Annotated in this window: 53 protein-coding genes and 1 pseudogene (1 of these 54 cut by a window edge); 28 read left to right on the top strand and 26 right to left on the bottom strand. The window is 56.0% G+C overall.

Annotation, left to right across the window (positions count from 1 at the left end; all coding sequences use genetic code 11):
- Window positions 1–1,242 carry the 5' portion of a hypothetical protein gene (locus AM571_RS12085; protein ID WP_074063209.1) on the bottom strand. 207 nt of this gene lie to the left of the window's left edge, so 1,242 of the gene's 1,449 nt are visible here — the first part of the coding sequence; its start codon is at window positions 1,240–1,242; the stop codon falls past the left edge of the window.
- 36 nt (window positions 1,243–1,278) lie between these two features.
- Window positions 1,279–2,058 (bottom strand): thermonuclease family protein, encoded by a 780-nt coding sequence (locus AM571_RS12090; RefSeq protein WP_081377072.1) that lies wholly within the window; start codon window positions 2,056–2,058, stop codon window positions 1,279–1,281.
- Window positions 2,059–2,404: 346 nt separating this feature from the next.
- Here AM571_RS12090 and AM571_RS12095 point away from each other — a divergent pair, with 346 nt between their 5' ends.
- From AM571_RS12095 to AM571_RS12120, 6 genes are all read left to right on the top strand, one after another.
- Entirely contained in the window at window positions 2,405–4,483 is a 2,079-nt protein-coding gene (locus tag AM571_RS12095) for a DEAD/DEAH box helicase (RefSeq protein ID WP_074061608.1), read from the top strand.
- A gap of 42 nt (window positions 4,484–4,525) precedes the next feature.
- Window positions 4,526–4,996, top strand: coding sequence for an IS66-like element accessory protein TnpA (gene tnpA, locus AM571_RS12100; RefSeq protein ID WP_074061609.1), 471 nt, complete (start codon window positions 4,526–4,528; stop codon window positions 4,994–4,996).
- Window positions 4,993–5,349, top strand: a complete 357-nt coding sequence (gene tnpB, locus AM571_RS12105) for an IS66 family insertion sequence element accessory protein TnpB (protein WP_064697832.1) — start codon at window positions 4,993–4,995, stop codon at window positions 5,347–5,349. The genes tnpA and tnpB overlap by 4 nt, the downstream gene beginning before the upstream one ends.
- Window positions 5,350–5,397: 48 nt before the next feature.
- The gene (gene tnpC, locus AM571_RS12110) at window positions 5,398–6,972 is read left to right on the top strand and encodes an IS66 family transposase (RefSeq protein WP_074061610.1); all 1,575 of its coding nucleotides are present in this window, start codon (window positions 5,398–5,400) and stop codon (window positions 6,970–6,972) included.
- Window positions 6,969–7,535 carry a UPF0149 family protein gene (locus tag AM571_RS12115; protein ID WP_064697834.1) on the top strand — a complete coding sequence of 189 codons (567 nt, stop codon included), beginning with the start codon at window positions 6,969–6,971 and terminating at the stop codon, window positions 7,533–7,535. The genes tnpC and AM571_RS12115 overlap by 4 nt, the downstream gene beginning before the upstream one ends.
- A 121-nt stretch (window positions 7,536–7,656) precedes the next feature.
- A complete protein-coding gene (locus tag AM571_RS12120) occupies window positions 7,657–8,394 on the top strand; it encodes a DUF2290 domain-containing protein (protein ID WP_074061611.1) in 738 nt (245 codons plus the stop codon).
- A gap of 498 nt (window positions 8,395–8,892) precedes the next feature.
- Here the strand turns inward: AM571_RS12120 and AM571_RS12125 are convergent, their stop codons facing one another.
- A complete protein-coding gene (locus AM571_RS12125) occupies window positions 8,893–9,738 on the bottom strand; it encodes a hypothetical protein (RefSeq protein ID WP_074061612.1) in 846 nt (281 codons plus the stop codon).
- A gap of 583 nt (window positions 9,739–10,321) precedes the next feature.
- Between AM571_RS12125 and AM571_RS12130 the strand changes: the two genes are divergently transcribed.
- Entirely contained in the window at window positions 10,322–10,765 is a 444-nt protein-coding gene (locus tag AM571_RS12130) for a hypothetical protein (RefSeq protein WP_074061613.1), read from the top strand.
- Between the two features lie 112 nt (window positions 10,766–10,877).
- A complete protein-coding gene (locus tag AM571_RS12135) occupies window positions 10,878–11,621 on the top strand; it encodes a hypothetical protein (RefSeq protein ID WP_074061614.1) in 744 nt (247 codons plus the stop codon).
- 143 nt (window positions 11,622–11,764) lie between these two features.
- Here the strand turns inward: AM571_RS12135 and AM571_RS12140 are convergent, their stop codons facing one another.
- Entirely contained in the window at window positions 11,765–13,453 is a 1,689-nt protein-coding gene (locus AM571_RS12140; protein WP_074061615.1) for a DUF262 domain-containing protein, read from the bottom strand.
- 237 nt (window positions 13,454–13,690) lie between these two features.
- Between AM571_RS12140 and AM571_RS12145 the strand changes: the two genes are divergently transcribed.
- The 3 genes from AM571_RS12145 (at window position 13,691) to AM571_RS12155 (ending at window position 14,886) form a co-directional block, all read left to right on the top strand.
- The gene (locus tag AM571_RS12145; RefSeq protein ID WP_074061616.1) at window positions 13,691–13,984 is read left to right on the top strand and encodes a hypothetical protein; all 294 of its coding nucleotides are present in this window, start codon (window positions 13,691–13,693) and stop codon (window positions 13,982–13,984) included.
- A gap of 14 nt (window positions 13,985–13,998) precedes the next feature.
- The gene (locus tag AM571_RS12150) at window positions 13,999–14,394 is read left to right on the top strand and encodes a GNAT family N-acetyltransferase (RefSeq protein WP_074061617.1); all 396 of its coding nucleotides are present in this window, start codon (window positions 13,999–14,001) and stop codon (window positions 14,392–14,394) included.
- Window positions 14,395–14,517: 123 nt separating this feature from the next.
- Entirely contained in the window at window positions 14,518–14,886 is a 369-nt protein-coding gene (locus tag AM571_RS12155; RefSeq protein ID WP_074061618.1) for a hypothetical protein, read from the top strand.
- Window positions 14,887–15,023: 137 nt separating this feature from the next.
- Here the strand turns inward: AM571_RS12155 and AM571_RS12160 are convergent, their stop codons facing one another.
- Complete coding sequence (locus AM571_RS12160) at window positions 15,024–15,437, bottom strand: hypothetical protein (protein ID WP_074061619.1); 414 nt, start codon at window positions 15,435–15,437, stop codon at window positions 15,024–15,026.
- Window positions 15,438–15,620: 183 nt separating this feature from the next.
- Between AM571_RS12160 and AM571_RS12165 the strand changes: the two genes are divergently transcribed.
- Both AM571_RS12165 and AM571_RS12170 read left to right on the top strand, forming a co-directional pair.
- Entirely contained in the window at window positions 15,621–16,364 is a 744-nt protein-coding gene (locus tag AM571_RS12165; protein ID WP_155774441.1) for a hypothetical protein, read from the top strand.
- Window positions 16,339–16,527, top strand: coding sequence for a hypothetical protein (locus tag AM571_RS12170; RefSeq protein WP_074061621.1), 189 nt, complete (start codon window positions 16,339–16,341; stop codon window positions 16,525–16,527). The genes AM571_RS12165 and AM571_RS12170 overlap by 26 nt, the downstream gene beginning before the upstream one ends.
- A 468-nt stretch (window positions 16,528–16,995) precedes the next feature.
- Here AM571_RS12170 and AM571_RS12175 read toward each other — a convergent pair whose 3' ends face one another.
- The 5 genes from AM571_RS12175 to AM571_RS12195 form a co-directional block, all read right to left on the bottom strand.
- Window positions 16,996–18,144, bottom strand: coding sequence for a hypothetical protein (locus AM571_RS12175; protein WP_074061622.1), 1,149 nt, complete (start codon window positions 18,142–18,144; stop codon window positions 16,996–16,998).
- Between the two features lie 175 nt (window positions 18,145–18,319).
- Window positions 18,320–21,343 carry a type I restriction endonuclease subunit R gene (locus AM571_RS12180; RefSeq protein ID WP_074061623.1) on the bottom strand — a complete coding sequence of 1,008 codons (3,024 nt, stop codon included), beginning with the start codon at window positions 21,341–21,343 and terminating at the stop codon, window positions 18,320–18,322.
- Window positions 21,344–21,352: 9 nt separating this feature from the next.
- Window positions 21,353–22,645: a restriction endonuclease subunit S gene (locus tag AM571_RS36220; RefSeq protein ID WP_074061624.1), complete on the bottom strand. Its 1,293-nt coding sequence runs from the start codon at window positions 22,643–22,645 to the stop codon at window positions 21,353–21,355.
- Complete coding sequence (locus AM571_RS12190; RefSeq protein ID WP_074061625.1) at window positions 22,642–25,035, bottom strand: type I restriction-modification system subunit M; 2,394 nt, start codon at window positions 25,033–25,035, stop codon at window positions 22,642–22,644. Before AM571_RS12190 ends, AM571_RS36220 begins: the two co-directional genes overlap by 4 nt.
- 247 nt (window positions 25,036–25,282) lie before the next feature.
- Window positions 25,283–27,811, bottom strand: coding sequence for a DEAD/DEAH box helicase family protein (locus tag AM571_RS12195; protein WP_074061626.1), 2,529 nt, complete (start codon window positions 27,809–27,811; stop codon window positions 25,283–25,285).
- A 126-nt stretch (window positions 27,812–27,937) separates the two neighbouring features.
- On the opposite strand from AM571_RS12195, the pseudogene AM571_RS37355 reads away from it, so the two are divergent.
- Window positions 27,938–28,048 (top strand): annotated as a pseudogene (locus AM571_RS37355) (SOS response-associated peptidase); the annotation flags it as partial.
- A gap of 803 nt (window positions 28,049–28,851) precedes the next feature.
- Window positions 28,852–29,352, top strand: coding sequence for a hypothetical protein (locus AM571_RS12205; RefSeq protein WP_074061628.1), 501 nt, complete (start codon window positions 28,852–28,854; stop codon window positions 29,350–29,352).
- Window positions 29,353–30,028: 676 nt separating this feature from the next.
- On the opposite strand, the gene AM571_RS12210 is transcribed toward AM571_RS12205, so the two are convergent.
- The gene (locus AM571_RS12210; RefSeq protein WP_081377075.1) at window positions 30,029–31,528 is read right to left on the bottom strand and encodes an aminotransferase class I/II-fold pyridoxal phosphate-dependent enzyme; all 1,500 of its coding nucleotides are present in this window, start codon (window positions 31,526–31,528) and stop codon (window positions 30,029–30,031) included.
- On the opposite strand from AM571_RS12210, the gene AM571_RS36235 reads away from it, so the two are divergent.
- Window positions 31,527–31,931 (top strand): hypothetical protein, encoded by a 405-nt coding sequence (locus AM571_RS36235; RefSeq protein ID WP_155774443.1) that lies wholly within the window; start codon window positions 31,527–31,529, stop codon window positions 31,929–31,931. The genes AM571_RS12210 and AM571_RS36235 overlap by 2 nt on opposite strands.
- Window positions 31,921–33,045 (top strand): helix-turn-helix transcriptional regulator, encoded by a 1,125-nt coding sequence (locus AM571_RS12215; RefSeq protein WP_074061629.1) that lies wholly within the window; start codon window positions 31,921–31,923, stop codon window positions 33,043–33,045. Before AM571_RS36235 ends, AM571_RS12215 begins: the two co-directional genes overlap by 11 nt.
- Before the next feature lie 310 nt (window positions 33,046–33,355).
- On the opposite strand, the gene AM571_RS12220 is transcribed toward AM571_RS12215, so the two are convergent.
- Window positions 33,356–34,024, bottom strand: coding sequence for a hypothetical protein (locus AM571_RS12220; protein ID WP_074061630.1), 669 nt, complete (start codon window positions 34,022–34,024; stop codon window positions 33,356–33,358).
- Between the two features lie 133 nt (window positions 34,025–34,157).
- Here AM571_RS12220 and AM571_RS12225 point away from each other — a divergent pair, with 133 nt between their 5' ends.
- Entirely contained in the window at window positions 34,158–35,864 is a 1,707-nt protein-coding gene (locus AM571_RS12225; protein ID WP_074061631.1) for an SEL1-like repeat protein, read from the top strand.
- A gap of 6 nt (window positions 35,865–35,870) precedes the next feature.
- On the opposite strand, the gene AM571_RS12230 is transcribed toward AM571_RS12225, so the two are convergent.
- From AM571_RS12230 to AM571_RS12250, 5 genes are all read right to left on the bottom strand, one after another.
- Window positions 35,871–36,671 carry a hypothetical protein gene (locus AM571_RS12230; RefSeq protein WP_155774444.1) on the bottom strand — a complete coding sequence of 267 codons (801 nt, stop codon included), beginning with the start codon at window positions 36,669–36,671 and terminating at the stop codon, window positions 35,871–35,873.
- Between the two features lie 374 nt (window positions 36,672–37,045).
- Window positions 37,046–37,813 carry a metallophosphoesterase gene (locus AM571_RS12235; RefSeq protein WP_074061633.1) on the bottom strand — a complete coding sequence of 256 codons (768 nt, stop codon included), beginning with the start codon at window positions 37,811–37,813 and terminating at the stop codon, window positions 37,046–37,048.
- A 54-nt stretch (window positions 37,814–37,867) separates the two neighbouring features.
- Window positions 37,868–39,196: a DUF2442 domain-containing protein gene (locus AM571_RS12240; protein ID WP_074061634.1), complete on the bottom strand. Its 1,329-nt coding sequence runs from the start codon at window positions 39,194–39,196 to the stop codon at window positions 37,868–37,870.
- Window positions 39,197–41,140, bottom strand: coding sequence for an AAA family ATPase (locus AM571_RS12245; RefSeq protein ID WP_074061635.1), 1,944 nt, complete (start codon window positions 41,138–41,140; stop codon window positions 39,197–39,199). It abuts the gene before it with no gap.
- A gap of 72 nt (window positions 41,141–41,212) precedes the next feature.
- The gene (locus AM571_RS12250; RefSeq protein WP_074061636.1) at window positions 41,213–41,563 is read right to left on the bottom strand and encodes a DUF6634 family protein; all 351 of its coding nucleotides are present in this window, start codon (window positions 41,561–41,563) and stop codon (window positions 41,213–41,215) included.
- A gap of 85 nt (window positions 41,564–41,648) precedes the next feature.
- On the opposite strand from AM571_RS12250, the gene AM571_RS36240 reads away from it, so the two are divergent.
- The 4 genes from AM571_RS36240 to AM571_RS12270 all read left to right on the top strand — a co-directional run bounded on the left by AM571_RS36240 (window position 41,649) and on the right by AM571_RS12270 (window position 44,585).
- Complete coding sequence (locus tag AM571_RS36240) at window positions 41,649–42,032, top strand: helix-turn-helix domain-containing protein (RefSeq protein WP_237358481.1); 384 nt, start codon at window positions 41,649–41,651, stop codon at window positions 42,030–42,032.
- 107 nt (window positions 42,033–42,139) lie between these two features.
- The gene (locus AM571_RS12260; protein ID WP_155774445.1) at window positions 42,140–42,313 is read left to right on the top strand and encodes a hypothetical protein; all 174 of its coding nucleotides are present in this window, start codon (window positions 42,140–42,142) and stop codon (window positions 42,311–42,313) included.
- A 760-nt stretch (window positions 42,314–43,073) separates the two neighbouring features.
- Window positions 43,074–43,271, top strand: coding sequence for a hypothetical protein (locus AM571_RS12265; RefSeq protein ID WP_074063212.1), 198 nt, complete (start codon window positions 43,074–43,076; stop codon window positions 43,269–43,271).
- Between the two features lie 294 nt (window positions 43,272–43,565).
- Window positions 43,566–44,585 carry a GlxA family transcriptional regulator gene (locus tag AM571_RS12270; protein ID WP_039845252.1) on the top strand — a complete coding sequence of 340 codons (1,020 nt, stop codon included), beginning with the start codon at window positions 43,566–43,568 and terminating at the stop codon, window positions 44,583–44,585.
- 16 nt (window positions 44,586–44,601) lie between these two features.
- Here AM571_RS12270 and AM571_RS12275 read toward each other — a convergent pair whose 3' ends face one another.
- From AM571_RS12275 to AM571_RS12305, 7 genes are all read right to left on the bottom strand, one after another.
- Window positions 44,602–45,933 (bottom strand): diguanylate cyclase, encoded by a 1,332-nt coding sequence (locus AM571_RS12275; protein WP_074061639.1) that lies wholly within the window; start codon window positions 45,931–45,933, stop codon window positions 44,602–44,604.
- Window positions 45,934–46,132: 199 nt separating this feature from the next.
- Entirely contained in the window at window positions 46,133–46,963 is an 831-nt protein-coding gene (locus AM571_RS12280; RefSeq protein ID WP_074061640.1) for a response regulator, read from the bottom strand.
- Between the two features lie 173 nt (window positions 46,964–47,136).
- Window positions 47,137–47,400, bottom strand: coding sequence for a hypothetical protein (locus tag AM571_RS12285; RefSeq protein WP_074061641.1), 264 nt, complete (start codon window positions 47,398–47,400; stop codon window positions 47,137–47,139).
- A 121-nt stretch (window positions 47,401–47,521) separates the two neighbouring features.
- Window positions 47,522–50,062: a mechanosensitive ion channel family protein gene (locus AM571_RS12290; RefSeq protein ID WP_074061642.1), complete on the bottom strand. Its 2,541-nt coding sequence runs from the start codon at window positions 50,060–50,062 to the stop codon at window positions 47,522–47,524.
- 89 nt (window positions 50,063–50,151) lie between these two features.
- Complete coding sequence (locus AM571_RS12295; protein WP_074061643.1) at window positions 50,152–50,703, bottom strand: DUF924 family protein; 552 nt, start codon at window positions 50,701–50,703, stop codon at window positions 50,152–50,154.
- Window positions 50,704–50,721: 18 nt separating this feature from the next.
- Window positions 50,722–51,777 (bottom strand): sensor histidine kinase, encoded by a 1,056-nt coding sequence (locus AM571_RS12300; RefSeq protein ID WP_074061644.1) that lies wholly within the window; start codon window positions 51,775–51,777, stop codon window positions 50,722–50,724.
- A gap of 270 nt (window positions 51,778–52,047) precedes the next feature.
- Window positions 52,048–53,493, bottom strand: a complete 1,446-nt coding sequence (locus tag AM571_RS12305; protein WP_074063213.1) for a DHA2 family efflux MFS transporter permease subunit — start codon at window positions 53,491–53,493, stop codon at window positions 52,048–52,050.
- A 247-nt stretch (window positions 53,494–53,740) separates the two neighbouring features.
- Here AM571_RS12305 and AM571_RS12310 point away from each other — a divergent pair, with 247 nt between their 5' ends.
- The 4 genes from AM571_RS12310 (at window position 53,741) to AM571_RS12325 (ending at window position 55,756) form a co-directional block, all read left to right on the top strand.
- Window positions 53,741–54,001 (top strand): hypothetical protein, encoded by a 261-nt coding sequence (locus AM571_RS12310; protein ID WP_022714920.1) that lies wholly within the window; start codon window positions 53,741–53,743, stop codon window positions 53,999–54,001.
- A 107-nt stretch (window positions 54,002–54,108) separates the two neighbouring features.
- On the top strand, window positions 54,109–55,083 hold the full coding sequence (locus AM571_RS12315) for a DMT family transporter (RefSeq protein WP_074061645.1): 975 nt from the start codon (window positions 54,109–54,111) through the stop codon (window positions 55,081–55,083).
- A 119-nt stretch (window positions 55,084–55,202) separates the two neighbouring features.
- A complete protein-coding gene (locus AM571_RS12320; protein WP_074061646.1) occupies window positions 55,203–55,433 on the top strand; it encodes a hypothetical protein in 231 nt (76 codons plus the stop codon).
- An 86-nt stretch (window positions 55,434–55,519) separates the two neighbouring features.
- A complete protein-coding gene (locus AM571_RS12325) occupies window positions 55,520–55,756 on the top strand; it encodes a hypothetical protein (protein WP_074061647.1) in 237 nt (78 codons plus the stop codon).
- A 6-nt stretch (window positions 55,757–55,762) separates the two neighbouring features.
- On the opposite strand, the gene AM571_RS12330 is transcribed toward AM571_RS12325, so the two are convergent.
- Window positions 55,763–55,951: a hypothetical protein gene (locus AM571_RS12330; protein WP_074061648.1), complete on the bottom strand. Its 189-nt coding sequence runs from the start codon at window positions 55,949–55,951 to the stop codon at window positions 55,763–55,765.
- 260 nt (window positions 55,952–56,211) lie between these two features.
- Here AM571_RS12330 and AM571_RS12335 point away from each other — a divergent pair, with 260 nt between their 5' ends.
- The gene (locus AM571_RS12335) at window positions 56,212–56,628 is read left to right on the top strand and encodes a hypothetical protein (protein WP_074061649.1); all 417 of its coding nucleotides are present in this window, start codon (window positions 56,212–56,214) and stop codon (window positions 56,626–56,628) included.
- Window positions 56,629–56,681: 53 nt separating this feature from the next.
- Here AM571_RS12335 and AM571_RS12340 read toward each other — a convergent pair whose 3' ends face one another.
- Window positions 56,682–56,840, bottom strand: a complete 159-nt coding sequence (locus AM571_RS12340) for an entericidin (protein ID WP_074061650.1) — start codon at window positions 56,838–56,840, stop codon at window positions 56,682–56,684.
- A 240-nt stretch (window positions 56,841–57,080) separates the two neighbouring features.
- On the opposite strand from AM571_RS12340, the gene AM571_RS12345 reads away from it, so the two are divergent.
- Window positions 57,081–57,440 (top strand): SPW repeat protein, encoded by a 360-nt coding sequence (locus AM571_RS12345; protein WP_074061651.1) that lies wholly within the window; start codon window positions 57,081–57,083, stop codon window positions 57,438–57,440.
- The last annotated feature ends 65 nt before the right edge of the window (window positions 57,441–57,505 follow it).

A 57,505-nucleotide genomic window follows, 5' to 3' on the forward strand; every position in this document is an offset into this window, starting at 1 on the left:
CTTGAAATGCTTGGGTTCCTCTTCCGTGCGTGCTGCCCGGTTCTCCTCACGATAGATCGCCAGAAGCTTCCGCCCTACGCTCTCCAGCTGTGTCTGGTGTTCGCCGAACAGCTTCGTCATGCGTGTCCGCGCGTCGATGATGGCCGCGCATTCCTTGCGTCGCTTCGACAGCCCCTGGATGATCCCGTCGATCTTTTCGTTGTGGTCGTCGCGGATGTCCTTGAGCCCCTCGACGCGATGCTCCCTTTCGGCCGCGTAATCATCGCGGGCGTTGACGTAACGCTGATAAGTCCCAGCATAGCCCGGATATGGATCGGTCATGAACAAGCCGTCGAGGAGCGCGGCGATCGAGAACAACAAGCCACCCGCGAACAGCACGAAAGAATCGATATCCGCGAGGCCAAGCGGGTCAGACACCAACCGCTGTCGAACGAGCGGGCCGATGTTGTCAACGGCGGTCGCGGAGATTTCACGGTAATGCGCCATCGCAAGGTTCAGTGCGATCGCAAGAGCGATCCACAGAAGCAAGCTGATAAAGCCTATGATCTTCAGTGTGAACGAACGCCGGTTGAGCTGGCGAATCCCGAAAAGCGCCAATAGGAACGTGCCGATGACGTTTACGAACGCGAAGCCAAAAGCATATCCGATACCGCCAACAAGACCACTGTCGTTACCCTTGGCGAGATAGATGCCGTTCACCGCCGTCTCGACGATCAGAAGCAGGGCAACGAATAGAACCTTGAGCCAGGTCTCAAGCGATCCCCGGACCCGAGCAATCCGCTTTTCCAACCCGTTCCGCTTCCTGAAGTCCTCAAGCTCCTCGTCGGTAGCCTTGAGGTCCTTCCGGCGAATGAACAGTTCGTCTCGGCCTTTGGTGACGTCAGCTTGAAAATCCTCGACACTCGAGTGGTTAGTCATCTCGATCTGGCTGAAGTGGCCGTCAAAATCGAGGTTCCGCAGCCTGGTGGCATACGTGTTGAGCTGGTCTTCGAGAATCTGGAAAGCGGCGTCGCGCTGGCTTTCGACGCGGTCCACGATTGCGCGCTCGACCTCATCAAGCTCACGGGCATTGCGCGCCGGGATGTTGGCCTTGCCGTTCTCGGCGGCCTTCCGCTCGATCTCCATCGATTTGCCAAGCTTTTCCGGGTCCAGCGGTGGAAACGGGTCCGTCGTAATGCGGAAGTCGTGACTAGACTCCCGGAGGCTGTCGTACAATCTGGTGAGTGACTCAAACTTGGCCATCGTCAAAACCTGCATGCATGCTTATAGGTGATGTCATCATTTGCCCCACTGGGGCGGCCGCCATCCGGCTGCGATGGCCTCGCCTTCGGTGCAGAACCATCGCTCGCCCTTGCGGGTGTCGATCTTTGTCTTCGCGTAGTCCTTCGACCACGGCGCGTGGTAGATTTTCTCTTGTTTGCTGTTGATGTTCCCCTTTATGGGGCAACTGCCCGCAGGCGCGACCGAGAGTGCATTATCCCATTTGTGGGATCGGAAATCCCACGGCGTCTGCGTGTCAGCCTGCCAGACGCCGACGTGGCCAGCATGGGCAATCTCTTCCTCTTTGACATAGTCGACGGAATACTTCCGAAAGGCCCACGCCAAACCGGAGGCAATCATTTCACCATTGATATCGACGCCGTCGGCGAGACAGCTCGCAACCCATCGGCCGTACATGTCTTTCTCGTGATGCGTGCACGTGACATTGTGGCCGAGGACAAGACTTTCCATCTTACGGACCGCCGCCTGGCCGCAAGACCATTCGCCACCGTCCGCCGACCTGCAAACCTGCCCCGCTTCGGGTGCGTCTATGCCATGAAGACGGTAACGAACGCCGTCCAGGTCGATCGTATCACCGTCAATTACGCGCACATTTGAAGCCGCAGAAACGCCCTCCACTGTCAGAAACAGCAGGAATGCGATCGCCAAAATTCTGGAAAACAAAACAGGTCCCTCTTCGCGGAATAGGTTTATTTTAGAGGGTACGATTTTGCAACCTGAAGTCCGCCAAAAATGAAGAAATGGTAAATGCGCCGAGACGCGAGATATGCCGAACATCTCGCAAAAATGCTGATGGGAGGGAGATGGACTTGTCCAAAGGCGAGATTTCGCAGATCAGCCCAGTTCGGTGCCGCTGTCCGCTGGCTGCTTGCCTAACGGAACGGCGTCCGGATAAGGCCCTTCGTAGGGCGAAGGGCCTCGGAGTTGCGGCAGAGAGGGTCGGCGAAATACTTGCCGAAGCCAGCCAAAAGGTCCCCTTGAGGTAGACCTTCCTTTTCGGTGCCTACATTGGCACGCGCGGCTGCCTTTACAGAGGGACAACCCTCGCAGGTGTGCACTGACGACTTGATCTAAAAACCGGCTGGAACTACGGTCGGCCCGCCAAACTAAAGGGAAATTTTCGATGCCGGTAACCTTCATCCCCACCATCGGGCGGCGCGAGAACGATGCCGTCGCGAACAACTTGGTTCGTGCAGTCCGTGCGGGAGAAGTATTTGGCCAAGCCGAGAAGATCGTTCTCTACGCGGGATGGCCACAGGTCAAAGATTACGACGGCCGCACTCATAGCTCCGATCTGACCGTGGTGGGAGAAGCGCATGGTATCAAGCTAGTCAAAATTTCGTTATCCTCCGATAAGGCGGACGTCAAACGGGATGCAATCAGCATTCTCCAAGCGGCAGCCACGACCGAATCCCTCATGGGCAAAAGCCTACAGCTGAAGAAGAAGCGCAGGCTGATTTTTGATGTCGTTCCGATCATCTACGCTCCGAACATTGATCCGAAACAATATGACAATGAAGAAGTTGAGTTCGCCGGCAGCGAAGGCGAACTCTTTCGCCTGCTCAAGGAAGAGAGCGGTGTACTCGATGGCACCCAGATTGCCGAGGTTCAAGCTATTATTGAAGGCGCAAAGGCGCTTGGGCAGATAGTGGATGCCGAGGAAGACGAGGAAGTGCATCCCATCGCCAGAGCATATCGCGACCTCGAAGCGGTGATTTACAATTTCGATGCAACACAGAGATCGGTTGCATTGACCGCTATTCAAGGACCCCAGCGCATTCGGGGTTTGGCCGGCACGGGTAAAACTGTCATCCTTGCGATGAAGGCAGCGCTTGCGCACATTGAAAATCCAAACGCCAAGATTCTAATTACATACTACACTCGGAGCCTCCGAGACATCATTGAACGGCTGATCACCCGGTTTCATCGGCATTTTGCCGAGGTCGATCCGAATTGGGATAATGTCCATGTTCGGCATGGCTGGGGACGGCAAAATCTGCCTGGCGTCTATCGCGATACATGTATCCGCGAAGGTGTGTCGCCGAAGTCGTACAATGAGGTTAGCAATGTCAGTGATCCGTTTGGAACTGTGTGCCGTGACTTGGTCGATAGAGGCGTCGTCGCGCCTTACTACGATGTTATTTTGGTAGATGAAGGTCAGGACTTTCCTGACGGCTTTTATCAAATGTGCTTCTATCTGGCAAAAGGCGAGCGTGACCGGAAGCAGATTATATGGGCATATGATGAGCTGCAAAACGTCTTCGACGTGAAGGTTCGCGAGCCCGAACAGTTGTTCGGGAAAGATACGGACGGGCAACCGCGCATCTCCCTGACGCGCAGCCTGCCAGGGGGAACGGAGACCAATGACTTCGTTCTTCAGCGCTTTTATCGAAATCAACGTGACGTGTTGATCCTCGCGCATGCGGTAGGTTTCGGCATCTACGGTGAAATTGTCCAGATGCTTGAAAATGCCAAGCATTGGGAGGACGTGGGCTATGACGTAGTGTCAGGAACGTTCACTTCTGGAAGCGAAAACGTTGTAGAGCGTCCGCTCGTGAACAGTCCCAGTGTCCTGGAAACGCCTGCTGACGTCCCGCTTATTCGAGGGCAGGCAGCCAATTCCTTTGACGAAGAAGTTGAAGCCGCCGTGGCAGAAGTGCGCTCGTTCATTGAGAAGGGCATTCATCCACATCAAATCCTGGTGGTGAGCTTGGATGATCGCACGGCCAGGAGCTACTTCACGAAGATTGCCGACCGACTTCTAGCCTTCGGAATACCTTGCAACAACATCATCATTGATAAATACAGCGAACCGCCGTTCCGGATCGACGGCAGAGTAACATTAAGCACGGTCTACCGTGCCAAGGGAAATGAGGCCGCGGTTGTGATCGTCGTTGGTGCCGACGCGGCATCGTTGAAGGCGAGAACCGGTCGCAATAAGCTGTTTGTTGCCTTTACCCGTACAAAGGGATGGTTGCGTGTTTTCGGTATGGCCACCAAAACCTTCTCGCAGTTGGCGGTCGAGATAAACGCGGCCGTGGCCAATAGCCCGCGACTTCGCTTCACAATGCCAAACATGAGCCAGCTGAATACGATCCAGCGTGGTTTGGAAGAGAAGCATGCCCGTCTGGTTGAGGCCAAACGTCGAATGGAGCGTTTGAAGGTGAGCGCGACGAACAGCCCACCTTTTCTTTGTTGGTAGAGCCCGCGAGATAAGCTCCTTCATCGATAGGAGCGGAATGGAATGGTTGGAGATCGCGCTGATGCCATGCTTGAAGTCATGGATGAAGGCATGCATGAAGCCAGGCATGAGGGAAAGTATCGTCGGATCGAGGTGATCACCGGTCGGCGGCAGCGGCGGAATTGGACTGACGAGGAGAAGGCGCAGATCCTGGCGGAAAGCGCGGAACCTGACGTGAACATCTCGGCCGTTGCCCGGCGCTGGGGCGTCAATCGCGGCTTGCTGAACGTCTGGCGTCGGGACGCTGGGCTGACCTCTCAACGAACCGCGAAGGCCTGCGCGCAGCAGGCGATGTTCGTGCCGGTGACGGTGGTTGGCGATCGAACGTCACGCCAGGAATCGCCGTCGGATGTCGCCCACGTCGCCGCCGGTCGGATTGAGATCGAGATTGCCGGGGCGCGGCTGAGCGTTATCGGCGCAGTGGCGCCCGAGTTGGCGCAGGCGGTAGTAGCGGCGTTGCGAGGGCGCCGGTGATCGGAGTTTCGCCAAATGGCGTGAAGATCATGGTGGCGACGCAGCCTGTCGACTTCCGGCGCGGCATGAATGGCTTGGTGGCCTTGGTGGCGTCAGCGCTTGCGGCCGATCCTTACTGCGGCGACGTGTTCGTGTTCCGCGCCAAGCGTTGCGATCGACTTCGCTGCATTTATTGGGACGGATCAGGCATGATCCTGGCGACGAAATGGTTGGAAGGCGGGAAGTTCGTTTGGCCACCGGTCCGCGATGGCGCGATGCAGATGAGTAGCCAAGAGTTCTCGCTATTGCTGGCCGGAATTGACTGGACGCGGGTCAAGCGAAACCCGGTAAAAAGGCCGACGAAAGCAGGCTGATCCTATTGGTTTTGCTTGAAGATTCAGGCTCATATGGTAGGGTCTGCCATGCCGCTTCGACCCGATCCCTTGCCCCAGGATGCTGCGCAATTGACCCGGATCATTCTCTCGCTCGATGAAGAGAATGCCGATCTCAAAGCGCGCGTGGCCTTCCTTGAGCGCCAGCTCTTCGGGACGAAATCGGAGAAGATGACGATCATCGATCCGACGCAGGCAATGCTCGACCTTGGCGATCTCGGCGACATTCCCGTTGCTGCCAATGACGATGTCGCGCCCGTCGCCGAGGACAAGACGCAGGCACGGCGATCGCCAGCTCGCAATATCGGCCGTTTGCCCAAACACCTTCCGCGTTATGACGAGATCATCGAACCGGAGAGCAAAGTCTGCCCCTGCTGCTCATTCGAGCTTCATTGCATCGGCACGGATGTCAGCGAGGCGCTCGACATCGTGCCCGCGGTTGTCCGGGTCAAACGGACGATCCGTCCGCGCTATGCATGCCGGGCCTGCGAGAGCGTCATTGTGCAAGCGCCCGCGCCGGCGCGCGTGATGGATGGCGGCATGGTGACCACCGCCTTTGCCGCTCATGTCGCCGTTTCGAAGTTCGCCTGGCATCTGCCGCTCCATCGCCAAGCGCAGATGCTTGCCTCCTGCGGCGTGATCATCGATCGCGGCACCCTCGGCGCCTGGGTCACGCGGGTCGCCTGGTGGCTTGAACTTCTCTACGATGCGCTCACCGCCTTCATCCGCTCCCAGCCGAGGGTGTTCTGTGACGAGACGCCGCTTCCGCGGCTCGATCCGGGGCGCAAGCGAACCAAGGTGTGCCAGTTATGGGCCCAGGCAATCGACGACCGGCCGTGGAATGGTCCGGCGCCGCCGGCCGTTGCCTATATCTTTGCCGAAAGCCGCGGCGCTCGCGAAGTCGAGGGGCAATTGTCGTCGTTTACCGGCGTGCTTCAAGTTGATGGGTACCAAGCCTATAAAACCATGGCCAAGCGCCGGGGGAAGAGCAATGTCGCTCCCATGCGGCTGGCCTTCTGCCTTGCCCATGCCCGGCGCAAGTTCGTCGATGTCGTCAAGCTCACCGGCTCCTCGGAGGCTCTGTCGATCCTTGCCAGGATTGCCGAGATCTATCGCATCGAAGCGAGACTGCGCGGCGAAAGTGCCGATACCCGGCTCGTAGTGAGGCGCCGCGAGGCAGCTCCTGTCATGAGAGAACTGAAGGCCCAGATCACCGAATTGAGCGACGAGGTGTCGTCGAAATCGGCGCTTGGCAAGGCCGTCACCTACACGCTCAACCACTGGAGCGGACTGGCAGCTTTCCTGGAGGATGGCCGGATCGAAGTGGACTCCAACGTGGTCGAGCGTTCGATGAAATCCGTGGCCCTGACGAGAAAGAACTCGTTGTTTGTGGGCAGCGAGCGGGGTGGCAAGACCTTCGCGGTCCTGGCATCGCTCGTCAACACCTGTAAACTGAATGGTGTGGACCCCGAGGTCTGGCTTGCCGATGTGCTGGAACGCATCGTCGCGGGCAAAGTGAAAGCCAGCGAGATGGAAAGTCTCCTGCCGTGGAACTGGAAGGCTGAGCGCGAGGCGATGACAGAGCAGGAGCGACGGGCGGCATGACGCACAACAGCCAGGGCATGACGACCGCACGACCGAAGCTTGATGATGAGGCGTTCGAGGCGTTTATCAGGGGACGTCGTCCAGCATCGCCGATTTGGTCAATGAGCGGTCTCGATGGCTATCTTACGGCCCTCATCATCGGCCCAAGGTTCATCGACCCGCGTCAATGGATCCCGGAGCTGACTGGCCCGGATGCCCTGAACCTGCCGATGGAAACAACAGAACATCGGGCCGTGCAGACGATCGTTGCGGAGTATAACCGCATCTCCGCAAGCCTTGCCGAAACGCCGAAAGACCACCGGCCCAGGTTCACCAGGATCGATGACCAGACCTTTGATCCATTCGATTGGGACCTCTGCTTTCTGCTGGGAACACAATACGCGCCGAGGCTTTGGCAGCCCGTCCTTCGAGGTCATGCCGTCACTGGCGACATCATCGCGCCCATCCGCAAGCTCGGCGACGCAAAACACAAAGCAACCCGCCAGGATGCTGCGGACGTCGCCGAAGCACTTGTCAATATCCGAACCTACTTCATGCCGAAGCGGGCAAAGCAGAAGCTCTGACAAAGGGTGCTGTTGCGATGCCGTCAACGCTGAAAGCCGTGGGCTGTTCGTCGCGCTCACGTTTGAAGAACGAGCTCAACCTGTCCGATGAGGACATGGCAAGCTTAATCGAGGATGAATAATGACGCGGGATGACTTTAATGCGAGCATCCGCGCGATCCACACCTTCTTTGAGAGCGAGGATTTTCTCGAAAGTACAGTCTATTTGGTGGCATTGCCGCGATCCGAGGACTTCAATAAGATTAGCCTCACGTCGCAAGACTATAATTTCGTTTACGAGACCGGACTCTCCCTTTCGCATTACAATTTCATATTGAAAGACCTTGCGTACTTTCAGTTCTCGCACTCATCCGAGGGCGAGTGGGCGCTGGCGTACTACCCGAATCCGCGGGTAAGTGGCTCTCCAGATGCCTTTGCTGAGTTCAATGAGCTGAAGGATGCAGTCGAGAGAGACGAGATCGACGACGAAGAGTTTTCTTCCTTAGTGTCAAGCCTTCAGGTTGGAAACTACATTCCGCGCGTGAGGTTCGAGTATAGCGAGAGCCAATACAGACGTGTGCGACATCCTGGCGCGCATTTTCACATTGGTATGTCCGGCGAAGATCGGTGGGCCTCATCCCGCAAGCTGTCGCCTCGATCTTTTGCCATGCTTATCGCTAAGCATTACTACCCCGATCTGTGGTGGAAGAACTCGAGGTTCTCGCTGGCGGAAGAGGATCAGGAGCTGGCAAACGTTGAGACATGTTTCGATGAGAAGCTTCTCAATTCAATTCGCAGCGATGGTGTTTCTCTATCTTTCTCCGAATTTGAGCGACAGACATTCCACTTCGGGGCGCTGCAACCTACCCCAGCCGTATAGTCCGGTCGCGTGGGCAAAATTGCTGCACGGGATACCCTTACGGAAATCGGACGCTTTTCAGTCCTCAGTCGCTATTATAGGGTCTTGCACTCTGGGTTGGGCCGCCAACGCTTACCTCGAAATCAGCGGACCTGTATGCAGGACGGCCGCGATTGCTTCCATCATGCTTCAATGAACTGGCACGCATCCTGCGTAGGTACAGTCAGACTGGAGGTAGCACTCTAGTCGTGAACCATCCGGCATTACCCGAATTTGAACCGCAGGCTTGCCACATCGCGCAACACGGCCTGCCATCGTATCGTCGCTATCTTCAGTCTCCAGAATAACAGCGTTGCTATTGACCAAAGCTTCAGCTGCGATTGAGAGCTTGGTGTATAGTTCGGTAGCCCCGGACAGCCCAGCTTCGGCTTTTGACGCTTTACTATCTTGGTTCTCGCTACGCTTTTGTCTGGTTTTCACTCCCTTAGATTTTCGCGGTTTCGTTGTCACAGATTCCTCCTATCGAGATAGCGCTGTCCGGAAGCCGTTTGCCACGCCGCTCGCAATTTGAGACGTGGCGTGAGATTGTTCAGCTATGGCAATAAGTGATTGTCCGTTTTGGGCACCGTCCAGTGGGCCAAAGGTCACGAGCAAATCATGAGTTCGGTGTCGATTGGTCGAAAACAGGTTCCCTGCGGGATTGATGCTGGCACGCTCGAGCGTCCAGGCGAGATTGAGATTTGCAGCTGAAACAACCTCAAACGTGACCTGGTGTGAAAGCACGTTCTGCTTGCCTTCTGACGGCACTGGGGCCTGTCCCAATGCTGTGGTGTTTATGCGCGAGTTCAACACACTGCCAATTTTCAGATCGCTCACGATGAGAAGGGAGCCTAACGAGGGGTCTCGCTTGAACTCGCATCGTTCGGCCGATCGTAAGTACAAGTCACGGATCGTGTAGAAAAAGTTCATCTTTTCGATGCGGGTAGCTTCCGCAAACCCACCGATTCCACCTGCCACGGTGAAAATATTGGCCGAGCTCGTGGGAGGCGTCCAACTGACATCTGGTGCAACGTTCGTCTTTTCAGACACCGTTAAAGTTAGCGCGACCTCTGCACCCCAATTGTTGAGGAATTCTGAGGACGGAGCCGTCTTGTTCTCAATCGCCGACCTGATATCGGCGTCGACAGTCGAGGTCACCGCGTTACGCAGTTCGCACCGAATCGCGCGCACAATGCCCTGAACCATCGCTTGGCTTTGAGCATCGGTCGCATTGTTCGGCCAGTCTCTCAGATCAGGGACGAAGGTTCCACATCCGCTCAACGAGAGAACAGAAAGATACACGAATAGATATTTTCCAAACTTCATTGCCCCTCGCAGCTACAGGTCAACGGCCTCAGCGACGAACGCCGATCCAATCTTGACACCTGCAAATAACTTCCCCGAGCAAAAGGCTAACATACAAATATAAATTGAAAAGTGGAGATTATAAACTTTTGCGGCGTCGTGTGCGCAAACCCTCTTTCACGACGTTTGCTTGTCAGTCGCCTGCGTTAAAGTGGCGATCGTTTACTGAGACCGCGTCCCTCTCGCGTCAAACCATTGTCAGTGCACCAGCCATAACCTGCCCTAGTTGCGTCGCCGTGCTGCTACGTCTCACCTTTTCCCTTGGTTCTTTGGACCTCGCGGGTAGCAGGGCTTGCCGTCGCAACCGCCTTGAGGACTTATGTTCAGTGCCCTGTCGATACTTCACCGGACTCACGTACTGAATAGAGCGCCGGACGGCAGTGAACTGGATGACGCGAAATTCGAGCCCGGGCGCAATCTTCGTATACGGACCCACTCGACATCTTCCTGCTCGTCGATCATTTTTCTTCACCAAGCTCATGGAATACACGACTGATGCTGGGTTTGGGTCGGGTCGACTGGCGCGCTCGCGCGAGGAGGTATCATGCCACGAGGGAAGCAGAAGCCGCGCCGCGCATTCGCCCTGCCGGAGATCGAGGTCGGTGACTGGCATGGGGAGTTCGCTGGTCCCCCCTCAGGCAACATCGGTCAGCATATACAGCCGGGTCCGCCCATCATGGTCGTAGAGTTTACCTACTTGATCCTCGGAGCGGTGGTCATTTCGCCGATCAGCAAGTTCCAATGGCCAGCAGCGGTCTCCTTCTGGGTCCGAACGCCGTTAACACCCGAAAGAGTCGAAGCGGGCCTTATGTTTAAATCCGATGAAATTCCGTCTGTGCATGTCAGCTTCGAAGTCACGCGGCAGCAGTTCACCGAGACCTGCTGGCTATTCAGAGAGAAATTGCTAAAGGATTTTCATTTCCGAATTGGGCCCGGGACAGATGATCATTGGCCGCTGGAGAGCTGGGGAGCTAGTTTTCGGCTTTGATTGACCGCGATGGCAGGCCTCGCCAAAGGTGTCGCCGTGAGCCCATGCCAAACCGACATACTCATGCGTTAGCGTCGTTCCCGTTCCCATTCGCCAAGTGAGAAAAAAACCAATGCTTGAAGACGACCGGATATGGCATGTACGAGATTTGGTGAAGGAGCACGTTTCAAGCCCATCGCTGCGGCACATTCGGGACCCGGCTGCAATACTTTCGATCTCGCGTCGAATTCTGAAGAAAATCGATCGCGGCAACGGAATTTGGCAGAAGTGGGAGGGAGAACGCGAGGTCCTCATAAAGTCGGCCGCCGGATGCTGGATTCCAACTGACAGCCTCAGGGACTATCTGAATCTCCTTTCCGGTCCGAAGCTCACTTCCACGGACGTTGCGCAACGGATGAAGGCCATCGAAGAAGAACCTTATAATTCGTACCCAAACGATGACCTACGTGAGGGCTGCCTGGCGATCTTCAATGAAGAAACGGAGCTTGGAACAGAGCTGCCGGCAATTATCGGCCGTATCGCCGATTTCGTTTTGGAGGAGGAGGAGCGTCTACGCGTTGAGCGCGAGCAGCGTTACAAGCAGGCCCGCCTTGAAGAGCAGGATGCCGCCGAAGCAAGATTGATGGCTGGCGCGGATTGTAAATGGACCCAGTTGCGAGGAGCGCCTCACGTTTATTGTCGAACGAACGGACGAACGTATCGGCTGTCGCCGACAGCCGATAAAAAATGGGAGCTTTTCCGCGTAGACAGGCCGTCTCCGGACGACAAAGGTGAATACATCGGCCGATACAGTGGCCGTGGTGGCGCGACAAAAGTCGTCGCTGAGCTCGCATTTCAGCCGGAGTACCGGCGCTAAGCGCGAAATTTCATTAAAGTGAAACTTTGCTCTTCACAGCACGCAACATAGCTACTCCCTTAGGGCCCTAGAACACGCTTGCCCTGTTGCGCCTGGTTTGGGGTGTAAAAACAGGCATCGCCGTCGCGCTTCACCGCTTGCCGTCAAAGCAGATCGAGTTCCCAATTCTCAGCAAAAATCTTGAGCAAGCTTTCCTGGCGCTGCTTCAGCGACTTTGGTGTCCAAGTCGCTTGCGCAATAACCTGGCTCGTTAACGCGTAGGAGGAAACGTTCTTCGGCCCCGTAAAATACACGTGGCACTTCTTGCCGAATTCGTAGTTCTGCGCGGCCGAGTTCTTCTTTTTGTTAAGAGGCACGAGGTTGGCGATGCGATGCACCCATTTCTCCCTCTCGTCCTCGTCGGGCCACCACGCAGTCCATTCACTATCGTCTTCCACGTTCTGCGGTAGGACATGCTCGATCGTCAAAACTTTTGGATCGTACGTCGCCGCACCGTCCGAAATGAAGGAATCCAGGCGTAGGATCAGGTAATTCCTGCGACGCGGCTTGAGCTTGTAGATGTCGCCGTTGAGCGCCTCCCTGAACTTCTTCGACCATTTCCGATCGAACTGGAGCGCATCGCATTGATCGGGTTCCATTCCCTTCTCGACGTCTTCGATGAGGGATGCGTACAGGGTTGTTCGATCGTTGACGTTATAGCGATCTACATGCATGTACGCCGCGACACGCTCGAGGAGTTGGAAGAATCGAGCTACGCGCGCCGGCTTGTTCCTGTTGTTCTTCAGGAACAGCATCGCTGGTGGTATCCAATCCGAATTATCGATGCGCTGCAGCCAGCGAATGTACGAATTTATGATTTCGGCGTGAGAAGTGGCGGCAACGGAAGCGTTGCGGATATCGGCAAGTGCGTCCGCAAACGGCTCGAGCACGTCATCGATGAATGCGCCGGGGTCTGGATTTTTGGGAAGCACATGCTGTCTGAATTCCTCCAGAACCGAGCGTTTTGCCTTCTCCTTCGCGTATATCATTCGAACGAAGCTAAAGAGATCGTTGAAGCCGCTTCTTGATAGCTCGACCTCCATGTCCTCCCATTTTTGGTTATACTTCGTTCGCGTTTTTTCGTCCTTCATCTGACCAATGATATCGGCCTTGATGATATCGGTGGGCTGCAAATCCAAGCCTCGGCTGTTCATCACCGAGAACACCCGGAATGCGGATTCCTGCGTCGGCGTTGATACGGCTACGAGATAGCAGCGCGTCACCATAAAGCTTACGAAATCCTGCAATGCGTCGGGGGTAGAGAACCGCTTTTCGAGCTCCGACCGGAAACATTCGGCATTTTCGCGGATGTTGCGCTGCGCCTCGTTGTCGAGCGCTACCGGGTCCAATTCGATGAGGGCATCTATCGCAAACTTCTGCACATACTTTTCGAAGAACGACCTATCGCGCTCTCTCAGGGCAAGTCGCGGCTTCGACGGTATTTTCTCGATCTTTTTCCCGGGTTCGACGATGTAGGATTCGATCTCGTCCCGGAGTTCGCCATCATGGGCATCGGCGATGGCACCAAGCAAAATTGTCAGGGTGGTCAGGCGCTGTTGACCGTCGATCACCTCGGCTCGAGCCTCTCCCTCTGACTTGATGAGCACGATGCTGCCGAGGAAATAGCCCTCCTCGTCTTCCTCTTCATGGAAGGCTACGAGGTCATCCAGGAGTTCCGATGCTTGATCCACCGACCAAGCATAGGGTCTTTGATAGGACGGGATGAAGAACTCGAACTCGGAACTGAAGATTTTTGCCAGCGAATACTCGGCTCCGGTGATTTTCTTAGTCACACTATTCTCCTAGCAAGTAACTCGTGACTCGGTCGCCCGCGACGAGTAGAGCGATTCGATGAATTCCTTCAATCGTGTGTTGTAGGTCGATGGATAAAATCCCTTTTGAAGAGGCGATATTGATGCGGGCCGGACGGCGACTCGATAAACCGTTTCGCTCTCGACAGATTGAGATTTGGGTCGCATCGAGGTGCGCACAACTTCTGCGAACAATACTTGGATCGGGAAATAGCCGACTTGGTGCCGAAAGGCTCCGACCTTCTGTTTGAGATCGTTCAGCAGCGCGAAAACCTCACGGCTTCAAAGCTTCGGTACATTGCATCAAAAGAACTGAAGGACCCAGAGAGCGTCGGTAAGCTCATCGACGTCATGCTCTGGAACGGCAGCCTGGGCGTCGTCGAAGGAGACGGGGCCCGTTACATCTTTGACGTCGGCTACAAACGGCAGTACCTGGCAACGCTGCTAAGGGGCGACGGAGACGTGTCATTGTCGCTTCATCCAACCCTCGTCGCAGCGTTGACGACCGGCTAATATCGGAGGGTGACGTGGCCGATCACGAGGTGATTGAGCAGGACGGCAATGCCGTCGGATGTGTTGCCTCCATCTGGCACGATGACCATCTCTTTATCGAAAAGCTCTACATCAGCCTCTCCTTCCAAGGGAGGGGAATTGGAGCCCAAGTTTTGAAAGCCAAGTCTGACCAGGCAGCACAGCGTGGACTGCCTACGAAGCTCAGTGTCCTCCTTACCACAAATCTCGCAGACCGATTCTACAGACGCGAGGGGTTCGTGCAGGAGGCGGAAACGCCGGAACGCCGACGTTTTTCCAAAGGCTGTGCCGACATCCTGATTTCGTCGCCCGAAGGCCGAGCTGATCGCGAACGCCGGGTTCCCGATGTCAATCCCGATCCGGGCGACGAGATCGTTGATCCCGAGGACTAGCAGACTCATACCTTAGTTGACGCACGGCAGTGCATTAGTGTAGGGAGTGCATGTACTACGGAAACCGTGGTGCCATCGTCCACGCCGTGGACGGTGAATAAACTCAGAGAAGGAGCTTCTCTAATGACTACTGCCTTCAACGCTTCCGCTGCCGTTGCTGCTCTTGAGAGCCACCGCACCGAACTGATTGACTACATCAACCGCACGACCGATGCATTGATTGCTAAGATCGCGGGCGCGCACCCAAGCCTTGTCGTGGGCGTTAAAATTCCGACCCTGGAACAGGCTCAGGACCCACGCAACAAGGATGGGGTGAACCTGACCGCGCGTGGCGCAGAAATCCTCTACCGCCTGTTCGATGACGGAGCCGGGTACAACCGTGCGTCCAAGGCACTTTCGATCACCCAGACTGCGGCTCGCAACCGTAAGAGCCTTTGGGAAAAACAGGGCGGGCTGAATCGCAAGCGCGAGCCGCTCGACATCGACGAGTAGGACCGCTAATTCGTACAATATGGAGCCACGGAGCCTCTAGGTAACCCTAAGGGCTTCACCGTTTTCGGCAGGTGGACATTCCGAAAAACGCAGAAAGGGGGGGCCGGAACCTCCCCCTTTCTTTCGGTTCCGGGACCTTAGAGAAGACCGATCCCGATTATCCACTTCAGCAAGCCAGCGACTTCCACCTCCTCGCCCTTGGCGTTATTCGAAGTGGCGGAAACCATTTCGAGCTTACCGCCGATCTCATCGGCAGGGAGGGCTGCGAGCCTCCGATCGATGTCGTCGATCGGAGTTTCGAGGGAAGTCCACTGCCCACCCGCCCTGCTGCTCCAGAAGAGCAGGAGGAGCGCTTCCTCGTAGGACTTCTGTTCGTCGGCCTTCGTGAGGTCGATATTGTAGGGGCCGCAGCCCATGGGCATGGGCATCATCATCTGCGTAACGCAGCGGTCGATGTAGCGAAGCTGGGACATGTCGGCGGGTACCGCCGAGAGAAGCCCGATCAGCGTGGCGATGACCGCGATCGATCCAATGACAGCCTTGATTACCATTGTTAGTCTCCTTGGTTTTGCTCCGACGACACCCCGTCGTCGTTTCGATGGAGACAACATACGATACCGCTAATACGCCGTAAAGTATTGATTTAATTTATCTTTTCGAAGATTTTTTATCATGGATTTTAAATCGTAGGTAATTTGTCTACTATCGACTCCGGGGATTTCAGAGGGGGTTCAATGTCAGCTTCACGTCCGACCATGCCGATACGCCTCTCCACGGTGAAAGCTGACGAAGCCGCCGATCTCGTGATCAAGTTCAAGGAGTGGTTCGGTCTGGAGGAAATCCAGAGGCTGGTGCAGGACAGCGCCAGACGAACGGAATCCTTCCTGCTTCAATACGACCACACTCCCACGCCCCAGGGCGGCATTGGAGAAGCGGAGCCGTGGGTCCAGCTGGAAGGCGTTCCGTTGCCAGAACTCGAGGAAACCGAAGATGAAGTCCGTCTGGACCTTCGGCTTTCTGGCCTCCGGCTTAAAACTTTCGCCGAAGGCGTTTGCCGTATGATCGGCATCTTGAACGAGACCGATGCGCTACCGAAGTTCGCGAATACCTATAACGACACTTCTACGAATCTGGCCGAGTGGTTCATGCACGAGCGGCTAATGAGGGCGTATCTTCAGAACAAGGCGTCGGCACCTAGTCCCAAGCTCGGGGACCTCATGGACTTATACCTGTATGATCCCAAGTCGCAGCAGGGCGCTGTGAGAGCGAAAATCGTTCAAATGGTGTCCGTCGGACTTTGGGACGCTGATCCGCCTGTGGGTGCTCGTGATTGGAAAATCAGAGCTGGCCCGGTTGCGACTAAGTTTCATCTGAAAGTTTTTGTTCCCGTGGTCGAGCATTTCAAGCAATATCTCAAGGGTTCCCAAAGGAGCCCAGAGGAGGAGGACGACAATGATCTTTCATCCGATATGGGATGATCTCACCAAGATAGATCGCTATGAGCAAACCGTGGTTCGCCCGAAGCTTGAAAGAAAACGGCAGCAGCTGATCGCTCGGATACCAAGTCTTGCTGGCGATGAGTTGGTTGCGGCCGAAAGGGCGCTGGCCGAGGTGGAGGCCAAATTGAAAGGCTTGGCGTGATACTCAGTCGTCCACCTGGATCATTGCGCTCTTACCGACTGGCTCGATGCCCTTTTCCACGCATGCCATCATATTTTTTCGGCAAGCTGCTCCTGCGTGAGCCCCTGCCTCTTTCTCCATGCGATAAAATACTCGATGTCCACTGTGAGCGTCATGCTTCGGGCATCCAAAAATAAAAAGGGACTGTGTCCGCGGGAACCGAACATAAATTCTCGTGGGACGTGAGCTTCCAGAGTCCTCCCAGCTATCCCGGCTTACACTATGTTCGCCGACCCAAAAGGTGGTACCGTTGGGATTTGTCCGAAAATGACCAGACCGCTGAAATCGACTCACTGACGCTACTCCTTTCAAAACCCTGAAGGGAATCTCAACGTACTGACTTGGATGCCGCGGCTTGGCAGGGCCGTCCTTCGGCGCGCTCAGTAAATTTCGCAACAGTTTCTATCGGGAGCAATCAAAGGGCCCAAACTAGCCCCCTTGCTTGTCACCGAAGCGGCGTCTGCGCAAGGAGACCAGAATGAATGCTCCGGACTCAGGTGCAGCGCGGTTGAGGGCCTTCTGATCGGTTTCCAATTGCGAACCAGACCGGGGTTCAAGCGACGTGACAAGCCTCCACGCGTCAATCTGACGACCACCGCGCGCCTCACGACGAGCAACCTCCTCCAATAGCGGTGGCTCCAACGCGTCAATCACGTCTATCTCAGAAAATACCGGGTCCCAGCCTGTCCGCTCTCGCTCAAACGCATACTCGTAGGATGGCAGCGACGTATCGACCACCTTGGCTCGCACCTGCTGCATGCCAGCAGGTGTAGATGGGCGGAATGTTGCGGAAGGCACCGGAGTGAGAGCCCAACCACCATCAATGACCCAGTCCACCGATACCTCTCGATTGCCTTGCCCGTTTTCAACTCCAATGGTCTGACATGTGTAGCGTCTGCTTGCGCTGCCGATGGCATTGATTGCGCTCATCGGATCGGCAGGCATGGTGTCGTAAAGGAACAAATGAACTTCAGTCTTGAGTGATTCAATTTCCTCGATCCCGGCAGGGATTTCGAAGTAAATCGTTTCGCCGGTCTTTGGCCAGCGCCCACCCTGAATATGTGAGAACGCGAGAATTGTGCGAACGGTCACCCAATCGGTCGGCATGCGTATCTCGGCCTTGAGGCCCTCCACATATTCCTTGAACCACCACGAAAATCCTTCCTTCATGGTGGGTGAATAGGGCGTTGCCTGTCTCTCGGCTTCATCAACATGGCCTCGGACAGCAGCGAATTCGGGCGCGTGCACATCACCTTCGATAAGGACTGCAGCCTCTCCATTGCTGCCGCCCAAGGCAAACGCCGTCACGTTGTGCGACCCGATGAATGCGCATGCGTGTGAGCCGGGCAACTCCATATAATAGACCTTGCTGTGCAACATCGGATGATAGCGCACCACCGGATTCTTGGGCGTGCCAGAAGGCGCACTAAAGCCTAGATGGACGTGCAACCGATCCATTGGCACCCCCGCGGCCAAAAGATTGTCGAGCGCTTGAAATCCAGGATATGTGGACGCGCCGATCACGAAGGTTTCAAGGCTGCCAGGATTCGCTTGTATCGGAGCACCGATCTCAGCCAATCCGCCTGGCGTAGCAAAACCCGTCACAATATGCGTGGCGACGGATCAGGTAAGTCGATCGCGGATAAGCGTCGCAATCTCCTGCTGCGGCCGTTGAAATAACACGGTTGTCGTAACTGACATTCCTCGCCGGCTCCAATAGCGTTAGCGTTTCAGGCTTTAATTCGATCAACCGTCACATGCCTGTTCTAAGGACCGTTTCGATGCTTTGGCTCCAGGCGGCTTTGAAGGCGGGATCAGACGCGAAAAGCTTGTATAGCTCGAGTTCCTCCTTACGGCGTTTCAACATCACATCTTGCATCATCTTCTCGAGCGCGAGTCCGCGATTGTATGGGTCGGTGTTCTCCTCGTATTTTTCGGTGAAATCGGGGTGCGCTCTGATGCCGTTCACGACATTGATGAACTTCACTCGCTGTTCTTCCGGTGTCGCGCCCCATCCCTGGAACCATCGCTCATTGAAGGTGTGAATGATATCGTCGAGCGGGTCTCGCTCCTGTTCGCCATCCCGGTAACCGCGGGGATTGGGGTTTTGCGGGTCAAGCTCCGTCGGCGTTGCGTCAAGCTCGATGTCTTGGTTCAATCGGGTTCTCTCAAGCCCGTAAGACGACAGGTCGACGGCCTCCAGAAGCTCGTCGAGCATGTCCTGGTCTGGGTCCGTAATAAGCAGTTTCGGAATCAGGAACTTCAGGAACCAGAAGAGCTTTTCCCACTCAACGACCTCGAACGGCATGATTGACGCCATCTGGCCGTAAATCTTCACAAACTGGCGCGCCTTGATCTTGAAGTCGATCTTGTCATTGTCGGCCAAATCCAGTTGGTGATTGAACCTATCAGCGGCCGCATCGATGATCGGGCTAAGCAACTGGGCATCGTCACCGGCAAAGTAGCGGGCGACAAAATCGTCTACCTCTTGCCACTCATAGACGCCCACTGTGTCGAGCGCATCCTTGATCTCATGAAGCACATTTACATCAGTCGCCGACGACAGGGTGGTCACCGTGTAGAATGGATCGAAGGCGGACTTGATATCAGCGACGTCGTTGAAGAAGTCGAGGATGAACAAGTCTTCAGTGCGCTTGCCGAGTTTCGGTGCAGAGCGGTTCAGACGCGACAGTGCCTGCACGGCCAGAACATGTTGCAGCTTCTTGTCGACATACATGGTGGTCAGCTTTGGTTGGTCGAAACCGGTCAGGTACTTGTTTGCGACCACCAGCAACCGATATCCGTCCTCATCGAATTTGTCCCTCGTATCCGACTCGGAGAAGCCATTCATATCGGCCTCGGTGTAGGTCACACCGTCGACCTCCTTCTCGCCGGAAAACGCAATCAAGGCCTTGAATGGATAACCCCGTTCCGCCAGTAGCTTCGTCAAAGCCTTATAGTAGCGGATCGCCGACTCGATGTTCTGGGTGACCACCATGCCCTTGGCCTTCCCGTGAAGCTTCTTGGGCGTCACAACCTGCTCGATGAAATGGTCGAGCATGATCTCAGCCTTTGTGTTGATGGTCTGTTGGCTGCGCTCCACATAAGCCCGGAGTTTTTTCTGAGCCTTCTTGGTGTCGAACAGTGGATTGTCCGCTATCGACTTCTGAATTTCGTAATAGCTCTTGTAGGTCGTATAGTTTGCCAGGACGTTCAGAATGAAGCCTTCCTCGATCGCCTGCTTCATGCTGTAGAGGTGGAACGGCTCGAAGCTCCCGTCAGGCTGACGTTCCCCAAACTTTTCGAGCGTTGTGTTCTTTGGTGTCGCCGTGAACGCAAAATATGAGGCATTGCCGCGCATTTTGCGTGACTGCATCGCTGCTAGGATACGATCTTGCGGGTCATATTCGTCCGGGTCTGCTTCGCCCGCGCCCATTGCACGGTTCATGTTGTCATGCGCGCTGCCACTTTGCCCGCTATGCGCTTCATCAATGATCACCGCGAAGCGCTTGTCGCTGAGGTCGGCGATCCCCTGGATGATAAAGGGGAATTTCTGGATCGTCGTGATGATGATCTTCTTGCCGTTCTCCAGCGCCGATTTCAGGTCGGCGGAACGCATGGCCGGTGCGACGATGTTCTTGACCTCGGAGAAGTCGTTAATATTGTCACGCAGCTGCTTGTCCAGAAGACGTCGATCAGTGACAACGATGACGCTGTCGAACAGCGGTTGGTCCAGTCCTTTTCCGCCCGCCACGCTGGCAGATGCCGGATAGGTATCAATTAGCTGATACGCCGCCCAGGTGATCGAATTCGACTTTCCGGAACCCGCCGAATGCTGGATCAGATAGCTTTGTCCGATGCCATTCGTGGCAGCGTGTGACAACAGCCGGCGAACGACGTCCAACTGATGGTAACGTGGGAAGATCATCGACTTTTTGGTCAAAGGGTCCGTCGACTTTCCTTCCAGCAGCACGAAGTGCTGGATGATGCCGGCCAAGCTTTCCTTAGTGAACACTTCTTCCCACAGATAGGCGGTCTTGTGGCCGCTGGAGTTGGGTGGATTACCCTCGCCTTCGTTATGACCCTTGTTGAAGGGTAGGAAGAAGGTGGCCGGCCCGGCAAGCTTCGTCGTCATGAACACCTCGTCGGTGTCCACGGCCATATGCACCAATGCGCGGCCAAACTGAAGTAGGGGCTGGGTGGCATCACGGCTGTCACGATACTGCTTCTGCCCATGATAGCGGGCGGTCTGACCGGTCCACGCGTTCTTCAGCTCGACGGTGATGAGCGGCAGTCCGTTGACGAAAAGGACCATGTCGATCTCTTCGCCTGGATTAGTTTCCGCATAGCGGACCTGTCGGGTAACACTGAAGATATTGGCGGCGAAGTTTTCATGGACTTTGGCCGCCGAGCTGGCGAGTGGGGCGGCGTACATGAGCGTGAAGGCTGCGTCATCGACGGAAAGCCCCTTCTTCAACAGATGCAGAAGCCCATTCTTCTTTACCAGCCGGTCAAAGCGTTCGAGTATCTTGCGTTGCCAATCGACGGGGCTGCGGTCTTTCAGTTTTGCCAGCTCGTTGCCTTGTGTGGCCTCCAGAAACTCCCAGAAGAGTTTTGTGTCGATCGCATACTGAGCGTCGAAATCAGAAGGTTGGCCGAACCGGAAGGAGCCCTGTTCGGCCGGCGCAGGTTGGCTGGCCAGGTCCTCGGTTGTCGTCCCAGCCAGATGCCGCTGGATCGCCTGTTCCAGAGCCACTTCCTTGGTGTTACTGACCATAATCTCCCCTCACCCCACCTTGATTTTGCCCGTGACCGTCGCGTCGATCAGGCTGGTTTTGTATTCCCTGAGCGTAGCAATCTGCTGTTCCTTGATTGAAACAGCATCGCCGATTTTCTTTGAGATTTCAGCAATGTGCTGGACGATAGCAGCCTGTTCATCGCGTGGAGGGACTAGCGTCATAAGGTTTTTGAAGTCGTCCCAATACAGCCGCTTGCGGAAATCGGTGATCCCCTTGGAGCTGGAATCCATCTGGCGAATGAACGCTGGGCAGCGATAGAGCAATTCGAAGTAGTCGGCTGCCAGCACCGCGGTTGGTCTAGCAACCACATAGGCCGGGCTTACCATGCCGTGCACGGATACCGCGCCGATGCCGCCTTGCCATGCGCGCATCATGTTGTATGCCACATCGCCTACTTTGACTTCCATGTAGGCAGTGCGGTCCTCGATCTTGATAATCGACCGGATGTTTTCTTCGTCGCTTAACTCCTCGGAGGACACGCCATTGTGGATCGACACCGACAAAACCGGCAAGTCGACATTACCCGATACCTTCATTTCACGGAAAAGGACGAAGTTTCGCTTCACTTCCCAATGTGATGGGACTTGGCCGATCCAGTCGATGCCGCTGTCCTTCATGGACGCGTTGGGGTTTAGGCCGCGGGTGACGGCCAGTTGGACCAGAATTTGCCGCCGCTCGCGCAGCAGAGCGATCTGCTCGTCCTTGATCCGCACCGCCTCGTCCACCTTGGCGCACTTTTCATCGAGAAGCGCGGCGATGGCGCGCTGCTCGACAATGGGAACGACGGGAAGTGGAACCATTGTAAAATTGTCAAATCTTAGGGCTTGTCCGTCTCGAACAAGATTCGACGTTGCTTGCAACGCTTCGATGTACCGAGAGCTCTTAAATAGATACTTGAAAAAAGGTGAGTGAACTCGATCTCCGGGCTGAATTGCGACGTAAGCCGAGCTAACACAGCCTGTGTAATCAGAAAATTCAAGCCCGCCTTGAAAGCTTCTCATGCTCATCACGAAGTCTCCCCTTTCGACATGCTTTAGTATGTCGAAATCCAGGAATACTTGGGTGACGCGACGACTTTCTTTTTCCATGAAATGATCTTGAGGTATCACTCCATATTTTTGGGTCGCGGCAAGCTGCTGCTCCCCTTTTCTTGCGCGCGCCTTTCGATGGAAGAACATCCATTTCGGATTCTCGACGTTCCAATGCGTAGGAATCCTTCCGATCCACGGGATACCGCTGTCTTTCACGCTGCTATGAGCAGGAAATACTATAAGAGTCATTTCGCCGCCTCGGCCTGGGCGTCTGACCTCAAACCAAGGATGTCGGCGATCAGTCCATCGGCCTTTTGCTCCAGTGCTAGAATATCCTTCGTCACAGCCTCAAGGCTGCGTAGCGGCTTGTGGCGGTAGAAATACTTGTTGAAGCTGATCTCGTAGCCAATCTTCACCGTGTCGAGATTGATCCAGGCCTCGGACACATGCGGCTTTACCTCGGCTTTGAAATAGCGGTGGATGCTGTCCTTGAGCGGCACAGCCTCGCTGTCACGTAAATCGGTGCTGCTCTCGTAGGTGAGCCAGCTGCCATCAGGCTGGACATAAAGGCCGAAGTCGCCAAGTTCGTCGATATGACAACCAAATCGTGCTGCCAAATCCTCGAGCTCCGTCTTGGTAAGCCGCTTGATACTGTCAATCACCTTTTCCGCATCATCGGCATACCAGCTGACGGCGTTCAGGATGGCGTTCTTCTCAGCTGCAGTCAGCTTTATCTTCCGTGCCTTCAGCACCTTGCCTACGTGTTCGCGGAAGGTGTTGAAGTCCACCGTCTCCTCGGTGCCCACAGCCTGCATAAGCTGGTGGCCGACTCCGATCAGCTGGCGTTGCCGCAGCCAGAGTCCTGTATCGACAAGCTTGGCGCGTTGCTTTGCGTTGAGCGCGATCTCCCGTTCTTCGCACCAGGATTGGATTGCCTTGGCCTGTGACTTCAGGAAACCAGGCTCATACACCTTGTCGCCATGCTCGGCCCACACATGTTCCATCGGCTCGCGCAGAGACTTGTCGAAGCGCAGCGGCTCTAGCCGTTCCGCGCTGAACTGGGCGCGACGACGGTCAGGCCGTTCGACGGTGACCTTGTGATAGCCGAAATCGGTATTGTCGAAAATCTGCACCTCGATGCCCGTCGGGTTGCCGTTCGCATCAAGTTGGCGTTCAACCGGCTGGTAGGCCGTGTAGGCGGCAATAATGTCTTCGATATGCTCCGGCGCGAACTCGCAGTTCTTGTCGCCGAGGTTCTTGCGGAGCTTGCGGTACATCAAGTTGGCGTCGATCAGCTGAACCTTGCCGCGCCGAGCCTCGGGCTTGGCGTTGGTCAAGAGCCAGATATAGGTGGTGATGCCGGTGTTGTAAAAAAGGCTGTTCGGCAACTGGATGATGGTGTCCAGCATATCGCTTTCGATGATGTAGCGGCGGATGTTGGATTCACCGCTGCCGGCATCGCCGGTGAACAGGCTGGAGCCGTTGTGGACGCTGGCAACGCGCGATCCGATGACGCTGTTTGCGATAGGCTTCATCTTGCCCACCATCTCCATCAGAAAGAGGAGCTGGCCGTCGCTGGAGCGTGGCGTTGCGTCGACGGTTTCCTTGTTGCCCCAATAATCGCTTAGTTCAACTTGAAAGCGCGGGTCGATGACGTCATTGCCATCTCTGATGTACTTGAGATCGCTCTTCCAGCTTTTGCCGTAAGGTGGATTCGAAAGCATGAAATCGAAGCGATGACCCGAGAACTCATCTGTTGCGAGGGTGGAGCCGACCTTGATGTTCTCAGGGTTGTTTCCCTTGATCATCATATCGGATTTGCAGATGGCATAGGTCTCGTCGTTGATTTCCTTGCCATACAGATAAACGTCGCCCTTGGCCGCGATCGGCCCCTCGAGGTCCTTTATATAGTTCTGGGCTTCGGTCAGCATACCTCCGCTACCGCAGGCCGGATCATAGATTGTCATGACGGGAGGCAACTGGTCGGTGATCGGGTCGAAGATGAGGTGGGTCATTAATTGGATCACCTCGCGCGGGGTGAAGTGCTCTCCAGCTTCCTCGTTATTCTCTTCGTTGAATTTCCTGATCAATTCTTCAAAGACATAACCCATACCCAAATTCGACAGGCCAGGCATAATGTTGCCATCAGGGTCTTCGACGTTATGTGGCGTCAAATTGATATGAGGAGAGATGAACTTCTCGAGCACGTCGAGCAACACCTGCTTGTTTGCCATGTGTCGCATCTGCTCAAGCAGCTTGAAGCGGCCGATGATCTCCTTGACGTTATCACTGAAGCCGCTGAGGTATTCCTCAACATTCGCCAAGAGAATCTGCTGATTGTTCGTGGCAGTCGCGTGGAGCTGCTTCAGCGTCCATTTACTGGTGTTGTAGAAAACATATCCGGATGCCGCCGTGAGGGGAGCATCGTCCAGCTCCATGGACTTCATTTCCTCGCGCTGGAAGCGAACTTCCTCAAGAATGGCGGCTTTTGTGGGTTCAAGCAGTGTGTCGAGACGACGGAGAACGACCATCGGCAGGATGACGTCGCGATATTTACCGCGGACGTAGACATCTCGGAGGCAGTCGTCGGCGATGGACCAGATGAAGGATACGAGCTTGTTATGGGTGGCGTGATTCATGGTATGCTTTGCATTCTCTTATGATGGCGATGCGTTTGCCTTGCAAATTTGATGATGTGATTCGTCCTGGACTCACAGTCTCGCCTGGCAACCTATGGAGTAGTCAAAAAAGCCGCAATGGCCCATTGCACGTCGTGACGACGCTTGCAGTTGAGAGTTAAGATGCGTTTGCCGTCAGACTTTTTGTCTGCACCGGTTGGGTCGCCGCCATGAGGACCGTGCTGAATCACGTGATCGGTCGCGGTTCTTACTCGGCTCCCTTGAGCGGCCCAACTTTCAGACGCTCGAAGATGGCAAGGGGCTGCCACTCGGGTGCGCTGCCAATCTCAGACGCTTTGCCATATTTTTCTAAGGGAGAGAGCTTGGACAGCATCGTTACACCGTTGATAAATGAGGCCTGCAGCGCCTTCATCGCGTTTTGATCGGCAAAGAACATATCGATGGATGGATTACTGCTACCGGTGACCGACTTGCTCTCAGTGTAAACGAGGATGCCGGGAACATGGTAATCTGCGTATCGCGATCTTGCCCACTCCAAATGCTGGTAAACTTGACCGACCTCCTCGGAGTTTATCGCATTGCCGCCAAGCTTATCCGTCTTCAATTCGATAGGAATTGCGATTTTGGAATTGTGATCGATCCAGACGTTGTCCGGGCCATCGTGCTCGTCGGTGTCGGGCCTTCGGGACTCGAAACCCAAGGCCGCACCGATGGCTCTGACCGCCTCTTCCGCCTTTTTGTGCGACGGATCACCGTAAGCAGGTTCAGTGGCTTTCATCAGCTTCATCAGCTTACGATTAGCTTCGGGCACGGTAAGCGCGCAGAACTCGCGTAGCCCCTCCTCGATTACGGTTTTACAAGCCGGAAGCACGCCGACGTCCTTCTGTTCCTGACGTGGCAATGGGAGTTTACCGCCCAACCTGTTTCTTGCCTCGTCAAACCAATCGAACATCGCGTCCGACCGACTGAGGATGGCGTTGGCCGCTCCGAGCCAGATTGCATACCAACCAGCGAGGCGCGGATTCTTCATCCTCACCTCATCGATAATCTCCTCGAACTGCTTGAGCGCTCCACTGTGATCCCCCTGCCAGAGCATCAGAATGAAGTTCGCTTCGCGCTTCGCTAGCTCATCGTCAAATTTCGTGTAGTCTTCACGATCGCTGATGCGCTTCTCGTCGATCGGGTTCTGGCCGATCTGCGCCTGGTAATACCCAAGCCAGCCTTGGTCGCGCTCGATGATTTGGGTCACGATCGACTCGATCTTGCCGGGCGTCATGTCTTTCAGCTGATCGCAAAATTCTTCGGAAAGGCGTATCTGCTCCTGGAGGACTTTCGGGAAGTAAGCCTGGTTGGCAACGTTTCGTAGCCAATTTTCGGCATCACTCGAATAGATGAAGTAGATGCCATAGTCGTTCTTGCCGCGGTTGATGCGTCCGAAGAGCTGTGTGAACCGATTGGCGACCCGCGGGAAGAACGTCTGGTCCAACTTGATCCGATCGAACAGGTATCTTTCCAGCTGTGCCGAACCGACGGGCACGCCATCTACCGCCATAACGCGGCAGTCATCGTCAGGTAGATCGATGCCATCATATCTACCGAGCAACATAAACGCCCCTGTCGAGCTCGCGCGAAACTCGTTGAGCCTTTGCGTGAACGTATCGGCGCTTTTGGGTGGCGAAGCAAAGTCATCCCATTTATCCGCCGCTCTCTCGGTTGGAGTGGCGACTAGAACCTTCACTTTTTTGCTTAGCCCCTGAAGACCCTTAACGTCGTCGCAGAATTTGTTCAAAGACGAGCCGAACAACATAAGCCGCTCACCGAGACCGGCGTCAACGTCGGGCTCGATCACCCGTGGGGATCGACCAAACGCCCGCACAATATCGCCCTTGGACTGAACCGTGGCTGAAAGGAAGACCTTGGGCACACTCTTGTCTTCAAGGGCGCGGACATGGAGTGCAGGAATAAAGGGGGGCGTGATCTCGATTACGAACTTGCTGATGGTGATCGCACAGTACTGCAAATGACCACGCAGATAATCGAACGGCAACTGGAGGCCGATGTCGCTGTCGATGTGCGGTTCCAAAGCGGCCTGGAACTCGTGGCTGCGATTGTGGACGCCGTTAGGCGGGCAAAGCGCTACGGAGCCCGAGGAGAAGTCGGAAACAGTCGCCTCGAAATTGTAAACTTGACCGATATCGTGGAAACATTCCTTGATTATGGCCGCAATCTGAGAATAGAGCGTCTCGTTCTCCGCCTTCCTTATCGTCAGCGTAAACGCGTCGCGGACCAAACGCTCTCCGACATGGGCGTCATCGAAGATGATAGCGCCCGGCGCATTTTGGCCCCGGAATTTGTTTCTGGTGTTCAGCAGGGCCTGATAAGTCGTTATGCAAAAAGACTTAGACTGGGCAAAATTCTGGTCTGAAAATTTCGACTGGTAGAATGTGGTCGGCGTAATTCCGATACCGTGGGCTTCGCGAACTGTTTGATGGATCAAGTCAATCGTCGGGCAAACGTAAAGTACGTTCCGGATACCCTGCAAAAGATAGCTTTGGGCAATCAAAACCCCGACCAGGGTTTTTCCAGCACCGGTGTACATCGATATCAGAGTATCTTGTTTGGGATTCTTGTACCAATCATCCAAAGCTTGCGCCTGGCCCTGCCAGAGCTCCTTGATTTTTGCCTTTCCGGACGGTCGGCTCCGGAAGATATCCCGCGGATTAGGCGAAGCGCTCTTTGCCTTGGGTTTATCTAGGCCGCCGAAATCAAAAACCATGTGCCACCTCCGAATTGATCGACGGAGACTAGCAACCGCGTGATTGAAATCAAGAATGCGATCGATCGCCTGTAAGTTTTATTTTCCGGCATTGATCGCTTCAGTCGTCGTTCTTATGCCGATCGAGAGTGGACCAGCGTCCGGAAGGTCAAAAATGGCCTGACGACCGACGACCTTTATGCCTTCCTGACCACCGATCCGAACGACATTGTTCGTCCGGTTCACGAGAAGACCATGCGGCCCTCCTGCAGAACTGCGCCGCCGAAATGGCTCCGCACCGCAACCCGCCGCTACCGCCATAAATGCAGCAACCAAAAACTGCTGGTCGAACTCAAAATTGGATAGAACTTGGGGGCAAGGTCAGCTGCCGTGCCCAGTGAGGCTGTAAACAGGTCGCAACGGCCCAGATCATCGCCAAGGCGACGAACATAGAGCGGCTTCGTGAAAACATCGCGTATTCCCAAGGACGATTGTAATTGCCTTCACAGGAATCCGACATGCTGGCTTACACCAATTGGAGCAGACGGAAGGCTCCGACAAACATAACCCAATTGGAGCATGCGCGCTGCTACGCCTCGTCCTAGAGTTGGAACGCTTTCACGGGAAGCTTTGAGTTCAACCAATGGAGAAGAGAATGGTCTCTAAGTGCGCACGATATTTCCTGCTTGGCAGTGTGGCATTGGCCGCAGTTGGAGCAAGCCAGGCGATGGCGCAGTCACAACGATATTACGATGCGGAAGCAGGGCGGTGGATTGATCCCGATCCGAACGTGCGAGCAAACGTTGACCCCCTTCCACCTGATCAGGTCCCGGATAGTTTCAAGGCCAAGGTCCACACCGATTTCGATGGCGGTGGGGAGAAAACGCAAAAGGGCACAAGGTGAGACTGGCGCGTCCACCCGGCGGACGAACGCTTGGCCGATAAAGTCATTTCTGGCCAGCGTTCGCGGCTGCATCGTCTACTCCAGTTGGAGTAAGCGTTCGTCGGCGCATCGATGTAAACCCAAAGATGAACACAATGGGCCGATGAAGAGAAACACGATGCTGCTTAGAAAATTGCGTCACGCCGCGTTGCTACTTTGCCTTTTCACATCACCGTCCGGGGCCGCCGCCGGCGGGTTGTTGGATTGGGTAACGGCATTTGAAGACCTGGATTGCGGCGGCTTCGTTCATCCCCGCGGCCTATCCTATACCCAATTGGGAATTTGGAAGTACAACAAAGATTGGATGAACGTCCGGTTCGTTTACTCAAATTCCAAGAGTTCGACGAAAGAAGAATACCTTATTGGGGATAGCGCGGCCGTAACGGAGGTCACGCTCAGCACCTTTGAAGGTTATCTAAGGCGCGACCCCATCACGTACAGCGTTCGCGTGACCTGCGCTCAAGAATGTGGCAGCGGGCGCGAGGAACTCGATGGAACGGTCTATGAACCCCTGCGCGCGAAGGGCTTTACGGCATGCCAGACCGAGAGCTTGCAGGCAGCCAAGGCGGCGCTGAGGTTTTTCGCATCACGAGGTGCGAAGGTCATATATGACGACTAAGAGCAGTCCTTGTCTCGATAGCGGCACCTCATTCTTTAAGGCGCATAAGGACCCGAACGGAAATCGTCAGCCACGCATCGAAGGCCGACCGTGGAATGGCGTGACCGACAATGACAATTATCGGTCACTGTTAACGGCGGTGCGCTATGCGCCAGAAGCCCGGGCTGTGAACTGCGCGGCAAGCCTGCTCTGGTTCTTCAATGACATAGCGCCGATGCCCGGACAGCCGCGCGCGAAACCGCCATCCAGCAACAGATATCCCAATTGCTCGAGAGAGCCATACCGCAACAAACGCCATGTATGCCATAAAAGCGTCGGCGGCATATCCCTAAATTCTCGGGGCAAGTCGCACCGAATTGCACACTGTGGCGAGAGACTAGAACTGACCGAACACCGACGTCGGCGAGATCGAGCTCGTAGACACCTCGCGGACATGGACAGCGGCTTTAGAATTCGTCACCGACATGATCCGACTCGCCATCAAGGACGCCGGAGATCGCGCACGTGAACTGAAGGCCGTTTTCGCTTCTGTTGAGAGCCTATTGCGACCACTTCTGCCGTGCCCAAAATGTCGGCGGTAGGTACTCATCGGTTCCCAACGAAACGGCGTTGAAGCGGTGCCCACATCGCCAGACGGATTAATCAGCGGGGACCGCAACCAGGGCAGGGCGCTCCCCTACCCCGTTTCGACGACTTCCCAAAGCACATCGGCTCGTGCTTTAAGAGCGCACTCGATGAAGGTGTCGATGTCAGCATGTGAATGATATGACATCACCTGGAGTCGCCAGCGCGATTGATTTCTAGCGACCGCAGGTGACTCGACAAGATTCACAATTGCCCCGTTTTTAATCATAAATGATGTCATTGTTCGCGCGTCGCTACAATCTCCCACCACAACCGGCACGATGGCGCTCGGTTCGCCAAGCGTGACAAAGCCATGACGCTTCAACTGTGTCCGAAGGTAATCAATGTTATCGCGAAGTTTGAGGCGGCGGCGCTGACCTTCATCGCTCTCAACAATTCGCAATGCCTCCAATATCACGGCGGCTTGAATGGGCGTCATCGCGTTTGTGAACGTCTGGGGACCGCAGCAGGCCCGAACGGCGGTACGAAACCCGTCAAATTGGGTGGCAACGAAGCCCCCTATCGACGCGAAGGTTTTGGAAAAGGTGCCAAGTAAGACATCAACTTTCCCCACCATATCTTGAAGTTCGAGAACGCCCCTTCCAGTTGGCCCAATGCAGCCAAGATCGTGTGCGCAGTCAACCAGAAGAACGGCGTTGTATGCGGTGCAAACTGCCTGGAGTTCTTTTATGTGAGGGCTATCGCTGTCCATCGAAAACAGCGTCTCTGTTACAACCAGGATTCCCGAGGACGGTTCACTTGACCTGATCCGTTTCAAGCGCCGCTCGACGCCCTCGTTCGACAGATGGGGAAAACGATGGATTTTTGCCCCTGAAGCTTCTGCGCCTTCCTGCAGGCAGGCGTGAGCCAGCATGTCCATAACGATATGGTCACCAGGCTGAGCCAGCATTCTTACGATGCCATATCCAGCGGTCCAGCCCGTCGGAAACAGTGTACATTCCTTGAAACCCAGAAACTCCTCTAATTTTTTCTCCAATTGCAACGATAGATCAGAATTGCCCATCAATGCGGCCGACCCAGCGCTATGAACTCCATAGCGTGCGGCGGCATCACTTGCCGCCTTCACCAGACGCGGATGTGACGACAGCGACAAGTAGTCTTGGCTGGCGAAATTGACGCCCGAGAAAGGAGTGCCGTCACGCAAACTCCCAGAAACAAACGGGAGGATGTTTCCGCCTGTAGACTTTTGGTATGGGTCCAAACCCAATTTTCCACGGTCGTGGAACCAGTTCCCAATGGGTGTCCAGCGCTTGATTAGGTGAGTTTCACTGGCGGCGAAGTGATCCTTTGCTGCGCCTGTTCCAAGGTCTGTGGCAGGTATGGCATCAATGGAAAAGCTAGAGTGCATAGAACATCGCTCTAACATATAGGAAGATTGGTCGAAAACGCCATGCCACTCAAGGTATGTCTCAAGACGTTCCTTGGGTGTTTCCCGGCTTGACAAAATGATGGCTTCGTTGAGGCTAATCTCATACATTGCCATGTAGGCTGCAATAACATCTTCATTATTTGTATGCGATTTAGTTTTCATGGTTATAATTGTTCTTATCAGCACTTCTATACTTGAATATCACGGCCTCTTGTCGCAAACCATACTCCAATTGCGTGAGATTTTCTTTTATGTCGGAAGTCGGAACTGTTGCGGCGTTCGAAAAGACCAGACCTTGGCATTCGAAACAAAAAGTTTCACCTTTACTTCCGGGATTTCTTGTGTAGCCTGTGCTGAAGTCTCGTTTTTGTTTGTATTACAGTTGCTTATGCTCATTCTCTTAGACCAGCCCGATCGCGATCCGAGCCAGCACACCGGAGACCACCATCCTGCGCATAGCGTCGCCGATGCGACCAACGCTTCGGGAGTCGGCATCGCACTCTCCCACAACACGGTCGCAGGTTCCCTCGACAGAATGAAGTCCGGTGGACCCGATGCCTATTGACCTGTGCAAGCTGGATCAAGCACTCGACAAGTCGTTGGAAGCAGCGGTCGATCCGTCGCTGTGGCCGGAAATTCTGGATAGGCTAACCGCTGCAACTGGTTCATTCGGCGCAAATATCATCCCGGCGAATGCGCGGTCACCTGACCTGATCATCGCCACCGAAAGCGTTGGGCCCGCCCTGGAAGACTACTTCGCCAATGGCTGGCACATCAACGAATGGCGTCTCCGCGGCATTCCCCTCATGATGAGGGACGGAACGATGCGGGACCAGCAGTACACCACCCGCGACCAGTTCGAGCACCTGGAGTACTATCGCTTCCAGGCGGAACATGGCATCGGCCGGACGTGCATAATCGGCTTTTCGTCGCCGGAGGACCTCCTCTGTCTCACCCTGCACAGGACGCTCAACTCCGACGTCTTCAGCGATGTGGAAGCCTCGGTATTCCAGAACGCCCGCGAGCGCCTGATGGCTTCCGCCATGATCATGCGGGGTATGTCGGCGAGCAGGATCGGCGGAATGGTCGATGCATTCCGGGCGACAGGCGTCGCGGCGATATTCTTCGACAGGTTCTGCCGCGTGACGGAGGTCACTCCCGACGCCGAGCGGCTCTTCGGTGAAGAGGTATTTATCAGCAATCGTACCATCTGCTCGCGCGTTCCCGAGATGACGGCCGCGATCCAGAAACGGATGCGCTCGGTAACGACGGAGAGATGGCTCCGGCCCGACGACTCTTCAGGCCCGCTCACAATACCCCGCGACGGCGGGCGACCTATGGTGCTGCGCATACAACGCCTGGGCGGCAATCTTCCAGATTTCTTTGCCCACTCGGTTGGCGTTTGCCTCATCGAGGATGTCGGCCGAAAACAACGGCAAAATCAGCAACAGCTCCGTCAACTCTTCGGGCTCACAGCCACTGAAGCGATCATCGCAACGATGATCTCTCAAGGAATGACCTTGCAAACAGTCGCCAAGGACAGATCGATTTCCTACGAAACGGCACGGACCCATCTGCGCTCTATCTTTGGTAAGACGAATACGGGACGGCAGGCGGAACTTGCGACGCTCCTGACCCGCCTGAACCTCATTGATCTTCCCGCGTCCGCGCTTTGCTGACATCGGTGCTCGTCATTGAGCAACTCACGGCACAAAGAAGCGAACACCTCCACTCGTAAGGCGAGAAACTCCGGCAATCCCTATGCTCTCGGCTTTCCCAATTGCTGTCGCCGTCTTCCCCAGGTCAAAGAACCACTTCGTATCTCAGCCGGCGCGAAGACCCTCCTTGTCCGAGTGCGAACATTGCGGGACCGAATCTGACTGGAAGGGTCTGTCAAACGGTACGGTCGCCTGACGTCGGCAGCGGGAACGGCCTCGCATTTTTGGGCAGGTTTGCGGGATGCGAAATCCGTCGCGTGTGATTTGTGTGTTACAGCCTTTGCAAGGTACCTGACAACGTCACGCCGCCTGCACTGCCGCTGTAGGAAATGGAATTCGCAGACTTCCTCGTTATCCTTACAGAGGCAGGCCTCCCGTCCGCTGGCTGCTCGTAGGTGTAGGTGAGCACTCCGCCGCTTACAATGCCGTTCACCTGGACAACCTCTCCGCTGTTCTGTGCCGTGGATGTTCCTCTGACCTGATTCCCGTCAACCGAGAGATCGAGAACAAGTCCTGCCCTCAACAGCAGCATGCCAACGGACCCCTGCCACCGTCCTTCGAAGAACTCGGGACCGATCGCTACATCGCCGGCGTTGTCCTTGCCTGCATTGGCGTTCGCATAGGACGTGCACTTCCGGATTAGTATGCTCTTCTTCGTGATGGGCTTCGTACCAAACAGGCTTTCTGGCTCCGAACTTCCACTGCGGATCACGGTTGTCTGAGGTGTATTGTCCAGAAAATACTCCACCTTCGAACATGCCCCTGCGGAACTCTTGACCGTGACCTCGGCCGAATAGCTCCCCTTCGAGCCTGAAATGCTGTCGATCGAGATGGTGGCGCGACATCCTCCTATCGGCTTGTCGAAATTGCAGTCCGCAGCAGCGGCGAACGAAGTGAGCGCCACATAGCAGGCAGTCACGAGAATTGGTTTGGGATACATTGCGCGCTCCGATAATGTTTCATCTCTTGCTATTTCACAGTTCGAGGGCCAGACGCCTCCCGCATTTGGAGTAAGCGTCGCGCGGACTCACGTGATACCAGCGATGATGAGTGGAGATTGCGGGGTCGCGCACATGCTAAAGAGGTTTCGACGCTGGAGACTGTTCCAGACTGGCTGGAGTTCTGTCGCCCTCGTCATTCTCGTGTCTTCGACCGCGACGGCAGCCGACAACAGAGAAACCATACAGGCTGATGTCCATGCTGGCGTACCCGAGACCGAATGTGATCGTCTTGCCGCGCACCCCGATGACAAGCAGCGTCTCCCGTCCGTCAAGGGAGTAGAGAAACCGGTTCCCGAATCAGTCACCGCCTGTCTTGCTGCGGTCGAATCCTATCCTGGCAGTCCGAGGCTCAACTATCAGGCTGGTCGGGCCTACCAAACCGTTAAAGACTATGAAAATGCGCTTGCCTACTACAGCAAGGCCAGCGAACTCGGTAGCGCCTCTGCAAAGGCGAGTCTGGGATGGATGTACGCGGCTGGCATGGGCGTTGCTGAAGATGATGTGAAAGCCTTCAAACTATTCATCGAAGCGGCCGAAGCTGGCAGCGTCGAGGGTGCCGAGAGCGCGGGCCTATGGTTCCATTATGGTTGGGGAGGCGAGAAAAACGTCGACAAAGCCATTCACTGGTACACCACCGCATCGTCATCAAGTGCATTTGTATTCATGGGCGATATCTATAATCGTCGCTCCAGCGGCCGCGAGAACCGGGCGGTCGCGCTGAAATGGTATTGGAAGGCGTTCGAGCGGGGCAATCTGCGGGCTGCGGTGAACCTGGGCAATGCCTACGAACACGGCGACGGCGTTCCGCAAGACTATGCGGAAGCCATGAAGTTCTACGTACTTGCTGCGGCCGAGCTGGGCGACGCTGCTAATAAGATCGGGGATTTGTACTACTACGGAAAGGGTGTCGCGCAAAGCTATCCTCAAGCCAGGCTATGGTTCGAGAAAGGAGCGGAGGCCGGTCACGACGAGGCGTTGAGAAACCTCGGGTCATTGTATGAATACGGCAAGGGCGTAGAGAAGGATGCCTTCAAAGCGATCGAGTTGTACAGAAAAGCCGCTGAAAATGGATCGACGGGCGCGATGCGCGATATCGGCTATCTGTACTTAAACGGCAAAGGAGTCCCGAAGGACCTGACCGAGGCGAGCAGATGGTACATCATGGCAGCAGAGAAAGGCGACGATAGTGCATTCAACCAGATGGGCTGGCTTCGTCAAACCTCCACCCCGCCCGATTATGCCGCGGCCATGGAGTGGTATAAGAAGGGAGCCGAGGCAGGAAATCGGGTTGCCATGTCCAATGTCGGCTTCCTCTACGCCGAGGGCAAAGGGGTCAAGCGCAACTACAAGGAAGCTCTAGCCTGGTACAGGAAAGCTGCCGACGCAGGCGACGAGAGAGCAATGAACGAAATCGGGGTCCTTTATCACGACGAAAAGGGCGTCCGCCGGAACTACCGTGAGGCTGGCATCTGGTATGAGAAGGCGGCCGCGGCCGGTAACACCTACGCCAATCTCAATCTTGCGATCTTATTTTCGAGAGGTTGGGGCGTCAGAAAGGACACAGCCCTTGCTGTCGATCTCGCGGAACTGGCGGTTCAGAAGAATACTAATGCCCGGGACCAACTGAAGTCCGACTGGGAGAACTGGGAACCGGAATTCCTCAACGCCTTCCAGCAACGACTGATCGACCGCGGCTTTTACCAGGGTGTCGTCGATGGTCGGTATGGCAAAGGCACCCTTGCGGCGATAGATGCGATGCATACGGCTGATGCTGACTAAAGATTCCTATTTTGTGAGACGTTCGGGCGGCACGCACAGGAGGTTGTTTCCGTCTCGCATGTCGCAGACGATAACCTTCACGAACCATGGCCACTGCTTCGAAGTCGCCACGCTGGTCACCACTCCACCGGGGTTGATCGTCCCCGATAACCCCCAGATCGCATTCTTATTGTGAGTTGCACATCTGGCATCCTCGCCTTTGTCGTAATAGCAAGTGAGGACCTTCAAGGGGTAGGAACATTTGTTTCTGACTGTGACCCAGTCCCAGTCAATCGTGCCCCTGTTAGGTGCCGGCTTGATCTCAGCGCACGACGAGGCACCATAAGGTGCCAGCCGATTGGGGTTGTGGTTGACGGCAACCTCCTTCTCCCCTTTACCGTCAAGAATCCGCTTTCTTGTATCACCAGCCCAATCGGGATCAGGTTCGACGTTCGCGGGATCGGTCAAATTGCCCGCATCTTGTGATTTGCCAATGTAGCCTTCTTTCTTTCGCACTGAGCGTTCTTTCTTGGGCGCGGGCCTTGCGACGTTTTTACTTTTCCTAGACGACTGCCAACGATCAAATAAATCTTCCACGCATCTATAATAACGCTCTCCGTAAAGATCATTCTCTCTGTCATCTGGACATTGGGTTTTAAAATATTCGTACTGTGCCCGCTCTTCTCTAGCTACAGCAGGGTCGCTACTATAATAAACACCTGCGATTGTTGTTTGCGGAATTACTACTACGAACGAAGATATAGATACAAAAAACGTAATTTTATAATTCAGACATGTCTTAAATCTTGAAAGAATTTTTCCATCCATTAGGAGACACCCTGTTCTACATATGCCGATTCTCTCGCAGACGGTCGATGCCTGCCTTTCGGAGGCTGGAACCAAAATACATCGAGGTTCAGCATAAGTAATTTATGGGGAGTATGTATCCCTCAAACGGGGGATACGATGTTTCCGCGCCGAGTTGGCCTGCGAAATACCACTCCATTTTTTGCCGAGAGGCGGGATATCACGCCCCGTTGGCACCAACAACGAGCGCCGCGACAGTCTCGTCCTGCTGCCACGATAAATAAGGAATCGCGATGCCCGGGTAGAAGGCATTTCCGTTCACAATGCGTGTCTCAAACATTGAGACACCGAAGCACTGGTCGGGGAAGCTCACGGCAGAGCGCGTCTTTTTGGCCCTATATTTTGATCGTGAAGGTTGGGTCGAATCCGGTTTCCTCGCCCGGATATCCTCTCGAATTCGAGACGACCCTCGTGGACCCGATGATGTAGTCATTCCGGTGGTGCACGTGGCCATGCACCCACAATGTCGGCCCTACCTCCAATATCAGGTCTTCCAAATCCGATGCATAGCAAGCGGAGAGTGGATCGTGTCGAAAACCGAGGGCGATCGCGCGTGGGGACGGAGCGTGATGCGTAACGACAACTGTCTTCAGTCGTGTACACTTGCGCAGGTCTGCCGCAATGAAATCCCGAGTTTCGATATGCTTCCGGTAAGCGTGGATCGGCTTGAATTTGCGGTACGGTGCCTTTGAGAACTTGATCTTCTTGAAGTCGTTCATCCCGCTTTCGGCGTACGACATGCTGACACTGGGATTTCGGCCGAACAGCCGGAAATCGGTCCAAAGGGTTCCGCCGATAAACCTGACACCGCCGATCTCGACTGCGTCGTTTTCCAGGAAGTGGACGTTTGAAAAGCCAGCGGCGAATTCGCGGGAATCCCGAATGCTTTCCTCGATCGACGCTCCATAGAAGTCATGATTGCCCGCAACGAAGATGACAGGAACTTCACTGGCGATCGTGTCGGCTAGCCATCGAAGGCTCGGAACGAGACCTTTGGTCAGAACGTCGCCCGCACAAACCAGGACGTCGATGTCGTCTGGCGGGGTCTGCAAAAAAGGTTCGCCGAACTCGAGGTGAATGTCGGAGATGATCCAGAGTTTCATGAATGCTGTCCTAACGCGGCAGAGGAAAAAGAGGACGCCGCCTCAAAAAGCCAATCAAAGGGTCAGTAGTGGCAGTCTTGGATAGAGCCACGACATCACGGCCTTTCTCATCGAAATTGCCAGGGCATCGTGATGAATCTCGAGAGTGGATTTCGCCTCGTTAGCGGAGAGCCAACCGTCGCTGAAACGCCACCGGCGAAAAAACAAGACATCAAGATGATGACGTCGGGAATCCTCAAGCATGCTGCGTATCCCTTTCGACTTTTTTGGCGGAACCATTGCGGCATCGCGAGGGAAGTCGGATTTACCTTCATTCTCGACATTTGGCGTCTGCACCACCCTCGTCGTCTCCTCATTTGTTGCGGCAACAATCGTGTCTATTTGGGAGCGGATGTCCTCAGGGATGGCCGCGGCAGCGTCGAAAGCCGCCATGATAAACCTGGCATCGCTCGTAAATTCTAGGTTCCACTCCCTCGGATTGTCCCGCCAGAGAACGGTTTCGGCGGCCTTTGTCCAACGCCCTTCCCGCAGGACTCCGAGAGCCTCCAAAACCGAGTATGCGTCCGATGTCGCATAGGCTGGACCAACTCCGTTGGCCGCCGCGATATTGGGTTCTGACGAACCGTCACCATGGTCCGCCTGCGACGAAGGAACGCGGCTTCTGAACGGCCGGTACTGCAACTGCGCGTTCTGTGCGGCGACATAAATGACGGCGGTCGATATGTCGTCCCATCTTGGCGGAACATCGGGAAGTACGGGTGAAAGGCGCGGTTTAGCTCCTCCGTCGATCTCGTCCGCCTGGCCCAGCGCCGCTAGGACCGCGCACCCGACTTCGTAGGCGGTCATGTGGTAATGTTCCCAGCCCACCTCATGATTGTAGGGGATATTGTGCGAGAGATAGTCGATAACGGGGCCAGCCCAGGCATCGACTGCTGAGTTTTGCATTTTGTTATGCAGTTCCATGGCGCGCGTCGCAGATTCCGCGATGAAACTCGGGGTGCCGAAAACTCCGCTGATCAGGAGCGCGATCTCGTGGTCGACATCGAGACTCTCCCAGTGAAGGCCAGTCTCCCCAAGCACCTCGACTTCGGCAATGTCACTCTCGGATGCTTCAACCAAGCCCTGGAGAGATCGAGCCGGTACCATGAAGGCCGAGCCGTTGGCGAACTCGACGGTAATCCGGCCAGTGCTACGGTCGTAGTGGGCACCGCTCGGAGCCGGGTGTTTCAATCGTTCTTCCGCATCACACGCGCTTTCAAGCACAATGCGGCGTCCAAGCGGCTGAAAGCCGATCTCGTCGAGACCCGACCCGAGCGACTTTTTTCGATCAGGTCCCTTCGTGTCGCGACGATAGCTCCGCCTTCCTCGGCGTTTCCTCGCCATCTATGCCCCCATGCCGCGACGTGGCAGCTTCGCAAGGCTTACCCTCGGCATTTTATGTCGTTGTACGATGTCGACGACATCATCGCCCGTCATGGTCTGCGCTTCCATCAAACGTTCGACGATGGCATCGAGAGCCGTCCGGCGGGTCTGAATTATCGACCTCGCGCGCTCGAACTCTCTCTGCAAGACGTCGTGAACATGCATCCGAAGCTCGGGATTATAAGTGCGCAACCGCTCTAGTTGCCCCGGTCGATGCCCCTCGACGACGAGCGTGTGCCCCATACCAAGACCGCCTTCGAGCATTGTCGCGAGTTCCGTTGCCCTGTTCAGGTCTGCGGTTTCAGAGCCGGAAGAGCCGTCTGCAAATGATCCGAAGATTTCCAGTTCGGCGGCTATGCCGCCAAGGCACACGGCGATCGCATTGAGATAATCGGTACTTGTCTTTGGTCGAGCGCCAGTTTGACCATACTGCACGTATCCCAATTCACCAGATTTGCCGTCTATCCTGTATCGCGAAATCTTGACCTCGGTTACCTGCCCGTAGCCGATTTCGATTGCAACGAGGGCGTGGCCTGCCTCGTGGACAGCGAGAGCGCGAACGTATTCCTCCGTGAGCTCGGTCAGCGGCCGCAGTTGCTCGATCACATGGTTTCCCGAAAGGGCTTCCCGACGCCGCCGCGCGGCCCGCTTGGCATCCCGGACAAGTTGTTCGATATCGGCACCCGACAAACCCCCGGTCGCGATGCCGAACTTCTCGGCTTGAGATTGATCTAGCTCGATGCCGCTATGAAATCCCAAGATTGACAGCCGGGACTGTGCGTCCGGAAGCGTAATCTCGAAGTGCCGATCCAACCGCCCGGCTCGCCGTACAGCGGGATCGAGCTGGTCTGGATAATTACAAGCTCCAACCACGACCACGCCCTGGCGACGATCGAAACCATCCATTAGTTCCAGGAATCCCGCCATCGCGCTTCGGAAATAGCCGCTGTTTCGATCCTTCTCCGTCCGATCGCCAAACGTATCAACCTCGTCAATGAATAGAATCGACGGAGCTTTCGCCTTTGCTTCGGCAAAGGAAGCACGCATTGCTTTCAAATGATTGTCGAGCGCCCCGGCCTCCTGCCATTGAGACACCGACCCGTAAATGATTGGCACACGGCAGGTGTTAGCCAACGCGCTAGCAAACATCGTTTTTCCGACACCAGGTGGGCCGGAAAGCAAGACTCCGGCGTCGACATCGCTCCATGGAAGTACGCCCGCCTTGTAGTCGGCGAGGTCTTTTGCGAGATCGTTTCCCCAATCGAGCGCGGGTCCATAACCATGCATGTCGGCAAGCGCAGGGCCCGCCTGTTTGACGACTTCCGGTACGGCTTTGGCCGGCACGGGCCGATAACTTCTCAATCTTTCCAAGGCAAGGATGGGATGGCGACGCTCCTGGAAAGCCTTTACCAGCCGTGGCCAAGGCTCCGAGAGAAGTAATTCGACGTCCCGGTCAGATGGTGGCAGACCGGCACGTCGAAGCGCCGCCTCTGCATGTCTTCTCGTCCGCGGGTTCAAATCTAAGACAGCGTCGGAAAACAATCTGTCGCCGTCATCGAGATTGTAGTCAGGCGGAGCAATGAAGATCGCTCTTTCATTTTTGTGAGCTAGCATCTCATCGCGAAATGACCGGTCCTTCCACTCGAAAGCACACGAAGTAAACTCCAGCAGCTGCCAAATTCCAGCAGCAAAGACCTCGGCCGCCTCCGCATAGACCGGATAGTAGAAATCGTCCCTCGCCTGAAGGGTCACGATGAATTTGGAATTCGGTATATTCCAAGCTCGAAGCGATGCCGCGATCCCGCAGTATGCAATGAAGACAGGTAACGTCACGGCCATGTTGCGGACTTGCGTTTCCGGCTTCCAGGGCACACGAGTTCGTTTGCCCGAACGTGTTGTCGGCATTGTTCTCCCCTCGAATTTCAAGGTTCCGAATGGCTCAGATTGCTCGGCGCTGAGCGCAGGAAAATTTAATCTTCATAGATTGCCGGCAACGCGATCGCTCCAGTATTCAACATCGACCCGCGTGCCCAGCCGATACCAACGCGACATCGTCCGTGCGATCCCGCGCTCGGGGTCGAGATAGAAGAGTTCGCTTGACGCGACCGGTTTTCCATCCGCGACAGAAGGGTGCCCAATCGGGCGTCCTATCAGGCAAGGCACGGCTCGCTTGGCCAGCGCCCAGGTGTTGATCGCCACGTCAGGAGATAGCGCCTGAGCGCACTGATCGACGTTCTCGAGATCATCTGCAAGGCATCGAAGGCTCTCTATGAAACATGTCCGAGACATCCCAAACCATGCCTGGAAAACCGAATCACTCGTGTGCATCCCGATGCCTCCATACCTTCCGTACCTTTTTGGTACTGGCGCGTTGAGCCTCGTCAACTTTGCGACTCACCGGGAGCCGCCAGCGATGAAGTCTTCATTTACAGGTTTATTAACGATTCTCAAGTCAAAAACGACGCAATCTACGTCATATTTGACTTACATCCCCCGAGCCGCTTTCTGCAAACACATGACCACGTTGCTGACTGGTGATTTGATCCGGGCTGCGAGAGCCCTTCTTGGACTGAGTCAAATGGAGCTCGCCAGGAAAGCCGGCATCACACAAAAGGCATTGGGCGAATTCGAGCTCGGCAAAAAACCGATTACGGCTAAGGCGAACGAAAAGCTTCGTCGATTCTTCGAAGAGCGGCAGGTTCAGTTTATCGCAGCGAATGTCGAAGCCAACCACCTTGAGGGAACCGGCGTGCGATGGAAGCCACCACATCCGAACTCCGGCATCAAAACCATCTAAACCAAACCTGCCGTTGGATGGTGCCACATTGCCACCAGTTTTGCGCGATCGTTGTCACCCCTCTAGCCGGCTGTTCTGGCAAGCCTGCCGCGGCTACGGTCCAGTACTTGGAGAACAATGTCACCAGCTCGCCTATCTACGAGAAGCTGAAGCACTGGTACGAAGAACAGGGCGTGGAGTTCACCGGCTGGGGCGATACGACCGGCAGGTTTTATGGCGTCGGCGTCCACTGGGCGAGCACTAGGTCCACGAGTGGCCCCGAGCGTGAGGATGGCCGGTAGCGTTCATGAGGTGTGGTGAACTAGGCCGCTCATCGCCAGCTTCTATCTCTGCGCAGTCAATCGATATTTCTTGGAAACGCGTCGCAAATATTTTGTTTTTTTCGCCGGATCAAAACAGGCATGTTGCCTACCCTGCTCGATGAGTACGTAGTTGATTTCTTTAGCGTCAACCGAAAAAACGCGATTCAGAAATCGCGATTAAACCTAGAACACGTATGAATTTCTTGGTTTTCGCGTCGCAAATAACTTGTCCGGACACGCGATCGTTGTCACCCGCCTAGCCCGCTGTTCTGGCAAACCTGCCGCGGAGCATGCCTCTAAGCTCAGGACCCCAGCGCCCTTGATACCTGACGCGGCCAGACCCTACGATCGCAAGTAATCTCTTTTACAGTGCGGCTCGTTTCCGGCAGTACGATCATTTCCGCTCTTTCCTGCGAGTTGTTCATCGTCGATTTGCGCTTTGCATTGGCGATAAACGATGCAATGCGGCGCGCGAGCTAAGTCACTGACAATTAACGAGTCAGGCTGCATCGTTTTAGGTGAATCTGCGTCGGAATGGGTGAATCTGCATCACTCTAGGCCGGGTTTGCATCGCTCTAAAGTGAGTTCGTCAAACAAATGAGGCTGCGACGGCAAACAGGGACCTCTCTGATAGGTTCAACAAATCTGATCGTATCCATAAAATCTATTCGTTTGTTTGATGGATGGCCAAGCACCATATTCATCAGCAAGAGCAAACCTCGTGAGAAAGGAAACGATGATGACTTCGATCGGTTACCGGGATGGCAAGAGCTCATCCTCCGACGCGCATTTTGATGTAGCAAGCCTTGCCCGCAGGCTCGCGCATTCCTGGCACCAGTGGCAGAACGCGCGGGAAATCGAATCCATGCCTTTCGACATTCGCAAGGACATTGGTTGGCCGTCTGCGGACGACGCGGATGAGCGCAAGGTAATGTAATGAATGCGACATACCTCCTCGCTTGAAGGCGGCGCCAGTCCTCCGGCAGCGCCGCCTTCATCGTTTCAGCGCTCCGCAGATTTAACTTGAATTTTAGCGGCATATAATTTCAGGCAAGCCGGCTCAGCGACTTTTGCCGAGTGTCTTCGTCATTTGACGACGATCAAATTCCACAATGTCGCAAAATAGCTCTTCACGGCCGCATTTTTCCATGCGAATGTCGTTTTCGAGACATCAGAACGACGCATTCCACGCAACGAATAGGCAATCGCCCCTCGAGCATGGATTTTTCTCATGAACAAGATGCTGACCAAGAAGCGTTCTCTCGTCTTCTTTATGGTTCCCCAGTTCACCATGCTGCCCTTTTCGGCGGCGATCGACACGCTGCGCATTGCCAACCGCATGCTCGGCTATCAGGCTTATACCTGGCGGCTGACCTCAGTCGACGGCAACAAGGTCTACTCCTCATGCGGAATCGGCGTCGAGGCCAATTCGTCGCTGGCCGAAGAGCGCCGGCATCTCGGCGGTGAGAACCGCCCGAACATGGTGCTCGTCTGTTCGGGCATCGATGTCGAGGATTTCAACAACAAGTCCGTCAATGCCTGGCTTCGCGAATCCTACAATCGCGGCGTGGCAGTCGGCAGTCTCTGTACGGGCGCGCATGTGCTTGCCCAAGCCGGGCTCTTGAACGGCAAGCGCTGCGCGATCCACTGGGAAAACCTGCCCGGCTTCTCCGAAGCCTTTCCGCAGGCGGAGGTCTATGCCGATCTCTATGAAGTGGACAGCAATCTCTATACCTGCGCCGGCGGCACCGCTTCGCTCGACATGATGCTGAACCTCATCGGCCAGGATTTCGGCGAAGCGCTCGTCAACCGCGTTTGCGAGCAGCATCTGACTGATCGCGTCCGCAGTCCCCACGACCGTCAGCGCCTGCCGCTGCGCGCCCGTCTCGGCGTCCAGAATTCCAAGGTTCTGTCGATCATCGAACTGATGGAAGGCAATCTCGCCGAACCTCTGTCGCTCCTCGAGATCGCTGATGGCGCCGGGCTGTCCCGCCGCCAGATCGAGCGGCTTTTCCGGCAGGAAATGGGTCGGTCTCCCGCTCGCTACTATCTGGAAATCCGGCTCGATCGTGCCCGCCACCTACTCGTGCAATCTTCGATGCCGGTCGTCGAAGTCGCCGTCGCTTGCGGCTTCGTCTCCGCGTCGCATTTCTCCAAGTGTTATCGCGAACTTTACAACCGTTCACCGCAGCAGGAGCGCGCCGAGCGCAAGCTGACGATGGCAACGGCTCGCCAAGCGATCGCGGCATAACAAAGAGGGCGGCGCACTACTGCGCCGCTTCCTCCGTCATTCTGGCGTCAGAGTAGACCTGGTTGCGGCCCTTGTGTTTGGCCATGTAGAGAAACTGGTCGGCGGCGTTGAGGTAATTCTCGAAGGTTTCGTAGCCTGAGATTTCCGCAACGCCGATCGAGATTGTGACCGACAGTTCCTCGTCGTCGGCAGCCACCTTCAGCCGTGAAATATCCGAGCGGATTTCGTCGCAGAGCTTTGTTGCCGCGGCCGAATCCATCATCGGGAAAAGGATCGCAAACTCCTCGCCGCCGAGGCGCGAGAGTAGATTGTCGCTGCCTTCGAAGATTGTCGCAAGCCGGCTTGCAACCGCCTTCAGCACCTCGTCGCCGATCTCGTGGCCATAGGTATCGTTCAGCCGTTTGAAATGATCGATGTCGAGGATAGCGACCGAACTCGGCGATTTCTGCCTCAGGCACTCGTTCACGACCTTCGGCGCGTAATCGTAGAAATAGCGCCGGTTATACAGATTGGTCAGATAATCGCATGCAGCGGCGGTTCGCAATTGCTTCATCTGCGTCAGCGTCTCGACATTGTTGGCAATGCGGCACTGAAGCTCCTCTGCCACGAACGGCCTGTAAACGAAGTCGCTGGCGCCGGCCTTCAGGAAGCTTGCCGATAGCATGCGGTCATTGGACGAGGAGATGCCGATGACCCGCATCCTGTCAGAACCGAAGCGATGGCGGATACGCCGCGTCAGCTGATAGCCCGTCATGTCCGGCATGTGATGGTCGGTCACCACGAGTTCAATGTCCCCATAGGCCTCAAGTGCAGCCAGAGCTTCGAGCCCCGACGTTGCCTCGACGACCATGTACTGCTGCGCCTTCAAGAGATCGACGAGCACCTTTCGCGCAGATGGAACGTCATCGACAACCAGGACCCGCGTCTTGCGGTTCAGCATCGCGCGGCGCACGGTCGCGACCAGATTGTCGAGCGCGAATTCATTGTCCTTGAGGACGTAGTCGATGACGTTGCGTTCCAGGATCCGATTGCGTGTCGCGGTATCGAAGGTCGCGGTAAAGACGATCGTCGGAACATTGTGTTCGATCGTGCAATCAAGCGCCTCGCCATGGGGCGAATCCGGCAGGTTGAGATCGACGACGGCCATCGTGAAGCCCTGACCATCCTGTGCCAGCGCCTCCTGCAGCGCCTTCAGCGAAGAGCAGGGTCTGACGTTAAAGCCGAGTTCGGCCTGAAGCCGATGGCAGAGCACTGCGGAAAACATCCGGGAATCCTCAACCAGAAGCAGCTTATGGGCTCCGAAGCGTGGGCCTAAGCCGTCCCGAGTGAAATCCGCCTGAAATGCCATGGCGCCTACTCTCCCAAGTGCGATGAAGAGCTGAATCGGCCCTCATTGCGGCGGCAGGGACGATAGCCGACAGGCCGCCACGGCTGAAGGGACGGAACGCTTATAAAGGAACCTGTGATTGCAGAAAAATGCAATATCTTAACATCGGCAGACTCCTCATTCATCCGGAGGCCCTCCGGATGCCGCGTCGGATCCTCGATCAAGCAACGGCCCTCTCCTTCTTCATCGTCTGGATCTGCAGCAACGTGTCGAGGTTCTGGTTGACGCGGCAATAGAACTCCTCGTCGATGAACGGGCGCAGCATGAAATCATTGCCGCCCGCCTTGAGAAAGCGCGCCGAAAGCAGCCGGTTGGATGAGGACGAGACGCCGATAATGCGCAGCTGATGCGAGCCGATATTGGCGCGGATGCGCCGCGTGAGCTCGAAGCCGTCCATATCGGGCATGTTGTAGTCGGTGATCATGAGGCCAATGTCACGATTAGCCTTCAGGATCTCGAGCGCCTTGGCGCCGCTCTCGGCAACGCTGACGCGGAAGTTGTAACGCCTCAGGCGGCTGGAGAGCAGCGCGCGCGCCGTGGCACTGTCATCGACGATCAGAACGTGATGGCGCTTGTTGGTCAGGAAGCGGCAGATCGCTTCTGCGAGCAGATCGACCGCGAAGATGTTGTCCTTGAGGATGTAGTCGACGATGTCCTTTGCCATCAATTCGTCGCGCAGCCCCTCGTTGAAGGTGCCGGTAAAGACGATCGTCGGAATACTGAGATCGACGAGATATTCCAGCGCCTCGCCCTTCTCAGCGCCGGGAAGGTTGATGTTGGAGATCGCGAGCATGATCGGTTCGGAAGACTTGTCGTAGGCAAGCTGCAATTCCTCGAAATTGCGGCAGATCTCGACGTCGATATCGAAAAGCTCCTTCAGCCGTTTGCTGATCATCGACGTAAAGACATTAGAATCTTCAGCGAGAATAATACGCGCACCAGCAAACATCTCTCCGGAATACTGCATTCCCGAAATGCCTAAAAATGACATAGCAGACCTTTTAATGGAAATTCTGTCCCCGACGAAACCGATACATCAATTCGTTTGAGTATTTGTTAATCGCCGTCGCGTGAAACCATAAGAGGAAGGCGGTCTGTAGGGCAGGCTTCTCTTTCTGGACTTATGCTTAAGAGACTATGCGCGAAGGGTTGTGCGGCGAACGTCTACTTGATGATCGCCGAGCCTTTGACAATCTCGATGGTCTCGCCGCCGCCGAGGCCGATGCGGTCGCCGTCCGGAGTCGTCATGAAGCAGCCTGCGGCGCAGAGCGTCTCCGATGCGCCGGCATCGACGACGACCTCGACGCGGTTACCGCCTTCGGTGACGACAACGACGACCGGCGCCGGATCAGTGTTGGTGATTGTCGCCGCTTCAGCGCCCACGGCGATAAGAAGCGAAAGAAAAATGACCGTGGCAAATCTTGCCATTCAGTGCGGCGCAGCGATGCGCCCTCCCCAGGAGCTTCTCGGCGCTGCCCCCCGGCAGCGAAATTCCGATTGCCCTGGCCTCTATAAGCGACAGGCTCTGAACGATCCCTGAATAAAATCCTTAGCCTTTGCGATTGCCATCGGCCGCTTTGCTGCGCAGTTGCCGCACCGCTCCGCCATCCGTCATGCCGGTATCGTCGACAGACTCTTCATCTGCGGCTGTAGAGGAAGGTTCCAGCATCGGCGCAGGCACGTGGTCGCGGTGAAAAATGACATCGCTCTGCGGCAGCGGGATTTCGATCCCTTCTTCCTTGAAGCGCTTAAGGATGGCTATACGCAGGTTGTTCCTGACGTTCATGCCCTCACCCATATCCGCCAGCATGAAGCGCAGCTCGAAGTCCAGCGAATAGGCACCGAAACGCAGGAACTCGACATGCGGCTCCGGATTGCGCAGCACGAATGGCGCCTCGTTGACCAGCTCCAGGAGGATATCCATGACCTTCTGCGGATCGGTGTCGTAGCTGACGGAAATCGGGATTTCCGAACGGCCAACCTTGTTGCGGTGCGTCCAGTTGCCGACCGCCGCATTGATGAGTTCGGAGTTCGGCACGATGATCGACTGCTTGCGGAAAGTCTCGATCTCCGTCGCACGAACGGAAATGCGTGTCACGATGCCTTCCGCCGTGCCCGAGACGACGTGGTCGCCGACCTTGAAGGGTCGTTCCACAAGCAGGATCAGGCCCGAAACGAAATTCGACACAATGTTCTGCAGGCCGAAACCGATGCCGACCGAAAGCGCCGAAGCAACAAGTGCCAGGTTCGAAAGGTCGATACCTGCCGCCGATACGCCGATGATGGCTGCAAGGGCGACACCGAGGTAACCGATGCCGGTCTTGACGGAGTTTCGCACGCCGAGATCGACATGGCTTCGGGCCATGACGTTGCTGTCGAGCCATCGCTGAACCCAGCGGGTCAAGAAATAGCCACCGGCGAAAAGCAGAATGCCGGTAAAGATGCCGAGCAGCGAAATGCTGATGCCGCCGAGGCGGACCTCCGTGAAAAGACGGTAGGCGATCAGCTGAAGATCCTGGATATGGAAACCCCAGAGCAAGAGGATCAGCGGAATGCCGGTCATGAGAGCAACGGCATAGATTGCAAGTCCCACGCCAAGGCCGACCTGATCGATTGCCACCGGCCCCATATTGAAGCGGCTCTTCAGGAAGCGGCCGATGAAGGTGTCGCCGAAGCTCTCCTGCTTGGAAATTGCCTTGCCCGAGAGCAGGCCGATATAGGTGGTCACGATGATCGCGCCGGTGATGATGAACTGCGTGGCGACGAAGCGGGCAAGGCCGACATAGCCGGTCAGCGCGGTCACGATCAGACCTAGGCCCAGCAGGCGAAGAATGATCGCCATGCCGCGCGGCCAATGGCGGCCTGGCGCATCGGGATCGCCATCATGGGCCAGCATCGGACGCCCGAAGGAGGCCGCGATCAGTATGAGACCGATAATCAGCGCCGCAATCAAGCTCCTGACCACGGTCAGAACCAGAGGTGAACCCATTGCTTCGCCGACGCTGCCGAACAGGTAGTCGAGCGCATTGACGATCGCCATCGCCAGCAGACAGGCGCCGATCGATTGCGCGCCGCGGTTGGAAAGGCGCACGAGGCGCCACTGCGGCTCCCGGGGGGCGAAGACGGCATTGCTGAAGCGGCCGACGAAATAGATCAGTCCGATCGCCCCAAAGAGAGCGGCGACAACCGGCGCAATATCCGGCCTCAACACATTGAAACCGTTAAGGAAAATATATGATGTTACCAGCACCGCTGCAAGCGCGAAGGTGCGGATCAGCGTCGACCAGAAGGCAATCGAGAGCCGGCTGATATAGGTAGGATTCTCGACGCCGTCGTCCCGCGTCAGATAGCGGCCGAACATCCGGTAGCCGCCTGACAGCATGATCAGGCCGGTCGCAAGTGACATGAAGATCGCGGCGAACATCGCGAACCGCTTGAACTTCCACACGAAACTCAGCCAGCTCGAAAGTGCCTGCCTGAATTCGCCAACTTCCTCGACAAAGGCCTTGGCCGCATCGTCCAGCACAGACACCGAAACCTCGGTGCGCCTCAGCAAAGTTGCAGCAAAAAGCCGGCGACGGGTTTCAACCACTTCGTTCATCAGCTTGTTGGTGGCAAGCGAGAGGCTTTCCGCATCGCCGGTCACGGCATTGATCTGCGCGCGCTCTGCCGTCAGCGCGTTTCGCTCTTCTGTAACGATCTGCGCTTCCGGCGGCTGTCCCTCCTTCGGCGGATCGCCGAGCTCGGTGAGACGGCTCTTGATCTGATCGAAACGCGGCCGGAGATTGACGGAGGTCGTGAGAATGTGACGTCCCAGTTCATCCACCTGCGCGGAAAGGCTGACGAGGGCATCGTCATTGTCGGCGCTCTGCTTGACGGCTTCTTGCAGGGAAGCAAGCTTTGCCTTGGCCTTTTCGATATCCTTGACTGCTTGATCGAGCCCGGCATCTGCAAGGGGAGCCGGCGCCTCCGTCTGTGCCTGCGGTTGCGGCGGCTCCTGCGCAATCGCAAGGCGGCCAGGCAGACCGGCAGCCGATATTGCAAGCATCAGGCAAAGAAATGTCCGGAGCAGTATGATTGTCAGCCGCAAAATGTCCCCGCAAGGATTCTCTTCATTAGTGAGGCCCTGCTTCTTATAGCAAAGAAAGGCGACAGAAAGGCGGAAGTTGTTTTCGCCGCTTAGAAACCGGCGCCGGGCCCGGCAAGATAATCCAGTTCGGCTGTCGTCGAAACTCGTCCGATGATCGCGTTGCGATGCGGAAACCGGCCGTACTTAGCGATCACGTCGCGATGGCGAATGGCATAGTCGAGATATTCCGCATCGCCAAGAGCCTGAAACAGCATCACCGACCGCTCCTGCTCGGCAACGTCCTCGGCATGCTCGAAAGGCAGATAGAAGAATGCCCTGCATTTTTTTTCGACGAGCTGGTCGGCACCGGCATCGAGCGCCAGCTTCGCCTCGCGAAGCGCCAATCCGTCCGTCGCAAACGCAAGCGGCGTGTTCCGGTAGATATTCCGCGGAAACTGATCGAGCACGACGATCGCGGCGAGCCGGTTCTGCGGGCTCGCATGCCAGGTGCCCATCACGCCGCCCGCCAGTGCCAGATGCGTATCCGCGAAACGGTCTCGAATTTCCTCATCGAGCGAAAAGGTCCTTTCGAACCACTGCTCGCGGCTGCATTCCTCGAACCAGAAGGAATAAACCTCTTCCGGCGTGCATATCTTCGCCACCGCTGCCCCCTTTGCCAGTCAGTCTGTGGAAAAGATCAGGATGGCCCGGGTGCCCCGATGGTCCGGGTCATAGGTCAGCTCCGATTTGAGGCTTGCCGCCATCGCGGTCAGTATCTTCGTGCCGAGGCCGGTACCCTTCGCGGGGCTGGAATGGTCGAAACCGGCACCATCGTCCTCGACGACGAGACGCAACTGCTCGCCCGCCTGCTCGACGATGACCCTGATCTCGCCTTCGACGCCTTCGTCATAGGCATATTTGAAAGCGTTGGTGACGAGCTCGCTGACGATGAGGCCAAGCGTGACGACCTTGTCCGTCGGCAGATCCATCTGCCGGGCCGTCAGAACGATCCGGTGCGGTCGCTTGTCGTCGCGAATGGAAGTTTCGAGTTCCCTCAATAGGTTTTCGACATATTCGTCGAGCTGCACCGTTCCGATCTGGCGGCTGTTGTAGAGGCGCCGGTGGACACTCGCGATCGCGTTGATGCGCATTTGCGTCTCGTGCAGTGCGTCGATCGCCACCTGGTCCGTCGTCAATGACGACTGCATGCGGATCAGCGCACCGACAAGGCCGAGGCTATTTGCGATACGATGATTGACTTCGGCAAGCAGCATCTCGGCGCGGTCCCTCTGCTGGCGGATCACTTCTTGCGCTTCAGCCGTCTCGCGCCGAAAGCGCGCACGTTCCAGTCCCTGCTCCAGCGTCGCTGCAAGCAGATCGAAATAATCGCGGGAATTGCCCTTGAGAACATAGTCGTCGGCGCCCGCCTTCAACGCAGCAACGGCAATGCCAGTATCTTCGGAAGCAGTCGCATAGATCACCGGCGGATGATCGGGGAGTGCCATTACTTGCGGCAGCACATCGAGTCCGGTTTCATTTTGCAGGAGATGGTCGATTACAACAGCATCGATGCCGCCTTTGGCAATCCGCTTCAATCCGGCCGCGCCGTCTTGCGCCCATTCCACCGCGAAACCATGGCGGGCGAGGTTCTCCTTCAGCCGCAGCGCGAGCGTCTCGTCGTCATCGATATAAAGGACGCGGATTTCGAGATCCGCATCATCAGCGGATTCACGCATCGGACCTCCGGTCTTTGCCAAGCAGCAACGCCACTGCCCGGCGGCCCGGTCGTCTGCTTTCGAATGTCGTATTGTATCGGCCATTGCACGTAAACAGCGGCGACGCCTCTGCCCCCCTGCAGACCTTCAATCGAAGGAAGTTCGCATTTGAAATCATGCGGCAATATGACCCTGCCCGCTGGAGACTCCGCGGAAAAAAGAAACTGCGAACGCAGAAAGATGCGCAAACCCGAAATAGAACGCATCCGGACCGGAATGGTTCCATTGCCTTCACTCTTTTTGAAAGCGCTTGTGCTTGGAGACTTCCGCGCCGGCATCTGCACGCAAACTGAAAAAACGTAAGGACGACAGGATCCCCATGAGGCCAACCGCCAAAAACGCCCAGCGAAAATCGGTGAGTGCAGGCTCTGGCGCCGCGCGAAGCGTGGTTGAGATGTTAAGCAGGGCCGCCGCAACGGCGACGCCGAGCAGCATGGAGGCCTGCTGAAGCATACTGGATAATGTCGAGGCGGAGCTTCGCTGCTCCGGGCTGATGTCGGCGAAGGCAAGCGTGTTCAGCGCGGTAAATTCCATCGAGCGTGAAAGACCGGCTGCAAGCAGGATTGCATAGATCACCGCCAGCGGCGTATCCGGCGTGAAGAAGCCGCACCCAATGATGCATAAAGCCGCAATCAGCCCATTCACGGTAAGAACATTGCGGAATCCGAACTGCGCAAGCAGCGGCGTCGTCACTGCTTTCATGCCGAGATTGCCGAGAAAATAAACCAGCAGGTATGTGCCCGCCGCAATCGAGTTCAAACCGAAACCCAGCTGGAACAACAGCGGCAGCAAGAAAGGCGTGGCGTTGATCGCTACTCGGCAGGTCGTGCCCGCAGAAAGCGTCGAAATCGCAAAGGTCTGGACCTTGAACGCCGATAGGTCGAGCAGCGGATTTTCCACCTTCAGGAAATGTCGGGTGGCCATCACGGAAAGCACGATTCCGGTGGCGAGAATGGCAATGACCAGAAGCAGGCTGCCTTCCCACTTCACGGAAAGTTCGAGCGCGGCAAGCACAAATGTCATTCCGGCGCCGCTCAGAATGACGCCCACCACATCGAGACGGCCTGGGTTCTCCTTGCGCTGCTCCGGCACGAAGCGCAGCACGAGCGCCATCCCGAGAAGGCCGATCGGAATATTGATCAGGAAGTTCCAGTGCCAGCTTGCATAGGTTGTGATAAAGCCGCCAAGCACCGGGCCGATGACCGGTGCCGTCAGCGCCGGCCAGGTGATGAGCGCGATCGCATTCACCAATTCAGACTTCGGCGCACTCTTCAGAACGATGATGCGCCCGACCGGCGTCATCAGCGCACTTCCGGCGCCCTGGACGGCACGCGCGACGATAAATTCCGCAAGACTGCCGGAAAGGCCGCAGAGGAGCGAAGCGCCGGTGAAGACTCCAATCGACGCCAGGAATACCCGCCGCGCACCGAAACGGTCCCCAAGCCAGCCGGAAAGCGGGATGAAAGCCGACATCGTCAGCATGTAGACGGTAATGCCGATGCTCATCGAGACCGGCTGCACGCCGAAGCTCGCCGCCATCTGCGGTAGCGAGGTCGCGACGATCGTGCCGTCGAGGATTTGCATGAAGAACGATACGGCAACGACCAGCGCGACGATCTTGGCCTGACCTGCGCTTGGCGCTTCGTCCGTTTTTTCACTCGTCTGTACTGTTGTCATCGATATGCCGTTGCGCATTGCGGGGAGAAGTGCGTATCGCCGCTGGGAACCGGGCAGGCAGGAGTTCGGCACTTGAATACGCTCCTTGCGTAACCGGGAAAAGTCCAAACCGGCCCAGGCCGCTTACAATTTCCGGTTTCGTGCGGGATCGTGCGAGCATCAACGGCACAAATTGGCTTCACAAACGTTTGGTGATGACCGGGGCGGCAGATTTTCGCCGCTCCGGAATTCAACCGAGGATATTTCGATGACGCCGGAAGACCGCCGCGCCGTTTTCAGCCATCGCAAGATTGCAGCCATCGTCAAGGGAATGACACAGGAGGACGGAACTGATCTGCCCATCACCGGCAAGTCGCTTGGGGAAGCGATCCTCTTCGTCTCCGAACAAGCGGCAACCGATGCGTCGAACGTGCATATAATTTACGGTGAGCATGGTTCGCTAAGTTACACGGATTGCCTGAGCATCTACCGTGAATACGGGGCAGAGCTTCGTAGCGAATTGACGTAGACGGAGAGCAGCGACCATTCGCATGGCAGCTATTCGCAACCGCATCTGCTCTCCGCACGGTTTTTCTCGTATTCGGGAGGCAAGCTCCTCAAGTTCGATTCGAGAACATGTTCCCTACCCTTTCGCCGCTCCGCGGTGTCCTCGTCGCATTCGCTGCCTATGCGGTCTTCGCTTTCAGCGATGCCTCGATCAAGATCCTTGACGGTGCCATCCCGTCTTACCAGGTGGCCTTCATCGGCTCGATCTTCGGGCTGGTCGTTTTGCCGATGATCAAATCGCGGGACGATTCCTGGCTCGATATCGTCCAGACATCAAACCGAATGCTGTGGGCACTTCGCTTCGTGTGCGGCGCAATCGGCGCGATCGCTTCGATCATCACCTTCACAATGCTGCCGATGGCGGAGGCCTTCTGTCTCCTCTTCCTGCTGCCCTCCTTCGTGACCATTCTCTCGGTCATCTTTCTTAAGGAGGACGTGCGCTGGCAGCGCTGGACGGCTGTCGTCGTCGGTTTCATCGGCGTGCTGATCGTTTTGCGGCCCGGCTTTCGCGAATTGTCGGCGGGCCATCTGGCGGCTGCAGTCGGCGGCTTGAGCGCAGCCATTTCGATCGTCATCCTGCGGGCAATGGGGCCCGCCGAAAAGCGCATTTCGCTCTATGGCGCAGGACTTCTCGGAACGCTGATCGTCAGCGGCCTTCTGATGCTCTCGGATATTGCCGTTCCGACGCCGCGCGAGTGGCTGTTCATGGCGAGCTACGGCATTCTTGGGGCGATCGGCAACGTGCTTCTCATGACAGCGGCCCGTTTCGCACCGGCAAACCTCGTCGCGCCGCCTCAATACAGCCAGATGATCTGGGCAATCGCCTTCGGCTATCTCATCTTTGATGATACCATCGATTTTCCGATGACCGCCGGCATCGTATTGATCATCTGCTCGGGCCTGCTCACACTCGCCCGCGAACGCAAGCGCGGCACGCCGCTTCCGGCAGCCGTCGTCTCGGTGGACAATCAGGCCTCCGTCTCTGCAACGGCAGAGCTTGCCGAACCCAGCTTCGACGGCTTGGAACATCCAACTGCCGAATAAGCCCGCGGTGGCCATAGTCCGGCCCTCGCTCGCTGCTATTTGCACGGGACATCCTTTTGCTCCTTCGGCTACGGAACAAGCCGGAGAGACGCCTGTTCCTGATAAATGAGGAAGTTTTCATGATTGATGAACCCAAGGAACGCAGCGAGCCCGTTCCGCCATCGCCCGCCGAGGAAGAAACGCGCCTGCTGGCGGAGGAGCGCCGCAGCTGGCTGATCTGGACCTTCGGAATCGCCGGAGCGATCGCCGTTGTCATCATCATCGGCAGCATAACCATTTCACCCGGTCCTGATCGGGCGACGACCGGCTCTACAAGACCCCCGCCCCAGGCTGAAGCGCCTGCACCTTGAATGGGGCTCGTGCCGCAACGAGAGCATTTCTGGCTTTCATGCGCAGCCTTTCAGCTGTATTACGCGGTGAAAATGAAAGGAAGCCGATGGCCGCACGAGACCGTTTTTCGAAAAAGCTGACCTGCCCGCAATGTGGCAATACCGGCTTCGCCGAGGCCTCGGAGGACGACCAGCCTTCGCGCAAGCATCCCGCATTTCGTATCGATCAGCTGCCCAAAGGCTTCTTCGAGCAAAAATCCTCGAACTTCCAGGAAACCTACATCATCCGCTGCGAATGCAGCCGCAAGTTTCCATTTCGCACCCTGACAGAAAAGACCGCCTGAAACGGCTCATGCAAGGCCCAGCGGGACTACCGCAACCTTGCGGCCCGGACCATAATCACGCTCATGCGACGAAGGATAGCGGTCATTCCGGCGAGCGCTGAAATCGATACGATTCGGTTCGAAGATACCGTCTGGATAAGTCCCGGTGTCGTCGGTTTCGACTTCGGATTTGGCAGTGACGATTTTAAAGATCATGGGCTCCTCCAGTTTGCCGCCTTTCGGCCCAGCGGCACGCTTCCATTTCCGTCATATCTCCGAGATAGTTAAAAAATTAACCATACTTTCGCAGACAGAAGGCGAAATCAGGGAGGCCTCTGGCTAAGCAAAATTCCGCTGCCGCGAACAGAGCGGTGCGTCTTTCCCTGCAAGAGATGTGTATTTACTTTCACATTCCGCGTTTTCCCACCCTCAAGGAAGTGGTATTCTTTTAATGGATAAGAACATTGGGGGGACTCATGCCACGCGTATCGGAACTTTACTTCAAGACTGCAGTCATCTTTTTCATAATCGGGATTGCCATCGGCTTGAACATGGCCATTTCCCATGATCATACCGTCATCGGCGCCCATGCGCACTGTAATCTCCTGGGCTGGGTCAGCATGGCGATTTTCGGAGGTTACCATGCGCTCAACCCAAAGAAAGCGGAACGCCGCATCGCTTTGATCCAGTACTACGTCTACACAGCGGGCCTCACGGTGTTGGTCCCGGCACTCTTCATGATGCTGCGGGGGAACGCAGCCATGGAGCCGGTCGTCGCCGTTTCGTCACTGATCATCTTCGCCGGCGCTCTGCTCTTCGCCTTCATCGTCTTTTCGCCGAAGGAACCGGCAATCACGCCGTCAGCAGCACCGCTGCGGCAAGATCAAGGCTGAAACACAGAAAAAGCGAGGGCGCAGGCCATGCTGTCTCTCGCCTGACCCAACATCTACCTCTTTTTCGAACCAGCGGACAGCACGCGATGCGACGCGTCGTCCATGGCGCGGCTCGCTTCCTGGCCGTCACGCTTCAGGCCCCAGGCCGTGTTTCCGCAAGACGAAAGCAGCAGCGCGGCGAGGCAGGCGTAGGCAAACACGGATTTCGGCATCGGTTTCCCCTGACTGAAATTGGCAATGCCGTGAACATGTTACACAAAACGGCAAAATCAATGCCGTGGGTCGAACAACTCCGGTATTCCGTCCCAAACCATGAATACGAAGATCGTCATCGATCCGGGTGCCCCCTTGGCGCAGCCACTTGAATGACGCATATCAGAAATTACTTATATGAATAGGCGTGCAGTGCACGCAGGAATGATGCTTGATAGGCATCATGTTGGGAGGTTGTTATGCCAAACACACTGATGGAAGGAAGAAAGATACAGGATTGGGCAAACCTGGTCCTGGCGGTATGCTTGTTCATCTCGCCATGGGTTATCGGCTTTGCGGCCGAAGCCGCGCCGACCTGGAACGCATGGATCGTCGGCATTATCCTCGGCGCCCTGGCGATTACGGCGCTTTCGGCTTTCGCCGAATGGGAGGAATGGGCAAACCTGGTCGTCGGCCTATGGTTGATTGCCTCGCCATGGGCGCTCGGTTTTACGGCAAGCGCAGGCGCGATGTGGACAGCCATCATCATGGGAGTGCTCGTCGCGGCGATCTCGCTATGGGCAGTCTGGGATGTTCATCATCCCCACGCTCACGCCTAGACGTTGGTAACAGCAGTCCGAGTGGCCTGATAGCATGCTTTAAGCCGGTGAGGCGGCGCGCAGCA

The sequence above is a fragment of the Rhizobium etli 8C-3 genome (assembly GCF_001908375.1).
GTDB lineage: Bacteria > Pseudomonadota > Alphaproteobacteria > Rhizobiales > Rhizobiaceae > Rhizobium > Rhizobium etli_B.

Excerpts from the sequence above, each read along its gene's own strand:
- AM571_RS36220 (WP_074061624.1), bottom strand. The coding sequence starts at position 22,645 with ATGACTCTTATAGTATTTCCTGCTCATAGCAGCGTGAAAGACAGCGGT.
- AM571_RS12280 (WP_074061640.1), bottom strand. The coding sequence starts at position 46,963 with ATGTCATTTTTAGGCATTTCGGGAATGCAGTATTCCGGAGAGATGTTT.
- AM571_RS12180 (WP_074061623.1), bottom strand. The coding sequence starts at position 21,343 with ATGGTCAGTAACACCAAGGAAGTGGCTCTGGAACAGGCGATCCAGCGG.
- AM571_RS12270 (WP_039845252.1), top strand. The coding sequence starts at position 43,566 with ATGAACAAGATGCTGACCAAGAAGCGTTCTCTCGTCTTCTTTATGGTT.
- tnpA (WP_074061609.1), top strand. The coding sequence starts at position 4,526 with ATGGTTGGAGATCGCGCTGATGCCATGCTTGAAGTCATGGATGAAGGC.
- AM571_RS12155 (WP_074061618.1), top strand. The coding sequence starts at position 14,518 with ATGACTACTGCCTTCAACGCTTCCGCTGCCGTTGCTGCTCTTGAGAGC.
- AM571_RS36240 (WP_237358481.1), top strand. The coding sequence starts at position 41,649 with ATGAAGTCTTCATTTACAGGTTTATTAACGATTCTCAAGTCAAAAACG.
- AM571_RS12325 (WP_074061647.1), top strand. The coding sequence starts at position 55,520 with ATGGCCGCACGAGACCGTTTTTCGAAAAAGCTGACCTGCCCGCAATGT.
- AM571_RS12235 (WP_074061633.1), bottom strand. The coding sequence starts at position 37,813 with ATGAAACTCTGGATCATCTCCGACATTCACCTCGAGTTCGGCGAACCT.
- AM571_RS12305 (WP_074063213.1), bottom strand. The coding sequence starts at position 53,493 with ATGACAACAGTACAGACGAGTGAAAAAACGGACGAAGCGCCAAGCGCA.
- AM571_RS12205 (WP_074061628.1), top strand. The coding sequence starts at position 28,852 with ATGCTGCTTAGAAAATTGCGTCACGCCGCGTTGCTACTTTGCCTTTTC.
- AM571_RS12340 (WP_074061650.1), bottom strand. The coding sequence starts at position 56,840 with ATGCCGAAATCCGTGTTTGCCTACGCCTGCCTCGCCGCGCTGCTGCTT.
- AM571_RS36235 (WP_155774443.1), top strand. The coding sequence starts at position 31,527 with ATGGTTATAATTGTTCTTATCAGCACTTCTATACTTGAATATCACGGC.
- AM571_RS12130 (WP_074061613.1), top strand. The coding sequence starts at position 10,322 with ATGCCACGAGGGAAGCAGAAGCCGCGCCGCGCATTCGCCCTGCCGGAG.
- AM571_RS12095 (WP_074061608.1), top strand. The coding sequence starts at position 2,405 with ATGCCGGTAACCTTCATCCCCACCATCGGGCGGCGCGAGAACGATGCC.
- AM571_RS12265 (WP_074063212.1), top strand. The coding sequence starts at position 43,074 with ATGACTTCGATCGGTTACCGGGATGGCAAGAGCTCATCCTCCGACGCG.
- AM571_RS12170 (WP_074061621.1), top strand. The coding sequence starts at position 16,339 with ATGATCTTTCATCCGATATGGGATGATCTCACCAAGATAGATCGCTAT.
- AM571_RS12300 (WP_074061644.1), bottom strand. The coding sequence starts at position 51,777 with ATGCGTGAATCCGCTGATGATGCGGATCTCGAAATCCGCGTCCTTTAT.
- AM571_RS12220 (WP_074061630.1), bottom strand. The coding sequence starts at position 34,024 with ATGTATCCCAAACCAATTCTCGTGACTGCCTGCTATGTGGCGCTCACT.
- AM571_RS12285 (WP_074061641.1), bottom strand. The coding sequence starts at position 47,400 with ATGGCAAGATTTGCCACGGTCATTTTTCTTTCGCTTCTTATCGCCGTG.
- AM571_RS12315 (WP_074061645.1), top strand. The coding sequence starts at position 54,109 with ATGTTCCCTACCCTTTCGCCGCTCCGCGGTGTCCTCGTCGCATTCGCT.
- AM571_RS12345 (WP_074061651.1), top strand. The coding sequence starts at position 57,081 with ATGCCAAACACACTGATGGAAGGAAGAAAGATACAGGATTGGGCAAAC.
- AM571_RS12320 (WP_074061646.1), top strand. The coding sequence starts at position 55,203 with ATGATTGATGAACCCAAGGAACGCAGCGAGCCCGTTCCGCCATCGCCC.
- AM571_RS12190 (WP_074061625.1), bottom strand. The coding sequence starts at position 25,035 with ATGAATCACGCCACCCATAACAAGCTCGTATCCTTCATCTGGTCCATC.
- AM571_RS12215 (WP_074061629.1), top strand. The coding sequence starts at position 31,921 with ATGCCTATTGACCTGTGCAAGCTGGATCAAGCACTCGACAAGTCGTTG.
- AM571_RS12250 (WP_074061636.1), bottom strand. The coding sequence starts at position 41,563 with ATGCACACGAGTGATTCGGTTTTCCAGGCATGGTTTGGGATGTCTCGG.
- AM571_RS12120 (WP_074061611.1), top strand. The coding sequence starts at position 7,657 with ATGACGCGGGATGACTTTAATGCGAGCATCCGCGCGATCCACACCTTC.
- AM571_RS12115 (WP_064697834.1), top strand. The coding sequence starts at position 6,969 with ATGACGCACAACAGCCAGGGCATGACGACCGCACGACCGAAGCTTGAT.
- AM571_RS12125 (WP_074061612.1), bottom strand. The coding sequence starts at position 9,738 with ATGAAGTTTGGAAAATATCTATTCGTGTATCTTTCTGTTCTCTCGTTG.
- AM571_RS12135 (WP_074061614.1), top strand. The coding sequence starts at position 10,878 with ATGCTTGAAGACGACCGGATATGGCATGTACGAGATTTGGTGAAGGAG.
- AM571_RS12210 (WP_081377075.1), bottom strand. The coding sequence starts at position 31,528 with ATGAAAACTAAATCGCATACAAATAATGAAGATGTTATTGCAGCCTAC.
- AM571_RS12165 (WP_155774441.1), top strand. The coding sequence starts at position 15,621 with ATGTCAGCTTCACGTCCGACCATGCCGATACGCCTCTCCACGGTGAAA.
- AM571_RS12310 (WP_022714920.1), top strand. The coding sequence starts at position 53,741 with ATGACGCCGGAAGACCGCCGCGCCGTTTTCAGCCATCGCAAGATTGCA.
- AM571_RS12245 (WP_074061635.1), bottom strand. The coding sequence starts at position 41,140 with ATGCCGACAACACGTTCGGGCAAACGAACTCGTGTGCCCTGGAAGCCG.
- AM571_RS12330 (WP_074061648.1), bottom strand. The coding sequence starts at position 55,951 with ATGATCTTTAAAATCGTCACTGCCAAATCCGAAGTCGAAACCGACGAC.
- AM571_RS12275 (WP_074061639.1), bottom strand. The coding sequence starts at position 45,933 with ATGGCATTTCAGGCGGATTTCACTCGGGACGGCTTAGGCCCACGCTTC.
- AM571_RS12335 (WP_074061649.1), top strand. The coding sequence starts at position 56,212 with ATGCCACGCGTATCGGAACTTTACTTCAAGACTGCAGTCATCTTTTTC.
- AM571_RS12225 (WP_074061631.1), top strand. The coding sequence starts at position 34,158 with ATGCTAAAGAGGTTTCGACGCTGGAGACTGTTCCAGACTGGCTGGAGT.
- AM571_RS12240 (WP_074061634.1), bottom strand. The coding sequence starts at position 39,196 with ATGGCGAGGAAACGCCGAGGAAGGCGGAGCTATCGTCGCGACACGAAG.
- AM571_RS12195 (WP_074061626.1), bottom strand. The coding sequence starts at position 27,811 with ATGGTTTTTGATTTCGGCGGCCTAGATAAACCCAAGGCAAAGAGCGCT.
- tnpC (WP_074061610.1), top strand. The coding sequence starts at position 5,398 with ATGCCGCTTCGACCCGATCCCTTGCCCCAGGATGCTGCGCAATTGACC.
- AM571_RS12090 (WP_081377072.1), bottom strand. The coding sequence starts at position 2,058 with ATGTTCGGCATATCTCGCGTCTCGGCGCATTTACCATTTCTTCATTTT.
- AM571_RS12230 (WP_155774444.1), bottom strand. The coding sequence starts at position 36,671 with ATGGATGGAAAAATTCTTTCAAGATTTAAGACATGTCTGAATTATAAA.
- AM571_RS12160 (WP_074061619.1), bottom strand. The coding sequence starts at position 15,437 with ATGGTAATCAAGGCTGTCATTGGATCGATCGCGGTCATCGCCACGCTG.